Below are 53,994 nucleotides of genomic sequence, written 5' to 3'. Positions count from 1 at the left end.
CAGGGCGGCTCGACCATCACCCAGCAGCTCGCCCGCAACTACTACGCGGGCCTCAGCCAGGAGCGCAGCCTCAGCCGCAAGTTCAAGGAGATCTTCATCTCCATGCGGATGGGCAAGGAGATGGAGAAGAACACGATCCTCGGGCTGTACCTGAACACGGTCTACTTCGGCCGCCAGTCGTACGGCATCCAGGCCGCCGCGCGCGCCTACTTCCGCACCGACGTCAAGCACCTCACCCCCGCGCAGGCGGCGATGCTGGCGGCGATGATCCAGCGCCCGAACTACTTCGCGACCACCGCCAAGGACAGCGACCCGCGCAAGAAGGCCCTCGTCGCCCGCTGGAACTACGTGCTGGACGGCATGGTCACCAAGCAGTGGCTGACGGCGTCCGACCGCGCGAAGCAGAAGTTCCCGAAGACCGAGCGCCAGTGGAGCGACGTCACCGAGAAGGGCCAGGCCGGCTACCTCAAGCAGCGGGTGCTGTCGGAGCTGGAGTCGCGCTACGACATCAACGAGCAGCAGCTCGACCAGGGCGGCTACACGATCACCACGACGTTCGACGCCGACCTCACCAAGGCCGCCGGGGACGTCGTCGCCTCCTACAAGAAGGCGCACAACCTCAACGCCCAGATCCGCTTCGGGCTCGCCGCGGTCACCCCCGACGGCGAGGTCCGCGCCGCCTACGGCGGCCCCGACTACATCAAGCAGCCCTACGACAACTCCTTCAACGGCGCGGTGGCGCCCGGCTCGTCGTTCAAGCCGATCGTGCTGGCGACCGCCCTCAGCAAGGGCTACAGCCTGGAGACCTCGCTCGACGGCAGCTACAAGCGGACCATCAACCAGGCGACGTTCACCAACGACTCCCGGTCGGAGAACGGCGTCTACAACCTGGTCACGATGACCCAGCACTCCATCAACACCGCCTACGTGGACCTCGGCCAGCGGGTCGGCCTCGACAACGTCGTCGACATGGCCGAGAAGATGGGCTTCCCGCCGAGCACCAAGGGCCTGAACGCCACCGTGACGAGCCTCCCGCTCGGCCCGATCGACGTGAGCTCGGTCAACATGGCGTCGGTGTACTCGACGTTCGCGGCCGAGGGCGAGCACACGCCGGTGCACGTCATCGCCAAGGTCGTCGACCGTTCCGGCAAGGAGATCAAGCGGCCGCTGAAGACGACGCGGGTGTTCAGCGCCGACGTCTCGGCCAACGCGACGAAGGCCATGCGCGCCGTCGTCACGGGCGGCACCGGCACCGCCGCCGCGCTGCCCGACCGGCCGGTCGCCGGCAAGACCGGCACCACCGACGAGAACAAGTCGGCCTGGTTCGTCGGGTTCACGCCGAAGCAGCTCGCCACGTCGGTGTCGATGTGGTCGGAGGACAAGAAGGGCAACCGGCAGTCGCTGAAGGGCGGCCTCGCCGGCTACAGCCAGATCTACGGTGGCACCGTCCCCGCCGAGATCTTCAAGCTGTTCATGATGAAGGCGCTGGCGGGCAAGGCGGTCCAGCCGCTGCCGGTGGCGCCCGGCGGCGGCACCATCCCGGACTGGTCGGCGAAGCAGCCGACCCCGACGCCCACGCCGACGCCGACCAGGACGCCGTCCTGCGCGCCGGGCCAGCAGAGCACGCCGGACGAGCCCTGCGAGGCGGACACCAGCACGCCGACGGTGACGCCGTCCATGCCGACGTCGTCGCCGACGTCGTCGCCGACGACCAGCCCGCCGACGGTCCCGTGCACCTTCCCCGGCCAGCAGAACTGCACGCCGACCAACACGGCGCGGCCCGGCAGGGGCAACGACAACGCCGACAGCAGCGGCCAGTAGGACGGACCGCACGACGGGGGGCGCCCCGGGCCACTCCAGGCCCGGGGCGCCCCCGTCTCCGGGGCGGGCATGGTGGATCGGCGGCGGGCGGGGCCAATAGTCTGCTGGGATGTCGTCGCCCTCGTCTGATCCGTCCGCCGGAGCGCCCCCGCCCGGCCGGGCGGCCGCGGCCGCGCCCGTCCTCGCCGGCGTGACCGCCCTCACTTGCCTGCTCGGCTGGCTCCAGAAGCGCCCCTGCGCGACGGCCGGGTTCGACTTCGTCAAGACGACGACGCACGGCTGCTACACCGACATCTACCCGCTGTACTACGCGCGCGGCCTGGACAAGGGCAAGGTCCCCTACTTCGACGCGATCGACGGCGGCGACATCCACCACGTCGAGTACCCGGTGCTGAGCGGCTACCTCATGCAGCTCGTCACCTGGCTGGCGCACCCGTTCGACCCTGCGACCCGCGGCATGGCGTTCTACCACCTGACGGTCGTGCTGCTCGCGCTGCTGGCGATCACGACGGTCCTCGCGACGGCCTACGCCGCCGGGCGCCGGTCGCTGCGCACCGGCCTGATGATCGCGCTGTCGCCGTCGCTGCTCCTCACCGCCTACATCAACTGGGACCTGCTCGCCGTCGGGCTGTCCGCGCTCGCGCTGGCGGCGTGGTCGCGGCGGCGGCCCGCCCTCGCGGGCGTCCTGCTCGGCCTCGCCATCGCCGCGAAGTTCTACCCGCTGCTGTTCCTCGGGCCGCTGTTCCTGCTCTGCGCGCGCGCCGGGCAGTGGCGGGCGTTCGGGCGGCTCCTGGCGGGGACGGCCGGCGCGTGGCTGGCCGTGAACGTGCCCGTCATGGTGTTCGCCTGGGACGGCTGGCTGGAGTTCTACACCTTCAGCCAGAAGCGCGGCGTCGACTGGGGCTCGATCTTCTTCGTGCTGCAGGACCACGGCGTCACCGCGACGAGCGACGTGTCCCGCCTCAACCTGTACGGGACCGGGACGTTCGTGCTGCTCGCCGCCAGCATCGCGGTGCTCGCCTGGACGGCGCCGCGCCGCCCCCGCCTGCCGCAGCTCATGTTCCTCGTGCTGGTGGCGTTCATGCTGCCGAACAAGGTGTGGTCGCCGCAGTACGTGCTGTGGCTGCTGCCGCCGGCGGTGCTGGCCCGGCCGAAGCTGCCCGCGTTCCTGGTGTGGCAGGCGGGCGAGCTGCTCTACTTCTTCGGCATCTGGTGGTACCTGCTGTCGGTCACCGAGCAGGCCGAAGGCGCCGGCCTCGGCGCGACCGTCTCGGCCGTCCTCGGCCTGCACGCCCCCGAGCACGGCATCGACCACGACGTCTACTCGCTCGCGCTGCTCGCCCGCTTCGGCACGGTGCTGCTGCTCGCGCTGCTCGTCATCTGGGAGATCCTGCGGCCGTCCGCCGACGCGGTGCGCCGCGACCCCGGCGCGGACGACCCGGCGGGCGGCGTCCTCGACGGCGCGCCCGACCGGTTCGCGCTCCGGCGCGGCCCGCGCGCCGAGGCGGCCGTACCGGTCGCGGGCTGAATCCGGACGGGCCGGACAGTCCCGGCGGGCGCCGCGCCCGCCGGGTCAAGATCTGGACGGCGCGGGCATGGGCGCGCCGGTCACCGGGGTAGTTCCCGGACCATGCGGATCTTGCTCGGCGCGGCCGTCGCGCTCCTGCTGCCCCTGTCCCTCGCCGTCCCCGCGCGGGCCGCGCCCGGCACCGCCGCCGCGCGGCCCGCCGCCCGCCCCGCGGCCCGCGGACCGGCCGGGGTGCGCGCCCTGTCGGCGTACCTGGTGGACGACGGCACCGGCCGCGCCCTCTGGTCGCGGCAGGCGGCGGCCCGGCGCCCGATCGGCAGCATCACCAAGGTCATGACGGCCGTCGTGGTGCTGCGCGCCGGCGGCCTCGACCGGCGGATCCGCGTCGCGCCGTCCGACGCCGCCTACGCCGCCGCCCGGCACGGCTCGACGGCCCGCCTGCGCGCCGGCGACCGCGTCCCGGCCCGCGAGCTGCTCGCCGCGCTGCTGCTCCCGTCCGGCTGCGACGCCGCCGCGGCCCTCGCCCGGCGCTACGGCCCCGGCCCGCGCAGGTTCGTCGCCAAGATGAACCGGATGGCCGCCCGCCTCGGCATGCGCCGCACCCGCTACGGCGACGTCGCCGGGCTGCCGCCCGCCCCCGGCGCCTCGACCGCCCGCGACCAGGTGGTGCTCGGCCGGTACGCGATGCGCTTCCCGGAGTTCCGCGCGCTCGTGAAGCAGCGGCGCCACGTCCTCCCGGCGGGCCACGGGCACGGCCGGTACGTGTGGCGCAGCACCGACGAGCTGCTCGGCGACTACCCCGGCATGCTCGGCATCAAGAGCGGCCATACCGGCGCCGCCGGCTACAGCTTCCTGTTCGCCGCCCGCCGCTCCGGGCGCACCCTGGTCGGCGCCGTCCTCAACAGCTCGACGACCCGCCGCTACGCCCGCTTCCGCGACGCCGCCCGCCTCCTGGACTGGGGCTTCCACCACTGAGGCCGCCCCTCGTCGCATACTCCCGCCTTTACCGGCAACGATCCCGCCAGGCCGCGCGTCAGCGGGGCGTCCGGCGGACCCGTTGTGCGAGCATCACGGGCGGTGAAGGGGGAGCGCGATGAGGATCGGCACCGGGGCGGCGCGGCTGCTGCTGGCCTGCACGCTCGTCCTCGGCACGGCCGCCTGCCAGGACGGCGGCGGCGACGGCGCGGCGCCGGCGACGACGTCCGGCACGGCGACCGCGTCCGGCACGCGGACGGGCGCGGCGTCCGCCCGCCCGACCGCCTCCGACGGCCTGCCCGAGGTGCGGGCGGCGAGCCTGCCCGCCGAGGCGCGGACGACGCTGCGCCTCATCAGCGCCGGCGGGCCCTTCCCCTACCGGCAGGACGGCACCGTCTTCGGCAACCGCGAGGGACTTCTACCGCGCGAGCGGAGCGGCTACTACCACGAGTACACGGTGCCGACCCCCGGATCGCGCGACCGCGGCGCCCGGCGCATCATCGCGGGCGGGGCCGGGGAACGCTACTACACCGCCGACCACTACCGGAGCTTCGCCCGGGTGGCCGGCTGACGGGGGACGACGTGGACACCGACCGAGCCGTGACCGAGCTCCTCGCCGGGCGGCGCCCGCCCGGCCTCTACCGCTGGCCCGTGGCGGGTACCGCGGACACGACCGCCGCTCTGAGCCGCGCCGCCGGCGAGGGCGTGCGCGCCTTCCACCTGGACGGCGCCCGCATCGCCGGCAAGGACGGGCTGCTGCGCGCCTGCGCGGACGCCTTCGACCTCCCCGAATGGTTCGGGGCCAACTGGGACGCCCTGGAGGACAGCCTCACCGACCTGTCCTGGGCGCCGTCGCGCCGCGGCTACCTCGTCGTCTACGACGGGTGGGAGCGGCTGGCGGACGCCGACGAGGGCTCGTTCCGCACCGTCCTCGACGTGTTCGCCGAGGCCGTCGCGTCGTGGCGGGACACCGCGACGCCGATGAGCGTGCTGCTGCCCGCGGAGTTGGACGGCACGCCCGTGCCGGCCGGCCTGCCCGTGCTGGAGTGAGGGCTAGTAGTCGGAGGTGCTGTGGTCGAGCGACCAGAACGCCCAGCCGTAGATGCCGAAGACGAAGATCCAGGCGATGAGGACGATCGCGGAGGTGAGGTAGCCGAGCACCAGGCCCGCGACGGCCTGCCCGGAGCCGGCCTCGCCGGTCCGCTTGATCTGGCCCTGCGCCAGGTGCCCGAAGATGACCGCCAGCGGGCCGGTGACGCCGAAGAACCCGCAGCTGATCAGCGTCAGCACGGCGCTGATGATGCCGACGACCATGGCGGCCGTCGCCATCCCGTTGGTGCGCGCCACGACCGGCGGGCCCACCGGGTAGGCGACCGGGGCGGGCTGCTGGTAGCCGGCCTGCTGGTAGCCCGCCTGCTGGTAGGGGTCGGGGGAGCCGTAGCCGTAGGGGTCGGGTGACCCATAGGGGGGATAGGACATGGAGTTCCCGATCGGGTCGCGCGCCCGCCGGCGGGGATAGGGGTCCGCGTGCGCTGGGTGGGGCTCTCAGGTGCTTTCAGGGGGATTGTGCCAGGAGCGGGGGTGCCGCTCCAGCGATGATCCCTTCCGCCCCCTTGGATGCCCGGCCGCCCCGATCGGTTCCCGCGCCCGCTCCCCGCTCGCCCCGCGTCCCGGTCAGCCGAGCTTGTCGCGCAGCCAGGCGATGTCGTCCGCCTGGCCCGCGCCCGGCGTCTCCACGACGACCGGGGCGCCCGCGGCGCGCACCACCGTCAGGATCAGCTCGGGGTCGATCTCGCCGGCGCCGAGGTTGGCGTGCCGGTCGGCGCCCGACCCGAACGCGTCCCGGCTGTCGTTGCAGTGCACCAGGTCGATCCGCCCGGTGATCGCCTTGATGCGGTCCACCGCGTCCACCAGCTCCTCGCCGGCGGCGTGCGCGTGGCAGGTGTCCAGGCAGAACCCGACCTTGGCGTCGAGGTCGGTCACCTCGCCCATGACCTCCCACAGCCGGGCGATCCGCTCGAACTTGCGAGCCATCGCGTTGCCGCCGCCCGCGGTGTTCTCGATGTAGACGGGGATCGGCGTCTCCAGGCGCTCGAACACCTTGCGCCAGTTCTCGAAGCCGGTCTCGGGGTCGTCGTCCTTCAGCACGTGGCCGCCGTGCACGATCAGCGCCTTCGCGCCGATGCCGGCGGCGGCGTCGAGCTGCTGCTGGAGCAGCTTGCGGCTCGGGATGCGGATGCGGTTGTTGGACGTCGCCACGTTGATCACGTAGGGGGCGTGCACGTACACGTCCACGCCCGACCCGGCGAGCGCGTCCAGGCCGTCCGGCAGCACGGGCTTCTTCCAGCCCTGCGGGTCGCCGAGGAAGAACTGCACCACCTCGGCGTCCTTCTCGCGGGCGCTGCCGAGGGGGTCGTGCTGGTCGACGTGGGCTCCGATGCGCATGCCGCCGAGCCTAGCCGCCCGCGCCCCGGACCCGGCGGGATCGGCGCGGGATCAGAGCGTGAAGCCGCCGTGGCTGACGGCGAAGGCGAGGCCGACGAACGACCCGACCATGCCGACGACGTTCAGCCACCGCTCGTTGGTCGACGTCGACACGAGCTGGGAGTAGAGCGACAGCGGCAGGCCGACGACGCCCGCGATCGCGCCGAGCAGGTGGGTGGGCGGGATGAACCCGAGCACCAGCGCGGCGAGTCCGAGCACGATCGCGGCCGGCGCGAGCGTGCGGAGGAGCGGCCGCCGCTCCGCCCGGACGCCGGCGGCGGTGCCGCCGCCGGTGCTGCTGCGGGCACCGGTGATCCGGCGCTCGTCCCCCGTCGCCTCCTGCGGCATCGGGTCCACCCCCTCCGTTGCGGGTCCCGCTGCGGGTCGCCGCGGGCCTGTCCCCGCGCCTGTCCCCGCGCCTGGAGGATTCCCGGAACCCGGGGCGGCCAACCCGGGCGGACGGCCGCGAAAATGTCGGCCCCGGGGGATAGTGTCGAACATGGATTCGAGGACTTCGGGTTCAGGACGGCCGGTCCCGCGGCGGGAAGGAGTGGTATCCGGTGCGAGAGAGCGAACTGGCGGTCTTCGGCGACGCCGAGCTCGTCGAGGAACTGTCGATGCTGACCACGCAGGCGGCCAGGATGCGGGCCAGGATGGCCGACATCATGGCCGAGCTCGAACGCCGCCGCTGCGCGGCCCGGTCCCATCCGGGCACCGTCCGCCGCTAGGGCGGTCCCGGGCCCCGCCGTCGCGGCAGGGGCCGGGGCCGGTGGCAGGGGCCGCCGCAGGGGAGGGCGCCGCGAACCGGCGCTTACGCTGCCGACTCTTGGTAACCTGTACCGGTCTCGCGGCCGGTGCCCCCAATCAGAGGGCCGGCGCCGCCGCCGCGACGGACGCAAGAGCCCTCCTGTCACGGAGAGACCGTGACCGCCTGAGTCCAGAGGAGGTAGGGACACCATGCGTCGTTACGAGCTCATGGCCATCCTCGACCCCGCCATCGACGAGCGCACCGCCGGTGCCGCTCTCGACCCGTTCCTGAAGGTCGTCACCGGTGGCGGCGGGACGGTGGAGAAGGTCGACGTCTGGGGCCGGCGCCGCCTGTCCTATGACATCCAGAAGAAGTCCGAAGGCATCTACGCGGTGGTCGACCTGTCGGCTGAGCCTGCCACGGTCAAGGAGCTCGACCGTCAGCTCAACCTGAGCGAGTCGATCCTCCGCACCAAGGTCATCCGCCCCGAGGTCCACTGAGCCGGGGCCACGGCCCAGGCCCAGCCCTCTCAGCAGCCGGAGTGAGCCCATGGCAGGCGACACCGTCATCACGATCGTCGGGAACCTCGTCGAGGACCCGAATCTGCGCTTCACCTCCAGCGGCCAGGCGGTCGCGTCCTTCCGCATCGCCTCGACCCCGCGGTTCTTCGACCGCCAGTCGAACGACTGGAAGGACGGGGAGGCCCTGTTCCTGACCTGCAACGTGTGGCGGCAGGCGGCGGAGAACTGCGCCGAGTCCCTCACGCGCGGCATGCGGGTCATCGTCCAGGGGCGCCTGAAGCAGCGGTCCTACGAGACCAAGGAAGGCGAGAAGCGCACCGTCTTCGAGATCGAGGTCGACGAGGTCGGCCCGTCCCTGCGCAACGCCACCGCCAAGGTCAACAAGACCCAGCGGCAGGGCGGTGGCGGCGGCTTCGGCGGCGGCCAGGGCGGCGGCGGTGACTTCGGCGGCGGTGGCGGCGGCGGCTTCGGCGGCGGCGGCAACTCCGGCGGCGGCGGCTTCGGCGGCGGCGGCCAGGGCGGCGGCGGCAACCGGGGCGGCGGCGCCCCCGCGAACGACCCGTGGGCCACCGGCGGCGGTGGCGGCGGCGGGTTCTCCGACGACCCGCCCTTCTAGACCAGCACCATCCAGACCAGTTCACGTCCATTCCCGCGAGAGCGGGGCTCTCACTAAGGAGCACCACGATGGCGAAGCCACCTCCCCGCAAGCCGAAGAAGAAGGTTTGCGTGTTCTGCCAGGAGAAGATCTCCTACGTCGACTACAAGGACACCGGCCTGCTGCGGAAGTTCATCTCCGACCGCGGCAAGATCCGGGCCCGTCGGGTGACCGGCAACTGCACCCAGCACCAGCGCGACGTCGCCACGGCGATCAAGAACGCTCGTGAGATGGCGCTGCTGCCCTACACCAGCACCGCGCGCTGAGGCAGGGGGTAACGACATGAAGCTCATCCTGACCCAGCAGGTCTCCGGTCTCGGCGAGCCCGGCGACGTCATCGAGGTGAAGGACGGCTACGGCCGCAACTACCTCGTGCCGCGCGGGTTCGCGATCAAGTGGACCCGGGGCGCCGAGAAGGAGATCGACTCGATCAAGAAGGCGCGCTCCGCCCGCGAGATCGCCACGGTCGAGCACGCCAAGGAGGTCGCCGGCCGGCTGAAGTCGATCAAGGTGACGCTGCGCACCCGCACGGGCGCCAACGGCCGCCTGTTCGGCGCGGTGACCGCCGCCGACATCGCCGACGCGGTCAAGGCCGCCGACGGTCCCGACCTGGACAAGCGCCGGATCGAGATCGGCAACCCGATCAAGACCGTGGGCACACACCGGGTCAGCGTCCGGCTGCACTCCGACGTGAGCGCCACGATCGACGTCGACGTCGTCGCCGGCTGACCGTACCGCCGCGCACGGCCGCACGTCCGCAGGGCCGGAACCCCGTCCGGGGTTCCGGCCCTGCGCCGTGTCCGGGGGCGCCCCGGCGGGGGCGCCCCCGCGGGCGCGCATCCGGTTCGCCCCGAACCTCCCGTTCCTTGATCATCTCCAGTCTCCGTGACTACCGTCCGTAACAGGCGTACCAGGCGCAGCGTGACGGAAGGGGTGCGATGTTCGGGGAGTCGTCACTACGCGGAGGGGACGCGCCGACGCGCCGCGCCCTGCTGGCCGGCCTCGCGGGACTGCCCGCGGCGCTCGCCCTGGACGCCCTCGCCGAGGGCCTGCTGGACAATGAGGCGATGGCCGCCCCGCTGGACGCCGCCCTCCGCCTGCCCTTCGCCGGGCCGTCGGGCGCGCGCCCCCTCGTCCGCCCCCGCACCGCCTGGAAGGCGCGGCCGCCGCGGCACCGCGCCCGCGTCCTCGACCGGGCACCCGACCACATCGTCGTGCACCACACCGCCTCGGCCAACAGCACCGACTACTCGCTGGAGCACGCCTACGCGCTGTCGCGGTCGATCCAGCGGTTCCACATGGGCCCCCGCGGCTGGGACGACACCGGGCAGCAGCTCACCATCAGCCGCGGCGGCCACGTCATGGAGGGCCGCAACGGCAGCCTCGCGTCGATCATGGCGCGCCGGCACACCGTCGGCGCGCAGGCGCTGCACCACAACGAGCACACCATCGGCATCGAGAACGAGGGCACCTACATGACCCGGCGGCCGCCGGGCGCCCAGTGGGACTCCCTGATCGGGGTGTGCGCGTGGCTGTGCGACCAGTACCGCCTCGACCCCTACAAGGCGATCGTCGGGCACCGCGACTACTGCGCGACCGACTGCCCCGGCGACGCCCTGTACGCGCGGCTGCCCGCCCTCCGCGACGGCGTCGCCGCCCGGCTCGGCTACCCCGAGAAGGCGCCCGCGCCCGTCCACGTGCCGCGGCCGCCGATCTCCAAGGCCGACGACGACCGCGAGCGCATCACCGTGCGGCCCGACCGCTGATCCTCATCCGTCGGTGCCGGTGCCCGTCTCCGTACCGGTGTAGCCGGTGCGGCGGCGGGCGATCTCGGGATCGATGGCCTCCACCAGGGACCAGAGGCCGGCGACGCGCTCCAGCAGGATCTCGGGCGGCAGGTCCGCGAGGCCCTCGCCGGCCAGCGCGTCGATCGCCTCGGCCAGCCGGTCCACCGGCTCCCCCTCGCTGGAACGCATGTTCGAATCGTAGTGGGAGGGGCGCCGGTTCCGGGTGGGATCGGCGGGTTCCGATCACCGTGTCGCGGCGGCTACCGCACCGCGCCCGTCACCAGCCACGCGTCGCCGCGCGCCCGCAGCGCGAGCGTCGCCATCCGCACCAGCATCCACAGCCCGATCGCCAGCCACAGCGCCACGAGGCCCCCGCCGGCCGCGTGCACCCCCAGCGCCACCGGCACGAACACCGCCGTCGCCGCCAGCGTCGTCACCGCCAGGTACGCGCCGTCGCCCGCGCCGATCAGGATGCCGTCCAGCACGAACACCACCCCCGCCACCGGCTGCAGCACCGCCACCACCAGCAGCGACGCCAGCAGCAGAGCGCGCACCCGCGGGTCCCCGGTGAACAGGTCCGGCAGCCACGACCGCACCGCGAGGATCCCGCCGGCGAACACCACCCCGCACGCCGCGCCCCACCCGACCATCCGCCGGGTCACCGCCCGCACCTCCGCCGCGTCCGCCGCCCCCAGGTGGCGGCCCGTCAGCGCCTGCCCCGCGATCGCGATCGCGTCCAGCGCGAACGCCGCCAGCGTCCACACCTGGAACCCCACCTGGTACGCGGCGATCTCGGCGTCCCCCATCCGCGCCGCCACCGCCGTCCCCACGATCAGCACGACCCGCAGCGCCGCCGTCCGCACCAGCAGCGCGACCCCCGCCGACGCCGCCGCCCGCACCCCCGCCACGTCCGGCCGCACCGGCGCCCCGTACCGGCGGGCCGCCCGCAGCACCACCACCACGTACACCGCCGCGCCGCCCGTCTGCGCGATCACCGTCCCGGCCGCCGAACCGCCGATGCCCCACCCGAAGCCGAGCACGAACAGCACGTTCAGCGCCAGGTTGGCGGAGAAACCGCCGACCGACACCACCAGCGGCGTCCGGGTGTCCTGCAACCCCCGCAGCACGCCCGTCCCGGCCAGCATCAGCAGCATCCCCGGGATCCCGAACAGGCTGACCCGAAGGTAGGTCTCCGCGTACGGCGCCACCTCCGCCGACGCCCCGAACAGCCCCACCAGCCACGGCACGAGCGGCCGGCCCGCCGCGACCAGCACCGCGCCGATCAGCAGCGCCAGCCACATCCCGTCCACGCCCTGCCGCACCGCCGCCCGCAGGTCCCCCGCGCCGACCCGCCGCGCCACCCCCGCCGTCGTCCCGTACGCCAGGAACACGCAGAGGTACACGAGCGTCGCCAGCGCCTGCCCGGCGACGCCGAGACCGCCGAGCGGCGCCGTCCCGAGCCGCCCCACGATCGCCGAGTCCGACAGCAGGAACAGCGGCTCGGCGACCAGCGCGCCGAACGCCGGCAGCGCCAGCCGCAGGATCTCCCGGTCGCGCGGTGCAGGGCGAAGCATCGCCGCCACGCTACCGGTAAGCGTCAAGTGTGAATATCCCCTTACTTCCCCCGCCCGGCCGACTTTCTTTCCCCCACAACCCCGGCCCCGCATTTCCGCAGCTCACAGCCGTACGGCTAGAGTTACCCACAGACTGTCCACAGGGTTGTCCACAGGTCGTGCACAACTTTCCCGGCGTGTATGCACAGCCCCGTCCACAGATCCTTTTGCTCCCCGGCCCGGCGCGCTCGCAGAATGTCAGAGGTCTCCGGTAGACGTGGGACGCAAGGATCGGCCGGCGGGGCGGCCGGTGACCGAGATGAGGGGGGTGCGCGCCTGATGAGTGTGACCGAGATCGGTTCCGGCGATCCGGGGTTCGAGCGCACCCCGCCGCACGACATCGCCGCCGAGCAGGGCGTCCTCGGCGGCATGCTGCTCTCCCAGGACGCCATCGCCGAGGTCGTCGAGGAACTGCGCACCGCCGACTTCTACCGGCCCGCCCACCAGATCATCTGGGACGCCGTCCTCGACCTGTACGGCCGCGGCGAGCCCGCCGACGCCGTCACCATCGCCGGCGAGCTCACCAAGCGCGGCGAGATCACCCGCGTCGGCGGAGCCCCCTACCTGCACACCCTGATCTCCTCGGTCCCCACCGCCGCCAACGCCGGCTACTACGCCAGGATCGTCCGCGAGCGCTCGGTGCTCCGCAAGCTCGTCGAGACCGGCACCCGCATCGTCCAGATGGGCTACGCCGCCGACGGCGCCGACGCCGACGACGTCCTCGACCGCGCCCAGGCCGAGGTCTTCGCCATCGCCGAGAAGCGCGCCGGCGAGGACTACGTCCCGCTCAGCGAGATCATGCCCGGCGCCCTCGACGAGATCGAGGCCATCGGCAGCCGCGGCGGCCAGATGACCGGCGTCCCCACCGGCTTCGCCGACCTCGACGCCCTCACCAACGGCCTCCATTCCGGACAAATGGTAGTTGTGGCTGCAAGGCCGGCAATGGGTAAGGCCTTGGCGCTTAATACACCAATTCCGACACCGTTCGGCTGGACCACCATGGGCGACGTGCGGGTCGGTGACCTGCTGATCGGCGCCGACGGCCGTCCCACCCGCGTCGTCGCCGCCACCGAGGTCATGCACGGCCGCCCCTGCTACGAGATCGAGTTCTCCGACGGCGAGATCATCACCGCCGACGCCGAACACCAGTGGCGCACCACCACCCGTGCGAGCCGCCGCCAGGAGGGTGCTCGGCGGACGGCCCGCTACTGGTCCGACGAGGCGATCAACCGGGTCCGTTGGGCCACGGCGGACGCCAACGAGCAGCCGCCGCGCCTCGCCACTCACGGCCAAGCCATGGCTGAAGTCGGCACGGAGTTCAAGCATGCGCTCTACGCCGTCACCCGCGAACTCGGCCACCGCGGGGCGGCCGACACGACTCTGTCCAAGCGCAGCCCCCGATACGAGTGCACCGACCTCTACCGCGGGCTGCTGCGCCGTGCCGTGCGCCCCAAGAACGACGCGACGACGGCGCGCCACGAGCCCGTCAAGACGACCGCGGAGATCGCGGCGACCCTCCGCTGTGGCAGCGACGCGCGGCCGAACCACGCGGTCGCGCTGACCGCGCCTTTCGTCCTTCCCGAGGCCGACCTGCCCATCGATCCCTACGTCCTCGGTGCCTGGCTCGGCGACGGGGACAGCTGGAACGGCGCCATCACCTGCTTCGACGAGGAGATCATCGGGGAGATCGAGGCGACGGGCCAGGAGGTCACCCGGCACTCGACGCCGGGGCGGTTCGGTCTTCTGAAGCTGAAGCGCAAGCTCATCGACAACGATCTGTTCCGCAACAAGCACATCCCCGCCGCGTACCTGCGGGCGTCGGAGGCGCAGCGGCGGGCGCTGCTGGCCGGGATGCTCGACACCGACGGCTATGTCTCCGAGATCGGCCAGGTGCAGCTCGCATTCGTCAACAAGCGGCTGGCCGAGGGTGCGCACGAGCTCATCCTCAGCCTCGGCTACCGGGCCACGATGACCACCAAGCGGGTCGCGGGCCGCTGCGAGGAGACCTCCACCTTCTACCGCATCAACTTCACCCCGGTCGAAACGGTGTTCCGGCTGCCCCGCAAGGCGGCGCGGCAACGGGCGGTCGTGCATCCCAAGGCGCAGGTGCGCTACATCGTGGACGTGCGGCCGGTGGCGAGCGTGCCGGTGCGGTGCGTGCAGGTCGACAACGCCGACCACATGTATCTGGCGGGCCGGTCCTGCGTCCCGACGCACAACTCCACGCTCGCGCTCGACTTCGCCCGCGCGGCGTCCATCAAGCACGGCCTGACCTCGGCGTTCTTCTCGCTGGAGATGGGCCGCAACGAGATCACCATGCGCCTGCTGTCCGCCGAGGCGCGCGTCGCGCTGCACGCGATGCGCTCGGGCACCATGCAGGACGAGGACTGGACCCGCCTCGCCCGCCGCATGAGCGAGGTCGCCGAGGCGCCGCTGTTCATCGACGACTCGCCCAACATGTCGATGATGGAGATCCGCGCCAAGTGCCGCCGCCTGAAGCAGCAGCACGACCTGCGCCTGGTGGTGATCGACTACCTGCAGCTGATGACGTCGGGCAAGCGGGTGGAGAGCCGCCAGGTCGAGGTCTCGGAGTTCTCCCGGCAGCTCAAGCTGCTGGCCAAGGAGCTCCAGGTCCCGGTCATCGCGCTCTCCCAGCTGAACCGAGGCCCCGAGCAGCGCACCGACAAGAAGCCCATGGTCTCCGACCTCCGCGAATCGGGGTGCGTGCCGGCGTCCACGCGTCTGCTGCGGGCGGACACCAACGAAGAGATCACGATCGGCGAGATGCTGCGGGACGGCGTGCGCGACCTCCCCGTGTGGGCGCTCGACGACCGGTTGAAGTACGTGCCGCGGACGATGACGCACGCCTTCCCGAGCGGCCGCAAGGAGGTCTTCCGGGTCAGGCTGGCGTCCGGCAAGGAGGTGGAGGCGACGGCCAGCCACCCCTTCCTCACGTACACCGGCTGGACACCGCTCGGAGACCTCGGCCCCGGAACGCGCGTGGCGGTGTCGCGTCACACGCCGCCGCCGCTGGAAATCAAGCCGTGGCCGCAGGAACGCATCGTGCTGCTGGCCCACCTCATCGGTGACGGCTCCTTCGTCAGGAGGCAGCCGATCCGCTACGCCAGCAAGGACGAGGCGTGCTTGACGGCGGTCGCGGAGGCGGCCCGGCACTTCGGCATCACCGCGGTTCGAGACGATCATGAGGCGGCCCGCGTGACCACGCTGCGGTTGCCGGCGCCGTACCGGCTGACCCACGGACGCCGCAATCCGATCGCCGAGTGGTTGGACGGGCTCGGGCTCTTCGGCCTGCGCTCGCACGAGAAGTTCGTGCCGGGCGAGGTGTTCTCCCTGCCCAAGGAGCAGGTCGCCCTGTTCCTTCGCCATCTGTGGGCGACCGACGGCTGTGTGCACTGGAAGGCGGGTCAGGGCCAGTGCCGGGTCTACTACGCCTCGACCAGCCGCCGTCTCATCGACGACGTGGCCCGGCTGCTGCTCCGGTTCGGCATCATGTCGAGGATCAAGACGGTGAAGAAGGAGGGGTACCGCCCCGGCTATCAGCTGCACATCACCGGAGCGGAGAACCAGCTCGCGTTCTTCGAGGCGGTGCGCGTCCATGGCGCGCGCGGTGCCGTGGCGGTCTCCGCGGCGAGCCATCTCCGCGAGCTGCGCGGCAACACCAACGTCGACACCGTGCCGCGCGAGGTGTGGGACGACGTCCGGCGGATCCTCATCGACCAGGGGATGTCGCATCGGGAGTTCGCCGCCGCCATCGGCACGCAGTTCTCCGGCAGCACCCTATGGAAGCACGCGCCGGCGCGCAGGCGACTGGGCAAGGTGGCGGCGGTGCTGGAGAGCGCCGAACTGGAGATGCTGGCCACCAACGACGTCTTCTGGGACGAGATCCTCTCCGTCGAGAGCGTCGGCGAGCAGGACGTCTACGACGCGACGGTGCTCGGGCTGCACAACTTCGTGGCGAACGGCGTTTCGCTTCACAATTCGATCGAACAGGATGCGGACATGGTGATCCTGCTGCATCGGGAGGACGCTTACGAGAAGGAGTCGCCGCGGGCGGGCGAGGCGGACCTGATCGTGGCCAAGCACCGTAACGGGCCGACGGCGACGGTGACGGTCGCGTTCCAGGGTCATTACAGCCGCTTCGTCGACATGGCGCAGTGACGCGGCGCCCCGGGCGGAACGCGCGCCGCCGGAGTTAGTTCGCGGGGCGAATTGATGGTGCGGGGTAGGGTGGCGGAATGGGGATCGCGGAGGAGCCCGGGGCGGCGATGGGGATCGCGGTCGCGCTGGTGCGGTCGTCGTTCCTGGTGGACGCGGTGTACGCCGCGGCGGCGCGCGAGCACGGGCTGACGCCGCAGCAGGGGCAGCTGCTCTGCGTGCTGATGCCGGGCGCGCGCGGGATGGGGGAGCTCGGCGCGATGCTCGGGCTGGCCAAGTCGAGCCTGACGGGGCTGGTCGACCGGACGTCCGAGCGCGGTCTCGTCCGGCGGGCGGCGTGCCCGGGGGACGCGCGGACGGTGCGGGCGGAGCTCACCGCCAAGGGCGCGCGGGTCGCCGAGGAGTTCTACGCGGCGACGTCCCGCCGTGTCGAGGAGCTCTCGGCGACCCTGGATCTCGCCGACCGTGAGGTGCTCGCCGAGTTGCTCGCGCGGGTCGTCACCGCGAACGAGGTGCCCGCCGTGTTCAGCGACCCGGAGGAGTGACGGGCGCGTCGAACAGTTCGGCGAAGCGGCCGCTCATGAGGTCGGCGGCCTTGTACTGGACGACCTGCTCGACGGGCGCGGGGACCGGTCCGTCCGGTCCGGGGAGCTGGCCGACGCCGGTGGCGGGGCCGAGCGGCAGCAGGATCGCGGGCGGGCCCGGGGTGTAGGTGGCCGCCGGGGGCTCGCCGCGGAGGCGGGCGAGGATGTTGGCGGCGACGACGGCGGCGTGGCGCGTCGCGGCGCCCGCCCGCTTGTCCTCGGGCACGTCGGTGATGTCGCCGATGGCGTAGAGGCCGTCGTGGCCGGCGACTTCGAGGGTGCCGGTCACCGGGACGAGGCCGGCGGGCGTGGTGATCCCGGCGAGCCAGGCGGTGTTGGGGCGGGCGCCGTGGGCGCGGTACCAGAGGTCGGCGGTGACGCCGTCCGCGGTGAAGGGGGCGAGGACGCCGGGTTCGGTCGGGGGGCGGACGGTCGTGCCGGTGAGGAGCTCGACGCCGAGGTCGTCCAGGAGGGCGTGCAGCCGGTCGCGCACTTCGGAGATGACGCCGGGCAGCGGTGCGGGCGCCGGGTCGGTGATGATCACGTGCTTGTCCGGCCAGACCGCCTTGATCTCGCCGGCCAGTTCGAGGCCGACGGGCCCGGCGCCGGCGATCAGCACCCGCCGTGCGCCGGTGAGCTCCTTGTGCGCGAGGCGCAGGCGGTCGAGGGCCGCGGCGGTGGTGGGGGCGTCGTGCTTGGCGGGGAAGGGGTAGTCCGAGCCGGTGGCGAGCACGACGTGGTCGGCGTCGACGCGGCCGCCCGAGGCGAGGGCGATGCCGCCGGCGTCGAGGCCGGTGGCGCGGTCGCGCACGATCCGGCCGCGCCTCAGCAGGCGGTCGTAGGGGAAGAAGACGTGGTCGGCCCAGTCGGGCCGGACGAGCGCGCGGAGCGCTCCGGCGGCGTGCACGAACGCCTCCCGCGGGTCGACGAGGACGACGTCGGCGTCCTCGTCGAGCGCCTTGGCGACGGCGATCCCGCCGTATCCGCCGCCCACCACTGCAACCGTTCGGCTCATGCCCACCCCCACAAGTTCGTTGAACGAACATTAATAGTTCGCACAACGAATATCAAGCGCGGCCCACTCCTGAGCGCGATCACCGATCCCCGATTCCCGGCGTCCACCGGAACGCACCGGCTGGCACGGCCTCTCCGGATCCGCCCCGTCGCGACGGCATCACGGCCCGCCGTCACCACCACCGCCCCGCCGTCGGGCAGTGACCACCCGGTCGCCAAAAGTTGAGATGCGGCGTGTTGGCCACTTTGGAGATCCAAAGTGGCCAACACGCCGCATCTCAACGGTGAGTGGCCGGGCGGTCACTGTGGAGGGAGGCGGTGGGCGGCGGGCGTCCCGGTCAGGTCCGGACGGGTCGCCGGGACGCGGCGGCGGCGAGGAGGGCGAGGCCCGCGAGCACGCCCCAGTGCACGATCGCGCGCGACGTGCCGACGCTGCCGAGCAGCGCGAGCGGCGCCCACGCGTGGACCAGGTAGAGGGCGCCCATGAGCGCCCAGCGGGCGTCCCGCGCGACCGCGCCCGCGACGATCGCCGCCGCCAGCACCCCGCACTCGACGCCGCCCCGCGCCAGCGCCCACCAGGTGCCGCTCGTCCCGAGCGCGAGGCCGTAGGCGAGCAGTACCGCCATCGCGGCGATCCACACCGGGCCGCGCGGCCGGGGCCGCCACGGCAGCGCGGCGAGCACCGCGAGGAGCGCGACGGGCAGCCAGAACATGCCGGTGAGCTGCCAGTGCCCGATCCTGATGGCGGTCCCCCAGAACCCCATCGGCAGTCCAGGACCCAGCCCGGAGCCGTTGCCGCCCAGATCGACGTACAGCGCCAGGAGCGCGGCGGCCGGCAAGGCGAGGCGGACGCGGCCGAGCGCCGCGAGCACCGTCACGAGCAGTAGCCCGCCCGTGAGTCCCCAGTCGTAACGCAGCCCGGAGACGGCCGCCGCCGCGCAGCCCAGGAGCATGGCGAGAGCGCTGAGATGGAGGCCGTCGGCCCACCAGGGGGCGGGGTGGCGGGTGGCGGCCCGGATGCGTTCGGCCAGGCCGCTGCGGACGAGGGCGGGTAACTCGCGGAGAGTGGGGCCGTGTGCCTCCAGCAGGGTGGCGACGATGGCGTCCGCGTGGGCCTCGCGGTAGTCGCGGAGGTAGGCGAGCATGGCGCGCCGGTAGTGGCGTTCCAGCCGGGCGGTCACGCCGTGCGCTCCTTTCGACGGGACGTGGCGATGGCCAGGAGGGTGAGCGCCGCCAGGGTTCCGTACGCGGCGGTCCGGTGCGGGGAGTTGGCGGCGAGCAGGGCGGCGGGGGCCACCGTGCAGGCCAGGTAGACGGTCGCTGCCAGGGCCCAGCGGGCGTCGCGGACGAGGGCGGTCGCGGCCAGGACGAGGAGGAGGGCGCCGGCCTCGCAGGCGGTGCGCAGGAGCGCGAAGGACGGCTCCCAGTCGGGGGCGGTGTCGAAGTTCAGGGAGTGGGCGTAGACGGCCATCGCCGCGATCACGGCGGGCCAGAGGAGGCTGCGCCGGGGCAGGCGGGGGCCGCGCCGCAGGCTGAGGACCGCGAGCAGCACGGCGGGCGCCCACAGGATCACCGTCAGCGTCCACGGCCCGTAGTCGGCGGCGAGGGGGCGCCCGCTGTACCAGGCCACGCCGACGTCGTCCGGGCCGATCAGCGGCCGGACGGGGTGGGGCGTCAGGGCGAGCGCGAACGGCAGGGCGAGGCGGACGCGGCCGAGCGCGGTGAGGAGGGCCGCCGCCACCAGCAGGACGCCGGACACGGGGCGCAGGTTCATCAGCGGCAGCGCCCAGGTGGCGGCGGAGGCGAGGACGGCCAGCGCGGCCAGGTGCAGGCCGCCGGCCCACCAGGGGGTGCGGGCGGTCCGCTCCCGCAGCCGTTCGGCGAGGCCGCCGCGGACGAGGGCGAGGGTCTCGCGGGCGACGGGGCCGCGCACCTCCAGCAGCGTGGCGACGACGGCGTCGGTGTTGGCGGCGCGGTAGCCGCGGGGGTAGGCGAGCATCGCCCGCCGGTAGTGGCGTTCCATCCGGTCGGTCATGCGGGTGCCGTCCTCGGGGGGAGTCTGCGGGTCACGGCGAGCGCGGCCGCGCGCATGCGGGCCGCCTCGGCGGCGACGGCGTCCTGGCCGTCGTCCGTGATGCGGTAGTAGCGGCGGGGCCGGCCCTGGACGGTCTCCTCGCGGTCGAGCGCGACGAGGCCCGCCTCGGCGAGCCGGTCGAGCGCGCCGTAGAGGGTGCCGACGGCGAGCCGGACGCGGCCGCCGGACTCGCGCTCGGCGAGCTTGATGATCCCGTAGCCGTGGCTCGGGCCGTCCAGGAGCGCGGCGAGGATGAAGTAGGTGGGTTCGGTCATGGGCCGTGCCATGCCCCGCACCATATATCGGCGACGGATATATCGGCAAGCGAAGTATCAGGCGGCGAGGCGGTCCACCACGAGCGCCGCGAGCGCCTCCATGCCCGCGCCCGTCGGGTGGTACGGGACGGCGCCGCGGAACGGCCACGACCGCGCGAACCCGGTGGTCCACGGGGCGGGGGAGCGGTGGCCGTGGCCGCGTGCGGCGTCCGCGACCTCGACGAACTCCGCGCCCTCCCCGGCCGCCCGGCGGAACGCCGAAGTCAGCGCGGCGGCCGCCGCCCGCGCCCGGCGGGCCTGCTCGGGAGTCAGCGGCAGCCCGTCGGCGCCGCTGGTGGCGGGGTCCAGGACGGGCAGGTAGTCGACCAGCAGGACGCGCGCGCCCGGCGCGTGAGCACGGACCGCCCGCACGACGCGGGCCAGCGACGCCGCGACCGCGTCGAACGCCGCCGCCTCGGGGATCCGGGCGGACCGGCGGAACGGCCCCGGCAGGGCGCCGGCCTTGATCAGCGACCCGATGTACCCGGCGTCGTTGCCGCCCGCGGTGACGGTGACGAGGCGGGTGTCCGGCCGGACGGCGGCGATCTGCGGCGGCCGCCCGCGCTGCGGGGCGTCCAGCAGGTGCGCGGTGGTCGCGCCGGAGAAGGTGACGTCGGTGAGGCGCAGCCCGAGCGCTGCCGCGACCAGGTGCGGGTAGTTCGCCGCCGAGCGGCCCGCCCGCCGGTCGGCGGCCGGGGCGATGCCCGGGCCGGCGGCGAACGAGCTGCCCATCGCCACGTAGCCGGCGCCCTCGAAGATCATGCGGTCGAGGGTGGCGCACCGCCGCGGCCCGCGTCCAGCCGTCCCGCCCCGCGCGGCGCCGATAATGGCGGGATGGACCGCCACGAACTGGCTGATTTCCTGCGCCGCTCCCGGGAGCGGCTGCGCCCGGCCGAGGTCGGCATCAGCGTCGCCGCCGGGGCCGGCGGCCGCCGCCGCACGCCCGGCCTGCGCCGGGAGGAGGTGGCGCAGCTCGCGGGCATGTCCGCCGACTACCTGATGCGCCTGGAGCAGGCCCGCAGCCCGCAGCCGTCCGCGCAGATGCTGGCCGCGCTCGCGCGCGCGCTGCGCTTCACCGAGGACGAGCGCGACCACCTGTACCTGCTGGCCGGGCACCGCCCGCCCGCCGGGCGGCAGGCCGGAGAGCACGTGCGGCCCGGCCTGCTCCACCTGCTGGACCGGCTGGCCGGCACGCCCGCGCACATCGTCTCCGACATCGGCGACCTGCTCGCGCAGAACGCCATGGCCGAGGCGCTGCTCGGCTGCGTCTGCTCGATCGAGCCCGCCGGCCGCAACATCGTGCTGCGCTGGTTCACCGAGCCGTACCAGCGCGAGCCGTACTCGGCCGAGGAGTGCGCCGCCATCAGCCGCATGCACGCCGCCGACCTGCGGGCGGCCGTCGCCCGGCGCGGCCACGACGCGCGGTCGACGGAGCTCGTCGCCCGGCTGACCGGGGCGAGCGCGGAGTTCGCCGCGCTGTGGGAGCGGCACGAGGTGGCGGTCCGCCGGCAGAGCCGGATGCGGGTGAAGCACCCGACGGTCGGGCTCATCGAGCTGGACGTCGAGGCGCTCCTCACCCCCGCCGAGGACCAGCGGATGCTGGTGTTCACCCCGCCGCCGGGGTCACCGGGCCTCGACGCGCTGGAGCTGCTCGGGCACGTCGGCCCCGAGGTCACCCACGCGGCGCATCGCTGACGGCGCCGAGCCGCCAGAGCGTCGTCACCTCGGCGGCGCGCGCCGCGTGCAGGGCGTCGCCCGCGTCGACGGCCTTCGGGTGGCGGGGACGCGCGTCCAGGCGGCCGAGGACGCACAGCCCGGCGGCGCCGAACCGGCCGGTGAGCTCGCCGGGCGCGCGCAGGCCGAGGAGCTCGGCGAGGTCGGAGATGACGAGCCAGCCCTCGCCGCCCGATTCCAGGCGGCCGGCGAGACCGTCCAGGAAGCCGCGCAGCATCCGCGAGTCCGGGTCGTACACCGCCCCCTCCAGCGAGGTGGCGGCCTTGCCGGGCAGCCAGGGCGGGTTGCAGACGACCAGCCCGGCCCGTCCCGCCGGGAACAGGTCGGCCCGCTCGATACGGACGCGGTCGGCGACCTTGAGCCGGGCCGCGTTCTCTTCGGCGCAGGCGAGCGCGCGCGGGTCGACGTCGGTCGCGACGACTTCGGGGACGCCGCGCCGCGCCAGGACCGCCGCCAGCACACCCGTACCCGTCCCGATATCGAACGCGGTGGCGGCCGGGGGGAGCGGTGCCTCCGCCACCAGATCGACGTACTCGCCGCGGACCGGGGAGAAAACGCCGTAGTGCGGGTGGATCCGGTCGCCGCCGAGCGCGGGCACCGGGACGCCCTTCTCCCGCCACTCATTGGCGCCGATGGCACCGAGCAGGTCCCTCAGCGACGTCACGTACGGCTCGTCGGCCGGGCCGAACGCGCGGACGCACGCCTCCCGCACATCAGGCGCCCGCCGCAACGCGACGACGTGGCCCGCGTCCACGGGAATCAGCAGCATCCCGAGCAGCCGCGCCCGCTGCGCGCGCGCTTGCCGGTACAGGTGGAACGCCTGCGCGCCCTCGGGCGCCTGCTTGGGCCGCCGCTTAGGACGGTCGACGCGGCGCGCCATCGCCTGAAGCAGCGCGCGGGCGTTCTGGTAGTCGCCCCGCCACAGCAGCGCCGTGCCCTCACTGGCCAGCCGGAACGCCGTATCGGCCTTGAGCGAGTCGTCGACGACGGTCACGCGCCGCGGCGCGCCCGTCCGGCCGTCCGACCGCCAGCGCGCCGACCGCCGCGCACCGTCCTCGTCCCACTCCAGCAGTGCCCGGTTCAGCAGGGGTTCCATTCGCCCGATGGTGCCTCACCCCGCCGCGAGTTCGGCGCTGGACAGGCGGGTCGACGTCGCGGCGAGCCGCCGCAGCGCCGCCTCCGACGCCGACCCCGGCTCGGCCGCGTACAGCATCAGGCGGCTGATCTGCGGGTCGCCGGGCAGGTGCAGCGTCTCGAACGGCAGGACGAGCGGCCCCTCGGCCGGGTGCTCGATGCGGGCCTCGCCGTGGTCGAGGCCGCCGACGCGGTGCTCGTCCCAGAGCCCCGCGAAGCCGGGGCTGCGCTCGCGCAGCTCGGCGACCAGCGCGGCGAGCCGCCGGTCGCCGGGGTCCTCCCCGGCCCGGAACCGCAGGTAGGCGGCGTTGCGGCGGGCGACGACGGGCCAGTTCGCGCCGAGCCGCGCCCGGTAGTCCAGGTTCAGGTGGATCTGGTGGCTCCAGGTCCGCTCGGCCGGCGGGACGGCGGCCAGGTCCACGAAGACCTCGGCGGTCAGCCGGTTCCAGGCGACGACCTCGGTGCGGTGCCCGACGATGTAGGCGGGCGCGTGCGTGATCGCGTCCAGCAGGTGCCGGAGCGGCGGCCGCAGCACCACCGGCTCCTCCGGCGGCCGGTCCCGGCGCGGATGCGCGAGCCGGTGCAGGTGGTCGCGTTCGGCGGGGTCCAGCCGCAGCGCGCGCGCTATCGCGTCCAGGATCTCGTCCGACACGTTGTCGGCGTGCCCCTGCTCCAGGCGGATGTAGTAGGCGACGCTGACGCCGGCGAGCTGCGCGAGCTCCTCGCGGCGCAACCCGGGGACGCGGCGCCGCCCGCCGTAGTCGCGCAGCCCCACGTCCTCGGGACGCAGCCCCGCCCGCCGCGATTTCAGGAATTCGCCCAGCACGGGACGAGGCTAGCGGCACCCCCAGCCTGCTACTGCTGGTGGTACGAACGGGCGGGGGCTGGGTACCCGCGCCGGCACGGACGATCTTGGGGTGCATGACAGCCCTCACCGAGGCCCGCCCCGCGCGGGCCGCCACCGGGATGACCCCCCGGCAGAAGCTCGTCCTCACCCTGCTGCTCGGCGCGCAGTTCATGCTCGCCATCGACTTCTCCATCCTCAACGTCGCGATGCCCGCCGTCGGCGCGGGCCTCGGCTTCGGCCTCGGCTCCCTGCAATGGATCGCGACGGCGTTCGCGCTGCCCGCCGCCGGCCTCACGCTGCTGTTCGGCCGCGTCGCCGACCTGGTGGGACGCCGCCGCATGCTGCTGCTCGGCATGGCGCTCCTCGCGGCGGGCTCGCTGCTCGGCGGCCTCGCGGCGAACCCGGCGCTGCTGCTGGCCGGCCGCGTCCTGCAAGGGCTCGCCACCGCGATCGCGACGCCCGCCGCGCTGTCGCTGATCACCACGTCGTTCGCCGAGGGGCCGCTGCGGGCGCGGGCGCTCGGGCTGAGCGGCGCGCTGATGTCGGCGGGCTTCACCGTCGGCGCCGTCCTCGGCGGCGTGCTCACCGACCTGCTGAGCTGGCGGTGGGCGTTCCTGGTGAACGTGCCCGTCGCGCTGCTCGTCCTCGCCGTCACCTCCGCCGTGATCACCGAGAGCCGCGACGGCGGCCGGGCCCGCCTCGACGTCCCCGGCGCCGTCACGGTGACCGGCGGGCTGCTCGCCCTCGTCCTCGGCATCACCACCTGGGCGTGGGCGCTGCCGGTCGCCGCGGTGCTGCTCGTGCTGTTCGTCCTCGCCGAGCGCCGCGCCGCCGCGCCGCTCGTCCCTCTCGGCGTCCTCACCAAGCGCACCGTCGCCTGGGGCAACGCCGGCGGGTTCATCGCCTTCGCCACCGAGACGTCGCTGGTGTTCCTCATGACGCTGTACCTGCAGCGCGTCCTCGGCTACTCGCCGCTCGCGACGGGCCTCGCGCTCGCCGTCCTCGGCGCCGGGACCGTGTCGGGCGGGATCGCCGCCCCGCGCATCATGGGACGCCTCGGCGGCCGCGCCACCCTCGCCGCCGGCCTGACGCTCCAGGCCGTCGCGACGGCCGCGCTCGCCGGCCTCGGCGGGACGCACGCGTCGCTGCCGCTGCTGCTCGTCGCGACCGCCGTCGGCGGGTTCGGGAACCTCGTCGCGATCGTGGCGTTCATGGGCACCGCGACGAGCGGCCTGCCCGACGGGGAGCAGGGCCTCGCGACCGGCCTCGCCACCATGACGCAGCAGGTCGCGATCACCCTCGGCATCCCGGTGATGAGCGCCGTCGCGACCGCCGGGAGCGTCGGGGTCCTCACCGGCGTGCACACCGCCACCCTGGTCAACGCGGCCGTGGCGCTCCTCGGCGCCGGCCTCGCCCTCGCCTTCCTGAAGCGCCGGTGACCGGGATGGACCTCGAACTGAAGGACCGGGTGTTCATCGTGACCGGCTCGTCCGCCGGCATCGGCGAGGCGACGGCGCGGCTGCTCGCCGCCGAGGGCGCGCACGTCGTCGGCGCCGCCCGCCGGCCGGGCCGCGACCCCGAGGGCGTCCGCACCGTCGCCGCCGACCTCACCGACCCGGGCGCCGCCGAGCGCGTCGTGGCGGCCGCGCTGGACCTGCACGGGCGGCTGGACGGCCTGGTCAACAACGCCGGGGGGCTGGAGCCGCGGATCGGGTTCCTGGACGTCACCGACGACCAGTGGCACGCCGCCTTCGAGCTCAACTTCCACGCGGCGGTGCGGGCGGCGCGGGCCGCGCTGCCCGCGCTGATCGACCAGGGCGGCGGGAGCCTCGTGCACGTCACCAGCGAGGCGGCCCGCTTCCCCGACACCCCGCTGGTCGACTACGCCGCCGCCAAGACCGCGCTGCTGTCGGTGTCCAAGACCCTCGCGGCCGAGTTCGGGCCGTGCGGGGTGCGGTCCAACGTCGTCGCGCCCGGCCCGACGCGGACGCGCCTGTGGGACGCGCCCGGCGGGTTCGCCGAGCAGCTCGCCGCCCGCCACGGCCTGCCGGTCGAGGAGGCCGTCGAGCGGTTCGTCGCCGAGGAGCGGCGGCTGCCGTCGGGGCGGCTCGGCGCCCCCGGCGACGTCGCCCGGGTGATCGCCTACCTGCTGTCGCCGCTCGCCGGGCAGGTCACCGGCGCCGAGTGGGCGGTGGACGGCGGCGCCCTGCGCCAAATCTGACACGCCGCCACCGGGCGCGCGGACCCCCCTCCGGGGCCCGCGCGCCCGGCGCGTTCAGGCGGGCACCTTGTCCAGGAACCCGTGGACCTTGTCGATCCGGCCGTCCCCGGCGAGGACGGCGACGTCGAACCCCACGACGAGCGGCTCGGCACCCGCCGGCCCGAGGCCCCAGGTGAAGCGGACGACGTCGTGGTGCGCGTCCACGTCGCCGACCAGCGCGAACACCATCCCGGCGAACTGCTCCTGCACGGCGCCGATCGTCGCGGCGATGGCGTCGCGGCCCTCGGCGACGCCGAGCGGGTCGGTGTAGACGGCGCCCTCGGTCCACAGGTCCGCGACGGCGGCGCGGCGGGCCGCCCCGTCCTGCTCGTTCCAGGCGGCGATGTAGCGTTCGGCGAGGGTGCGGGCGTCGGTCATGTCGGTCTCCTCCGTAGTGTTCCGGCTGATGTCCCCGACTCTGCCGGTCGGCGGGTAGCGGGGGCGATTACCTGGGGGGTCATGGCGGAACGCCCCGGCCCCGCGCGACGTCGATGTCGTTTTCCTGCCAGTGACGGGCCGTTCCATCGGTGATGCTGGAGGCATGCACGAGGACACCGAGCGCTGCGTCCGCGCCGTCCGCTCCAAGGACGCGCGGTTCGACGGCTGGTTCTTCACCGCCGTGCGCACCACCGGCATCTACTGCCGGCCGAGCTGCCCGGCGGTGACGCCGAGGCCCGAGAACATGACCTTCCACCCGAGCGCCGCCGCCGCCCAGCAGGCCGGCTACCGCGCCTGCAAGCGCTGCCGCCCCGACACCTCCCCCGGCTCCCCGGAGTGGAACCACCGCGCGGACGCCGTCGCCCGCGCGATGCGGCTCATCGCCGACGGCGTCGTCGACCGCGACGGCGTCACCGGCCTCGCCGCCCGCCTCGGCTACAGCGCCCGCCAGATCGAGCGGCAGCTGAACGCCGAGCTCGGCGCCGGGCCGCTCGCGCTCGCCCGCGCCCAGCGCGCCCAGACGGCGCGGCTGCTCGTCGAGACCACCGCGATGCCGATGGGCGACGTGGCGTTCGCCGCCGGGTTCGCCAGCATCCGCGCCTTCAACGACACCGTCCGCGAGGTGTTCGCGCTCACCCCGTCGGCGCTGCGCGAGCGCGCCGCGCGCCGCCCCGCCCCCGCGCCGGGCGCGCTCGCGCTGCGGCTGCCGTTCCGGGCGCCGCTGTACCCCGACAACCTGTTCGGGCACCTCGCCGCGACCGCCGTCCCCGGCGTGGAGGAGTGGCGCGACGGCGCCTACCGGAGGACGCTGCGCCTCCCGCACGGCGCCGGGATCGCCGCGCTCCGCCCGGCGCCCGACCACGTCGCCTGCACGCTGCACCTGGCCGACGTCCGCGACCTCACCATCGCGATCAGCCGCTGCCGCCGCCTGCTCGACCTGGACGCCGACCCGGTCGCCGTCGACGAGCTGCTCGCCGCCGACCCGGCGCTGGAGCCGCTCGTCCGCAAGGCGCCCGGCCGCCGCGTCCCGCGCACCACCGACCCCGAGGAGCTCGCCGTCCGCGCGGTCCTGGGACAGCAGGTGTCCACGGCCGCCGCCCGCACGCACGCCGCCCGCCTCGTCACCGCCCACGGCGACCCCGTCCGCGACCCCGGCGGCGGCCTCACCCACCTGTTCCCGACGCCCGACGCGCTCGCCGGCCTCGACCCGGAGTCACTGCGGCTCCCGCGCGCCCGGCGCGCCACCCTGCAAGGGCTCGTCGCGGCCCTCGCGGACGGTTCCCTGGACGTCGGCGCCGGCGCCGACTGGGACGCCGCCCGCGCCCGCCTCGCCGAACTGCCCGGCTTCGGGCCCTGGACCATCGAGACCATCGCCATGCGCGCTCTCGGCGACCCCGACGCGTTCCTGCCCGGCGACCTCGGCATCCGCGCCGCCGCCAAGGCGCTCGACCTGCCGGCCACCCCGGCCGCCCTCACCCGCCGCGCCGCCGCCTGGCGGCCCTGGCGCGCCTACGCCGTCCAGCACCTGTGGGCGACCGGCGACCACGCCGTCAACCGCCTGCCCGCCTGACCATTCCCTTACCGGAGGAGGACACCATGGCCACCCGCACGCCGCCGCGCGAGCAGACGCACACCGTCATCGACAGCCCGGTCGGGCCGCTCACCCTCGTCGCCGACGAGGACGGCATCAGCGGCCTCTACATGACCGGCCACCGGCACATGCCCGAACCCGCCACGTTCGGGGACCGCGTCCCCGGCGGCGCCCACCTCGACGCCGCCGCCGACCAGCTCGGCCGTTACTTCGACGGGACGCTGAGCGAGTTCGACGTGCCCCTGTCGCTGCACGGCACCCCGTTCCAGCGGGCCGTCTGGGAGCAGCTCCGCGCCATCCCCTACGGCGAGACGATCAGCTACGGGGAGCTCGCGCGGCGCCTCGGCAACCCGTCGGCGTCCCGCGCCGTCGGCCTCGCCAACGGCCGCAACCCCGTCAGCGTCATCGTGCCCTGCCACCGCGTCGTCGGGTCGGGCGGCGACCTCACCGGCTACGGCGGCGGCCTCGCCAACAAGCGCTACCTGCTGGACTTCGAGAGGGGCAGCGCGCTGTTCTGACGGCCGCTCGGCGGGAATGTCAGAGGTCGCGGCTACCGTCGGAGACGGACGCACGACCGATCCAGCAGAGGAGGCCGGCCATGGTCGAGTTCCGGGCGGAGCGCCAGGCGCTCGCCGACGCGGTCGCGTGGGCGGCGCGCAGCCTGCCCGCGCGGCCCGCGCTGCCGGTCCTCGCCGGGATGCTCGTGGAGAGCGCCGGCGAGGGGCGGATGGCGGTCGCCGGCTTCGACTACGAGATGTCGGCGCGCGCCGAGTTCGACGCCGAGGTGGTGCAGCCCGGCCGGGTCCTGGTGTCGGGGCGGCTGCTCGCCGACATCGTGCGCAGCCTGCCCGCGGGCGGCGCCGTCGAGGTCGCCGCCAAGGGCTCGGAGGTCGAGGTGCGGTGCGGCAGCGCCGAGTTCGGCCTGCAGATCATGCCGGTCGAGGACTACCCGACGCTGCCCGAGGCGCCCGCCCCCGCCGGGACGGTGCCCGGCGAGGCGTTCGCCGCCGCCGTCGCGCAGGTCGTCCCGGCCGCCGGCCGCGACGACACGCTGCCGATGCTGACCGGCGTCCGGATGGACTTCGACGGCCCCGCCCTCCGCCTCGCCTGCACCGACCGGTACCGCATCGCCGCCGTCGAGATCGGCTGGTCGCCGGCCGCGGACGGCTTCACCGCGGGCGTCGTCGTCCCGGCCCGCACCCTCGCCGACACCGCCAAGGCCATCCGGCCCGGCGCGGAGGTCGCCATCGACCTCACCGGCACCGCCGACACCCTCATCGGCGTGTCGGGCGGCGGCCGCAGCATGACGACCCGGCTGCTGGACGAGCAGTACATCGACTACCGGTCCCGCCTCACCGGCACCTGGTCCACCACCGTCGCCATCGCCCGCGTCCCGCTGGTGGAGGCGGTGAAGCGCGTCGCGCTCGTCGCCGAGCGCGGCACGCCCGTCCGCCTCGACTTCACCGGCGGCCAGGTCCAGGTCCGCGCCGCCACCGGCGACGCCGCCCGCGCCCGCGAGGCCGTCGCCGCCGACATCGTCGGCGACGACGTCGACATCGCCTTCAGCCCCCAGTACCTCCTGGACGGGCTCAACGCCCTGGCCACCGCCCGCGTCCGCCTGGAGTGCACCGGCCCCACCAAGGCCGCCCTCCTCACCGGCATCCCCGACCCGGACGGCGACGGGGAACCCGACGACGACGCCGACACCGGCTTCCGCTACCTGGCCATGCCGGTCCGCCTCACGGGCTGACGCGCCGCACGGGCCGGCGTGCCCGCCGGGCCGGTCAGCCGTCGGCGGTGCGGGCGGGGACGGAGGGGGCGCCGCCGGGGGCCTCGGGATCGGCGACCTGGCGGGTGCCGGCGAGCCAGACGCCGCCCGGGTCCGAGGCCGACGCCAGCCAGACGGCCGCCGCGCCGAACGGCGGCGCGGCCGACGCGTCGCGCGTCCAGGCGCGGCCGTCGAAGCGGGCCAGCTCGCCGCCGCCGCCCGCGACCCACACCGTGCCGGACGCCGCCGTCACCGTGTTCGCGCCGGTCACCGGGGCCTTCACCCGCGTCCAGCGGCGGCCGTTCCAGCGCAGCACCTGGTCGCGGCCGACGGCCCACGCCTCGGTCCGCGACACCGCCGCCACGTCGGCGAGCGGCGCGCGCAGCGCCGGGACGGGGGTCCGGCGCCAGGCGCGGCCGTCGTAGTGCAGGACGAGGGCGGCCCGGTCGGCGGCGCCGACGGCCCACACGTCGTCGGGCGCGGTGCCCGACACCGCGAGCAGCCGCCCCCGCGGCACCGCCGGGACGGGCACCGGCCGCCAGCCGCCGTCCGCCCGGTGCAGCACGAGCGGCCCCTCGGCCCCGCCCCACGGGAAGCCGTGCCCGACGGCCCACACCTCGTCGCCGGCCGTGGCGACGCCGGTCAGCACCCGGCCGGGGCCGCCGCCGTCCCACGCCGTCCAGGCCGCGCCGTCCCACTCGTGCAGCAGCGGGACCTCGGCGCCCGCGAGCCGGTCGTGGCCGCCGCCGACGGCGACGGCGCGGCCGGCGGCGAGGACGGCGACGTCCTGGAGGGACGCCCCGGCGAGCCCGGGGTTCACCGGGGCGCCGGGCGGCACCGTCCAGGAGGCGCCGTCCCAGCGGGCGGCGAGCGGGGCCTGACCGGCGTTGCCGACGGCCCACGCCTCGGTGGCCGACACCGCGGCGACGCCGCTCAGCAGGTGCGGGCCGGGCACGGCGGGCGGGGCGACGGCCCGCCAGGCGGCGGCGCCCGCCGGGAGCGCCAGCATGGTGCCGGTGACCCGCGGATGGCGCTGGGTCTGCTCTCGCCTCACACCTGCCGCCCCTCAGCTCTGGGTGGGAGCCCGTCGGGGACGACCGCCGGGCGCGGGCCGGCACCTGACGAGCGTCCGCCCTCCCATTCAACCAAGACGCGCACCCCCCGGCTCCACGAAGTCTCCGATATGGACGACGGCGGGCGGGACGTCCCGGTTCAGGGGTCCAGAACGGTCAGCACGAAACGGGTGGGGAGGCCGGTGTCGTTTCCGTAGCCGTGCGGGCGGTCGCCCGCGAAAACCGCCGCCGTACCGGCGTCGAGCCGCTCGGCGGCGCCGTCCACGCGCAGCGTCAGCACGCCTTCCCGCACGTGCACGATCTCCTTGACGCCGGGGGCGTGGGCGTCGCTGTCGCGCAGCTCGCCGGGCCGCAGGTCCCACGTCCAGAGCTCCAGCGAGGGCCGCGGGTCGCTGCCGGCGAGCAGCGTGCCGGTCCCGCCGTGCGCGCCCTCCCAGAGCACCACCTGCCGGGACGGCGGGAACAGCCGCACGGCCGGCTCCTCCTCGGCCTGCACGAGGCGGGTGAGCGGCACCCCGAGCGCCTCGGAGATCCGCACGAGCGTGCTGAGGTTGGGGTTGCCGCGGCCCTGCTCCAGGCCGACGAGCATGCCCTTGCTCACCCCGGCGCGGCCGGCGAGCTCGTCCAGGCTCCAGCCGTGCCCGGCGCGGAGCGCCCGCACCTTCCGCGCGACGGCCTCGCCGACCGCCCCCCGCTCCGCCCCGCCGTCCGCCATGCGCCCCGCCTCCCGCGATTCCCGCTTCCGGTCGACTCAATGCTATATGTAGTTCAATGAAATGACCGCGCGGGAGCCGCGGTCCGGGGGAGGGAACCACCGATGCCCGACGAGATCACCGTCGACGCCGCCGTGTACGCGCTGCGTCCCGACTACGCCGTCCTCGCCGTCACCGCGCACGGCCTGACCGGCGGACCGAGCGACGCCCGCTCGGCGGCCTGGCTCGCCGACGCCGCGAAGAGCGCCGACCCCGAGGACCCGCACCTGGACGCCTGGCGCGAGGCCTACCGGGCCTTCGGCGCCAAGCCGCAGCGCACCCGCCCCTCGATGGACGCGCTGATCCGCCGCGCCGGCGCGCTGCCGCAGGTCAACCTGGTCGTGGACGCCTACAACGCCGTCTCGGTCGCCCGCGCGCTGCCCGTCGGCGGCGAGGACCTCGCCGCCTACCGGGGCCCGGCGCGCCTCGTCCGCGCCACCGGTGAGGAGGACTTCGACACCGTCGCGGGCGGCGAGCCCGCCGTCGAGCACCCCGCGCCCGGCGAGGTCGTCTGGCGCGACGACGCGGGCGTCACCTGCCGCCGCTGGAACTGGCGGCAGTGCGTGCGCACCCGCATCACCGAGGACACCGCCGACGCGCTGTTCCTGCTGGAGACCCTCGCCCCCTACGGCCGCGAGCGCCTCCGCGAGGCCGGCGACGAGCTCGCCGCCCGCCTCCGCGAGATCTCCCCGGACGCCCGGATCGCCGCGCGGCTGGTCGAGGCGCCCTGATGGCCGCCGCCCTCGCCCTGCTGTCCGCGCTGCTCTACGGGACCGCCGACTTCTTCGGCGGCTCGGCCGCGCGCCGCGCCGGGGCGCTCCGCGCCGTCACGCTGAGCGTCCCGGTCGGCCTCGCCGTCCTCGTCGTGATGGCGGTCGCCGCGGGCGGCGCCCCGGCCGCGCCCGCCGTCGCCGCCGGCACCGCGGGCGGCGTCGCGGGCGGCGCCGGGCTGCTCACCTTCTACCGCGCCCTCGCGCGCGGCCCGATGAGCGTCGTCGCGCCGGTGTCGGCGCTCGCCGCCGCCGTGCTGCCCGTCCTCGTCGGGGTGGCGCGCGGCGAGCGCCTGGACCCGGTCGCGATCGCCGGGGTGCTGCTCTGCCTCCTGGCGATCGGCCTGGTCAGCATGGAACCGGCCGGCGAGCGCGCGGAGGGCGGCGGCGGCCCCCTCGACAGCGGCCCGCTCATGGCGCTCGTGTCGGGCGCCTGCTTCGGCGTGTTCTTCGTGCTGCTGAAGGCCGCCGGGGACGGCGCGGGCCTCTGGCCCGTCGTCGGCGCCCGCGCCGGCAACCTCCTCGCCGTCGCGGTCGCGCTCGCCGTCGCGGTCCGCCTGCGCGGCGGCGTCCCCGGCCCCCGCTTTCGCGACCTCGGCCGCCCGGCGCTCGTCCTCGCGCTCGCGTCCGGCCTGCTCGACGGCGGCGCCAACGCCCTGTACTTCGCGGCCGCCCAGTCGGGCCTGCTCAGCCTCGCCGCCGTGCTGACCTCCCTCTACCCGGCGATCACCGTGCTGCTCGCCCGCATCGCCTACAGCGAGCGGCTGCGCGCCATCCAGCGCGTCGGCCTCGGCGTCGCCGCCGCCGGCGTCGCCCTCGTCACCGTCGGCTGATCCCTTCTCCGGCCGGTTCGACGCGGGGCGCCCCCGCCGAGACCGCCGCCGGCGCGTTCCGCGGCAGCGTCCCCCTGCACCCCTGAAACGGCGAGGGCCGCGGTCTCCGTTGAGACCGCGGCCTTCGCCGATGGCGGTGGTGGTGGGATTCGAACCCACGGAAGCTTGCACTTCACACGCTTTCGAGGCGTGCGCCCTCGTCCACTAGGCGACACCACCGTGGAGGAGCTTACCGGACTCTGCGGGTGGTGAAGAACTCGATAAGCAGCGCGGCGCACTCGTCGGCGAGCACCTCCGAGATCACCTCGGGGCGGTGGTTCAGGCGGCGGTCGCGGACGACGTCCCAGAGGGAGCCGACCGCGCCGGCCTTCGCGTCCGCCGCGCCGTAGGCGATGCGGGCGACGCGGGCCTGCACGGCGGCGCCCGCGCACATCGTGCAGGGCTCCAGGGTCACCACGAGGGTGCAGCCCGCCAGGCGCCACTCGCCGAGCGCGGCGGCGGCGCGCCGCATCGCGACGATCTCGGCGTGGCCGGTCGGGTCGCCGGTCTCCTCGCGGTCGTTGCGGCCGGTGCCGAGGACGGCGCCGTCCGGGCCGAGGACGACGGCGCCGACGGGCACGTCGCCGGCCTCGCCCGCGCGGCGCGCCTCGTCCAGGGCGCGCCGCATCGCGGGGCGGAGGGTGAGATCGGTCACCGGCTCGTCCACGGGCACGGCGGGTCAGTCGCGCAGCCGGTCGAACTCCTCGGCGAACCCGGCGAGCTCGGCGACGGTGACGAGCGCGTCGCTCGGCAGGGCGCGGTCGCCGAGGTCGCCGAGGCGCTCGGCGGACACGCCGAGGTCCTCCAGCAGCGCGGGGTCGCCGCCCGGGGCGCCGTCCGCGGCGTCGCCGGCCAGCTCGCGCAGCAGCCCGGCGAGGCCGTCGTCGCGGACGGTCGACACGTACGCGCGCGGGTCGCCCTGGCCGTCGAGGCGGACGACGCCGAACCAGTCGTCGTCCTGCTCGACCAGCAGGACGACCGACTCGCCGTAGGTCTCCACGGCGGCCTCGCGGAGCTGGTCGGCGACGTCGTCGACGCTCTCGGCCTCGGCGAGCTCGGGCTCGGTGCCGACCCAGCCCTGGGCGGTGCGGGAGAACACGGCGGCGAAGTAGGGCACGGGGACATTGTGGCCCACCGGCGCGCCGCGGGCACACCCCCCGCGGGGCGGGCACCGGCGGGCGGCGGGGTCAGCCGACGGTGTCGAGGGCGCGCTTGAAGGCGGGCGCGAAGCCGAGCCGCCCGGCGATGCTCATCAGCATCTCGTCGGGGTACAGGTCCAGGTCGCCGGAGATGGCGCCGAGCTCCATCTCGTCCAGCCCCAGGTCGGCGAAGATCGACATGTCGCCGACCGGCAGCACCTGGTCGAGCTCCTCGTCGTCGGGGACGGGGATGTCGAGGTACTCCAGCACCTGGCGGGCGAGCGGCCAGTCGACCGAGGCGGTGACGTCCGACAGGAACACCATCGTCTCGTCGCCGAGCAGCCGCAGCGCGACGAAGAAGTCGTCGCCGACCGCGACGAGCCCGATCGTGCCGCCGAGGCTCGGCTGCTGGCGCAGCGCGTGGACCAGGCCGTCCAGGTCCTCGGTCAGCGCGACGGGGAGGATCTCGGCGTCGAGCCGGTCGTCCTCCCGGTACACCACGACGGCGAAGTCCTCCGCCTCGTCAACATCGGTCATGTCCACCCCACCGGCGCGTTACCTGCCAGGGCATGGTCGCAGATGCAGCGCGCCCTCGCGTCCCTCATCGCCGAAAACCGCCGCCGGCGCGAGAGCACGGTGCCCCGCTGGCACCGCCGGACGAACCTACCCGATAACGATCAGTTGATACGAAAGGTCCGGTGCCGGAGGGCGGCGTGGATGCGGGCCCGGCGGGAGCGGTGCGGCGTCACCCGCTCGCGCAGCTCGCGCGCCTCGGCGAGCTCGCGCAGGAACCGGGCGCGGCGCCGGCGGCGCTCGCGGACCTCCTCGGGCGACAGGTCGCCGGCGAGGGCGTCGGCGGTCTCCCCGGGCGGGTCGGGCGCCGACTCCCGGACGCGGTCGGCGAGCTCGCGGCGCTGGCCGGCATGGTCGTGCACGCGCATGTCCATGCCTCCATCGTGCCCGGTCCGGGCCGGTCCTACCCGCCGGCCGCCGGTACGGTGAGCGCATGCAGACCCACGCCGTGGATCATCCGCTGGTCGCGCACAAGCTCACGACGCTCCGCGACGAGCGCACCGATTCGCCCACGTTCCGCCGGCTCGCCGACGAGCTGGTCACGCTCCTGGCCTACGAGGCCACCCGCGACGTGCGCGTGGCGCCCGCCACGGTGGCGACTCCCGTCGCGACCGCGCAGGGCGTCCAGCTCACCGCCCCGAAGCCGCTCGTCGTGCCGATCCTGCGGGCCGGCCTCGGCATGCTCGACGGCATGACGCGGCTGCTGCCGACCGCCGAGGTCGGCTTCCTCGGCATGGTCCGCGACGAGGGGTCGCTGCAGGCCGAGACCTACGCGACGCGGCTGCCGGACGACCTGTCGGGCCGCCAGTGCTACGTCCTCGACCCGATGCTCGCCACCGGCGGCACGCTGGCCGCGGCGATCAAGCTGCTGCTGGACCGGGGCGCCGACGACGTCACCGCGCTCTGCCTGCTCGCCGCGCCCGAGGGGCTGGACCACCTGGCGAAGGCGTTCGAGGGGACGGGCGCGCCGATCCGCGTCGTCACCGCCGCGATCGACGACCGCCTGGACGGGAACGGCTACATCATCCCGGGCCTCGGCGACGCCGGCGACCGCCTCTACGGGGTCGTCTGACCCCTCCCCGGACGCGCCCCCGCGCCCCTGCCCGCGCAGGCGGGACGGGGGCGCGCGGTTTCGCGCGGGGATCACCGTGGGTATCACCCCGGCAACGGAACGCCAGGATCGTTCCTCCACCGGCCGGCGAGGCGGGGACGGCATCGGGCCGGCACGGTGCGAGCAGCCGAGGAAGCGTGATGGCCCACGATGAGAACGGCGAACTGCCGCGACACGACGAGACCGGCCCGGCCGGGGAGACCGACCCGATCGAGGAGGTCGACCCGATCGAGGAGGTCGGCCGGCGCCTCACCGCGGAGTTCGCGGGGGTGCACGAGCGGGACACCGTCGGCCGCTGCGTCGAGGCGGCCCGGCACGGCGCCCTGGAGGTCGCCGGCGGCGCGCCGCCCGGCCTCGTGGAGCGCATCGCGCGCCGGCACCTCCAGGTGCTCGCCGCCGTCGCCGCCGAGAAGCGGCGCCGCGGCCCGCGCAGCAGCCTCGGCAACGCGCCCTGACCGTTGCTTCACCGGGGATGCGCGCTGTGCGAGACTGGCTTCGGGCAGCTGGGTCACCGCTCTCCGGGAGGCAGTCGTGCCGGCCAAGAAGTACCTCACGTGGGCGGCGGCCGCCTTCGTGGCCTTCTACATGATCTCCGAGCCGCGGGGCGCCGCGGGCGCCGTGGACCGCGCGGCGGGCGGGCTCGCCGCGGCGGCCGGATCGCTGTCGACCTTCCTCGGCGAGCTGGGCTGAGGCGCCGATGCGACTGGTCACCCCGGGCGACTCCGCCCCCGCGTCGGTCAACAAGTACCTGCTCCCGCACGAGACGCAGGTCATCACCGTCCGCCGGCACCCGGCGGTGCTGATGCTCCCGGTCGGCCTCGTGCTCGGCGGCCTCATCGTGGCGGGCGTGCTCAGCCAGGTCGCCGCCGGCAGCGCGGGCGGCGTCATCAGCTGGATCTGGTGGGGCTGGCTGCTGCTGCTCGCCTGGTTCGTCTGGCGGGTCGCGGAGTGGTCGGTGGACTACTTCGTCATCACCAACCAGCGGATGCTCCTCACCACCGGGCTGATCACCCGCAACGTGGCGATGATGCCGCTCGCCAAGGTCACCGACATGAGCTTCAAGCGCTCGATCACCGGCCGGATGCTCGGCTATGGCGAGTTCGTGCTGGAGTCGGCCGGCCAGGACCAGGCGCTGTCCACGGTGTCCTACCTGCCCTACCCCGAGCAGCTCTACCTGGAGGTCTGCGAAATGATCTTCCCGAACAAGAACGCCACCGCCGACGACTGACCCGCGCTCCCGCGCCGCCGCACCCGGCCCGGAGCCACGACGTTCCGGACATGCCCGGCGAGCCGCATGTTCCATAGCGCAACGTCCGATACTGTCGGCTTTCAGGGCCGGAACCCCCGGCCGGGGCGGATCGGCCGCGAGGCGGGACCGGGAACCCGTCCGCTGCCGCTTCATTGCTCTCGATGTGCGATTACCAAGCAATGTGCAATTATGTCGGCACCCCAGCCGCCTGATTACTTCCGCTAAGTGAGTACACATGCCGGGTCCAGGCAACGTCGGCGAACGTGTCCGCAACCTGCGCCTGACGAGACGCCTGTCGCAGGCCCAGCTCGCCGGTCACGACCTCTCCGACAGCTACATATCGTTGATCGAGTCCGGGAAGCGGACTCCGACGCCCACCGTGCTGCGCATGCTCGCCGAACGGCTGGGCTGCACCCCCGAGTACCTCGCCGAGGGGGTCGAGCCCGAGCAGCGCGCCCATCTGGAGGTCCGGGAGCGACACGCCCACCTGGCCCTGCTGGCCGGTGACGCCGCCGTCGCCGAGGCCGCCTTCGACGAGGTGCTGGCCCGCAGCGACGACGCCGACCTGAGCGCCCGCGCGCGCTGGGGCCGCGCCCGCGCGCTGGAGGAGCTCGGCCGCACCGAGGAGGCCATCGCGCTCTTCGAGGAGCTGCGCGAGCAGGCCGAGCGCGACCCGGGGCGCGCGAGCCGGCTGCCCGCCGTCATCGCGCTGGCCCGCTGCTACCACGCCGTCGGCGACCTCGGCCAGGCCGTCGCGCTCGGCGAGCGCGCCCTCGACCGGCTGCGCCTCCTCCACCTCGCCGCCGGCGAGGAGTACACCGAGGCCGGGCGCATCCTGCTGCTGGCGTACGTGGACCGCTCCGACGCCGCGCGCGCGCACGCCCTCGGGCGCGCGCTGGTGGCCGGCGACGACGACGGCGCGCCCCTCGCCGCCCACTACCGGCGGGCCAGCGTCCGCGCGCTGGACGAGGGCGCCGTCGGCGACTCGCTGTACTTCGCCGAGCAGGCCCTCGCCGCGCACCGGGGCGCCGAGCCCGAGCGGCCCCTCGCCCGGCTCCGCCTCGCCGCCGCCCGCGCCCTGCTGCGCGGCGTGCCGCCGTTCTCGGCGGAGGCGGCGGACATCGCGGGCGACGCCCTCGGCCGGTCGCTGCCCGAGCCGACGGCGCGGGCCGCCCGCGAGGCGCTCGACCTGCTCGCCGGCACCGGCGCGCTGGCGGGCGCGGAGGCCCACGAGGCGACGATCGAGAAGGCCCGCGCGCTCGTGCCGGCCGGCGAGCCGCAGCAGGCGATCTCCCTGCTGGAGGACTTCCTGGACACCGGCCGGGCGCTCGCCGCGCCGCGCGCGGGGACGCTGCCGCCGCCCGGCCCGTCCGGCGACCTGGCCGCCCGCGTCCGCAGGACCGCGCAGGCCCGGCTCGTCCTCGCCCGCGCCCGCCTCGCCCAGGGCGACCCGGGCGCGGCGCTGGTGGTGCTGCGCGCCGCCGCGGGCCAGCTCGACGGGCTGCCGCGCGGCCGCGCCGCCGCGCACGTCTACCGCGAGCTCGGCGAGCTGTTCCAGCAGGCGGGGCAGGGTGAGGAGGCGGTGGCGTCCTACCGGCAGGCGCTGGAGTCGGCGGGGCTGCGCGCCCCCGGCTCGCACAGCGCCAGCTACGACCTGGACCGCGTGTGACGCGGCGCTGACGCCGCGCCGTCCCGCCCGCCCCGCCCGCGCCGGCGCCGTCCTCGCGAAGGACGGCGCCGGCGCGGCGCGCTGAGGGCGCACGCGCCCCGGGGAGACGCGCGTCACCCCCGCCCCCTGGAATGAAACGCCTTCATGTTCTGTCCTAGGATGCAGACATGGGATGACCGGCTGACCGGAGGACGGCGGCCGGTCCCGGACACCCGGGGAGGGGGAGCCGTGACGCTGCGCACCGCGCGCCGCGCGTCGCTCGTCGAGCAGGTCATCGACCAGCTGCGGGACGAGATCGCCGCCGGCGGCTGGCCGGTCGGCGCCCGGATCCCGCCCGAGCCGGCGCTGTCGGAGTCCCTCGGCGTCGGCCGCAACACCGTCCGCGAGGCCGTCCGCGCCCTCACCCACGCGGGCCTGCTGGAGTCCCGGCAGGGCGACGGCACCTACGTGATCGCGACCAGCGAGCTGTCGGGCGCGGTCCGCCGCCGCCTGGAGACCGCCGAGCTGGTGGAGATCCTGGAGGTGCGGCGCGGCCTGGAGGCCGAGGCGGCCCGGCTCGCCGCCGCCCGCCGCACCCCCGGCGACGTCGCCGGGATCGCCGCCGCCCTCGCCGCCCGCGACGCGGCCTTCGCCGGCGGCGACCACGCCGCGTTCGTGGAGGCCGACCTGGCCTTCCACACCGCCGTCGTCGAGGCCACCCACAACCGGGTCCTCACCGACCTGTACCGCGACTTCAGCACGGTCCTGCGCGCCTCCATCGGCGCCGCCGGGACGCTGAGCCGGCACGCCGACGTCCCGCACGGCCCGATCGCCGCGGCCATCGAGGCCGGCGACGCGGACGCCGCCGCGGCCGCCACGCACGCCTGCCTGGACGAGGTCCTGCGCTCCACCGCGCCGCACCCCCCGGCCTGACCGGCCCCCGCCCCGCCCCCAGATCACCCGCACGACCGCGCCGCGCCGCGCAGAAGGCACCGCTTCCATGATCACCGCATCCCCGCGCGCCCCGCGCCTCACCGCCGCCTGGACCCTCGCCGGCATCGTCCTGCTCACCGTCAACCTGCGCGCCGCCATCACCGGGGTGTCGCCGCTGCTCGGCGACCTCCAGGACCGGTTCCACCTGAGCGGCACCGAGGTCGGCGTCCTCACCACGCTGCCCGTCCTCTGCCTCGGCGTGTTCGCCTCCCTCGCGCCCGTCGCGGCGCGGCGCCTCGGCACCGAGACCGCCATCGCCGGGTCGCTGCTGCTCATCGCCGCCGGGATCCTGCTGCGCGTCGTCCCGTCCCGGGCGGCGCTGTTCGCCGGGACGGTCCTCGCCGGCGCCGGCATCGCGATGGGCAACGTCCTCATGCCCGCCGTGATCAAGCGCGTGTTCCCCGGCCGCGTCGGGTCCCTCACCGGCCTCGCGATGATGCTGATGGCGACGAGCGGCGCCCTCGCCGCCGGCCTCGCCGTCCCCATCGGCGACGCCGCGGGCTGGCGCGCCGCCCTCGCCGTCTGGGCCGTCCCCTCCCTCGCCGCCGCGCTCGTCTGGGGACCGCTCGCCCTGCGCGGCCGCCGCACCGCCGCCGCCGAGGACGGCGCCGTCGTCGCGCCCGCCGCCGAGGGCACCCTGCTGCGCAGCCCCCTCGCCTGGTGCGTCGCGGTGTTCATGGGCCTGGCGTCGCTGATGTTCTACGTCGTGATGTCCTGGCTCCCGGAGATCATGCGGGACCACGGCGCGGCGCCCGCCGCGGCGGGCGCCATGGTGTCGGCGATGATGGTCATCGGCATCCCGCTGGGCTTCGCCGTCCCGGTCTTCGCCGCCCGGCTCCGCGACCAGCGCCACCTCGTCTACGCGGTCGGCGCCGCCATGGCCGCCGGGATCGGCGGGCTGATGGCCGCCCCGTCCCTGGCGTGGCTGTGGGTGGTGTTCCTCGGGCTGGCCACCGGCAGCGCCTTCCCGCTCGCCTACACGCTGCTCAACCTGCGGTCGGCGAGCCCGCACGTCGCCGCCCGCCTGTCGGGGATGGCGCAGACCGCCGGGTACCTGCTCGCCGGCCTCGGCCCGCTCGCCGTCGGCGTCCTGCACGGCGCCACCGGCGGCTGGCGGGTGCCGCTCGGGCTGCTCCTCGCGCTCGTCGTGCCCGAGGTGGTGTTCGGGGTGCTGGCGTCGCGGCCCGGCTTCGTCCGGCCGTCGCGCGCCGCCGCCGAGGGCCCCGCCGAGCGGATCGCCGAGGCGGCGCCGGTCCGCTAGTCGCCCGGCCGGCCGTTCAGGTTGACGTCGACGGCGTCCAGGTCGAGGACGCGGGCGTGCAGCACCAGGCGCTGCTGGAGCGCCGCCCGCAGCGCCCGGTGCAGCCCGTCCTCCAGGTACAGCTCGCTCTTCCACTGCACCACGTGGGGGAACAGATCGCCGTAGAAGGTGGAGTCCTTGGCCAGCAGCGACTGGAGGTCGAGCTCGCGCTTGGTGCTGACGAGCTGGTCGAGCCGGATCTGCCGGGGCGGGATCTTGGCCCAGTCCCGGGACGACAGCCCGTGCTCGGGATAGGGCCTCCCGTCGCCCACGGCCTTGAAGATCACGGATCGAGTCTACGTGCTCAGACGGACCCGGAGAAGGTGTCGCATCGCTGAGCGTCACCCGACTCATAACCCGTCGTGAACCACTTCTTGCGCTGCTCGGCCGTGCCGTGCGTGAACGAGTCCGGGTCGACGCGGCCGCGCGCCTTCTGCTGGATGCGGTCGTCGCCGACGGCCTGCGCGGCGTCCAGGGCCTGCTCGATGTCCTGGTCGGTGAGGGCGGTGATGTAGCCGGTCGACGCGGCGTGCTTGGACCAGACGCCGGCGTAGCAGTCGGCCTGCAGCTCCAGCCGCACCGAGCCGCTCTGGGCGCCGGTCTTGCTGCCGACCTTGTCCATCGTCCCGAGCAGGTCCTGCACGTGGTGCCCGTACTCGTGCGCCACCACGTACGCCTGCGCGAACGGCCCGCCCTCGGCGCCGAACTGGCTCTTGAGCTGCTGGAAGAACGTCAGGTCCAGGTAGACCTTCTTGTCGCCGGGGCAGTAGAACGGCCCGACGTCCGACGTCGCCTGCCCGCACGCGGTGTTCACCGCCTGGCTGAACAGCCGCGTCGACGCCTTGGTGTACTGGCGGCCGCTCTCCTTGAACTGGCCGCTCCAGTACGACTGGACGCTGTTGACGATCCCGACGATGCGGCAGTCGTCCCTCTGGTCGGCGTCCGACCCCGTCTTGCACTGCGACGCCAGGTTCGCGCCCGTGCCGGACGGCAGCGGCTGCGTGCCGGTGCCGCCGCCCCCGCCGCCGCCGAGGTCGAGCCCGAACACCAGCGCGATGATCGTCACGATGACGCCGACGGCGCCGCCGCCGACCGCGAGCCCGCCGCCGGGGAACCCGCCCCCGCGGCCGTCCTCCACCTGCGAGCTGTCGAGCTGCGCGTCGTCCCTGAAGTCCATCTCCGGTGTCCCTTCCCAGCCGTGCCCGCCCGCGGACACCTCCGGAAACGGGCTTATCCAGCACAGCCCTCGTTTAACGTCCCGACGAAGATCCCGCAGGTGGGAGCGTTCCCGCGGCGCCGCCCGCCGAACCGGTCCGGTGCCAGGACCCGCCGGGGCCGCGCGCGACGAGGCCCCGCTCGGCGAAGGCGCGCAGCCAGCCGCCCATCGGCCAGCGGCCCCAGCGGCGGTGGAACACGGCGGCGTTGCGGAGGATGTCGTCCAGGTGCTGGACGGGCGGCGAGGACGTGGGGTGGTGCTGGTGGTAGGCGGGCGCGCCGCCGGTCCACCAGAGCGGGACGCCGCGCGCGCGGGCCGTCTGGGCGAAGTCGGTGTCCTCGCCGCCGTAGCCGGTGTACTCCTCGCAGAACCCGCCGATCTCCCGCCACGTCCGGGCGGTCAGGGCGAAGGACAGCGACCAGAACAGGTCGTGGTCGCCGTCGCGGAGGACCTCGCCGGGCGCCGGGGCGGGCCGGGCCGGATGCGGCGGGGCCAGGCCGGGCAGGTCGGCGAGGCGGTAGCCGCCCTCGCCGGGGGGCGGCAGGTAGGCGACGGTGCCGCAGAGCAGCGCGGGGACGTCCCGCCGGGCGACGTCCCCGTAGCGTCCGATCGTTTCCGCGCCGGGGACGCAGTCGACGTCCAGGAAGACCAGCAGGTCGGCGCCGAGCTCCAGCGCGCGGCGGGCGCCCGCGTTGCGCGCGGCGGCGAGCGGCAGCCCGCCCTCCCCGGCGGGGACGTCGACGACGTCGGCGGCCGGGGCGCGCCCGGCGACGGCGCCCGCGACGCCCGGATCGCCCATGGCCACGACCACGTAGGCGTCCGGGGCGCGGGAACCGGCGGCCAGGCCGTCCTGCTGGCGGCGCAGGTGGGCGTGCCGCCCCGCCGCCAGCGTGATCACAGCGGTGCGCACGGCGCCGCCTCCCGGGCGTCGTGCCGGGCGGCGACCTCCCGGACGAACGCGGCCGCGCGGGCCGCGCCGTCGCCCGGCGCCCACTCGCGCCAGCGCGCGCCGTCCCGGCCCGCGGCGGCGTCCAGCAGGCCGGGCCACTCGGCGGGCTCGGGCCAGCGGTCCCGGACGTCGGCCAGGCCGGCGCCGCGCAGCGCGGCGGCCGTCGCGCGCTGCTCGCCGTGCGGGCGGTCCTGGGGGATCACGACCGCCGGGCGCGCCGCGGCCGCGCACTCGGCGACCGCGTTCTGCCCCGCGTGCGTGACCACCACGTCCGCCGCGCACAGCACCGGCCACGGGTCGCCGCACCAGGGGCCGGGGCCGCCGAGCGCGGCGAAGTCCCAGCCGGGCGCGGCCCGCCTCGCCCGGCACACCTGCGCGGACGTCGGACCGCCGCCGCCCGCCCCGGCGAGCAGGACGGCGCGGCGGCGCGTCCGCGCGGGCGGCGCCGGCCGCGGCCGCCCGTCGAAGCGGGAGAACGCCCCGGTATGGCAGGTCTTGGCCGTCCAGGCGGCGGGCCAGCCCGGCTCCGGCAGGTGCGCGGGCCAGGGCGCCAGCAGCCCGTCCGCCGCGTCGTAGGCGAGCCGGTGCGCCGGATCGCCGCGGTCGCCGCGCATGGCCGCCACGATCGTCGGGACGCCGAGGAGCCGCGCCAGCAGCGCGACCTCGACCGAGACGTCCGCGACGAGCACCGCCGGCGCGGCCGCCTCGATCCACCGCGCCACCGCCGCCATCCGCCCCCGCAGCCCCGGATGGTGGTGCGGCGCCCAGTGCAGCCGCCCGTTCGCGGTCGTGTCGCCCGCCGCCTCCGGGACGTCGTCGCGCGGCAGCGCCACCCACGCGCCCGGCCAGCCCGCCGGCCGCGGCAGCGACGACAGCGCGGTGACCCCCGCCCCGAGGTGCCGCGCCACGCAGAGCGCCCGGTGCAGGTGCCCCCTCCCCTGATGGTGCACGTAGTAGCCGATCATGCGGCGAGCTCCCAGTACAGCTGCTCGTAGCGGCCGACCATGGCCTCCAGCGAGCAGGTCCGCTCGGCGTGCGCGCGGGCGTCCGCGCGCGACAGCCCGACCGTCTCGGCGAGCGCCGCCGCGAGCGCCGCGACGTCGTCGCCCGGCACGAGCCGCCCGCACGCGTCGGTCACCAGCTCCGGCAGCGCGCCGCGCGCGAACCCGCAGACCGGCGTCCCGCACGCCAGCGCCTCCGCCACGACCAGCCCGTACGGCTCGTCCCAGCACGGCGTGACCAGCACCGCGGCCGCGCCGCCGAGCAGCCCGGCCAGCTCCGCCGTCCCGAGGTGCCCCAGGTACTCCACGCCCTCCCCGAGCAGCGGCCGGATGCGCGCCTCGAAGTACTCCGGGGCGCTGACCGGCCCGGCGATCCGCAGCGGCAGGCCGGCGAGCCGGGCCGCCTCGATCGCCAGGTGCGCCCCCTTCTCCGGCACCAGCCGCCCGAACCACACCGGCGCGCCCCCGCCCGGCCCCGGCGTCCAGCGCCGCACGTCCACACCGTTGGCGACCACGCGCGCGTCCGGGACGAGATGCCGCCACGCCCGCGCGGCGTGCGCGCTGACGGCGGCGAACGTCACCGGGCAGCGGCGCGGCGCCTGGATCGCCGACTCCAGCCACGGCGTCGGCGGCGTGTGCAGCGTCGTCAGCACCGGCACCGGCAGCGCCGCCGCCATCGCGATCGGCAGGTAGTGCAGCGAGTTGTTGTGCACCAGGTCGAACTCGCGCGACGCCGCCAGCTCCAGCATGAGCTGCAGGTAGGCGTGGTGGTCGGCGAGCATCGCCGCCCCCGGCATGCTCACGTCCCGCCGCGCCGCCTCGCTGATCTCCGGGACGTGGACCGCCAGCTCCCGGACGCCGAGCCCCGGATCCGAACCCGCCCCCGCGAACAGCGTCACCCGGTGCCCGCCCGCCTGCAGCGCCCGGGCCAGCGCCCAGGTGTGCGCCTCCAGGCCACCCGCGAACGGCTCCCTGATCGGGAACCGCGCGGACGCGATCAGCGCGATCCGCAGCGGTCTCATCCGAGCGCCCGCAGATACGTCTGGCGGTGCGCCGCGGCCAGCGCGCGCCGCTCGGCCGCCCGCAGCACCGGATCGGCCCGCCAGACCGGACGCCGCTCGTACGCGTCGCGCACGGCCTCGCGCAGCCCGTCCGCGTCCAGGGCGTCCTCGTCGTGCCGGTAGGACAGGCAGGGCCGCTGCTCGGCGTAGAAACCGCAGTCCGAGACCGCCACCGGCGTTCCCAGGTCGTGGCACGCCTCCAGCCAGCCCGAATGCGTGCCGAAGACGTAGGGCAGCACCGACAGGTCGAGCCCTTGCAGGTAGTCGAACAGGTCGCGGTCGCTGAAGTAGTCGTGGACGTGCAGCTCCAGCGCCCCGTCCGCGGCCCGCTCCCGCAGGTCCTTCATCACGTGCGGCGCGTACCAGTAGGAATCGGGATCCTCGACCTCGGGATGGATGTCGACGCGCAGCCGCGCGCCCGGCAGCCCGGCGACCGTCTCGGCGAGCACGTCGATGACGGGCAGCGGCGCCATGTTCGGCCGCAGGCTCTTGGCGTGCACCCCCACGGTGAACCCCTCGCGCGGCGGCCGCGGCCGGCCCACGTCCGCGAGCTCCACCACGTGCGGATGCGGCAGCACCGCCGCCACCCGCCCCCACCGCTCGGCGACCCGCCGGGCCGCCCCCGGCGTCAGCGTGATCAGCTCGGCGGCCGCCGGGACCAGCACGTCGAGCTGCTCCTCGTGCTCGCCCGCCGTCCGATGGTGCGGGTTGCGCAGGTCGTGCACGGTGTACACCAGCGGCTTGCCCAGCTCGCGCAGCGTCCGGACCAGCTCCTCCAGCCGCGCGGGCGACTGGGCGTCGAAACCGAAGTGCAGGTGGAAGACGTCGAAGTCCCCGGCGTGCTCGCGGACCCAGGCCGGATCGAGCATCACCGGCGGCCACCACCGCGCGGATCCGCTCGGCGCCCCGCACGGCTTCGGATCGGCGAGCCGCGTCACACCGTCCCCGCCGTCCAGCGCCGCCAGATGCCGCACGTACACGTGCCCCGCGGGCACCGACGCCACCCTGACCGGCCGCCCGTCCGGCCCCGGCGCGCGCAGGCCCTCCTCCATCGCCAGCACCATGGTCTCCCCCTCGCCTCCGGCGCCGCCCGGCGTCCTTCCCCGCCCGCCCCGCAACCTCAGGAGCAGGCATTCCACCGGCCACGCCGCGAACAGGCCCCCCGCCTACCCGCCGCGCCACCCCGAAACACGCGAACCGCCCCGACGAGGTGAGCCCTGGAGGCGGACCGGCCCGCGAAAAGCCTTACAGCACAGCGCTTTGGCGCATCGCCACCAGGGATGGCGGCGCCAGCGGTGACGGTGAGGGCTGATGTCCGCTTATGTGTGAATGGTGATAATTGCCCCGCGGGGGGCGTCCAAGCGGCGCCCTCTCCGGCCGGGGTCCCGGGCCGGCATCTTCGCGGCGCATCACCGACCGCTTCCGGCGATCTCCGCCGGGCCGCTCGGAACGGGACGAGGGGGCGGAGAACGGCAAAAGCCGGTGCCCTGGGGGCACCGGCCGTTGTCCTGCCTGAACAGGCTGGCGGAGGATACGAGATTCGAACTCGTGAGGGTGTGAACCCAACACGCTTTCCAAGCGTGCGCCCTAGGCCACTAGGCGAATCCTCCGCGGGCAAGCCTACCGGCTCCGGGGCAGTGGTCGGACATCGATTACCGCCTCCAGCGGCAGCGGACCGTACACGTGCGGGAAGACGCCGTCCCCCACCGCCTCGTGGCGCACCGGCGCGCCGAGCCTCGCCGCGTCCAGCACCAGCAGGACCAGCTCCGCCGGCGGCACGTCCGCATAGAACCGGGACAGCACCCCCGCCACCTGCTCCTCCGAGGACGAGCAGTGCACGAACCCCTCCTCCGCGAGCGTCCGGCCCCGCGTCGACATCGCGTACGGCGCGCCGGACGCGCGCACCTCTTCCCAATACCGCCGCTCGGCGATGTGCAGCAGCGTTCCCGCGCCCTCGCGGGCTCCTTCGGAGGACATGCGCGGAGCCTACGGCCGAACAGGTGAAGAGTGCCCCGCCGATGCCATAGACTCTGGGGCAGACCCCTCGCATGGCGTCATCCTGTGAACCTCCCCAGGGCCGGAAGGCAGCAAGGATAAGCAGGCTCTGGCGGGTGTGCGGGGGGTCCTTTTCGTCTCTGACGCTCTGCTTCTCGAGGAGGGCGGTCGCCCCATGAGTCTGGCTCTGTACCGCAAGTACCGGCCCGCCACATTCGGCGAGCTCAAGGGGCAGGAACACGTCGCCGACCCGCTGCAGCAGGCGCTCCGCAACGGCCGCATCAACCACGCCTACCTCTTCAGCGGGCCCCGCGGCTGCGGCAAGACCTCCAGCGCCCGCATCCTCGCCCGCTCCCTCAACTGCGAGCAGGGCCCCACGCCCGAACCCTGCGGCACGTGCGACTCCTGCGTCGCCCTCGGCCCCACCGGCACCGGCCACATCGACGTCATCGAGATCGACGCCGCCTCCCACGGCGGCGTCGACGACGCCCGCGACCTGCGCGAACGCGCCTTCTTCGCGCCCGTCTCCGCGCGCTTCAAGGTCTACATCATCGACGAGGCCCACATGGTCACCCGGGAGGGCTTCAACGCCCTCCTGAAACTCGTCGAGGAACCCCCGCCGCACCTGAAGTTCGTCTTCGCCACCACCGAGCCCGAGAAGGTCATCGGGACGATCCGGTCGCGGACCCACCACTACCCGTTCCGGCTCATCCCGCCCGGCGTCCTCCAGCAGCTCGTCGAGGAGATCCTCCAGGCCGAGAACGTCCCCTACGAGGAGGCGGCGCTGCCCCTCGCGGTCCGTGCCGGCGCCGGCTCGGCCCGCGACACCCTGTCGATCCTCGACCAGCTCCTCGCCGGCTCCGACGAGAAGGGCATCACCTACACCCGCGCCGTGTCGCTGCTCGGCTACACCGACTCCGCCCTCCTCGACGAGGTCGTCGGCGCGTTCGCGCAGCGCGACGGCGCCGCCGTCTTCGCCGCCGTCGACCGCGTCATCGAGAGCGGCCAGGACCCGCGCCGCTTCGCCGCCGACCTCCTGGAACGGCTCCGCGACCTGGTGATCCTGTCGAACGTCCCCGAGGCGGGCGGATCGGGCCTGCTGAACGTGCCGCCCGACGAACTGGAGCAGATGCGCCGCCAGGCCTCCTCCATGGGCCCCGGCGACCTCACCCGCGCCGCCGACCTGCTGCACAACGGCCTCACCGAGATGCGCGGCGCCACGTCGCCGCGGCTCGTGCTGGAACTCGTCGCCGCGCGGATCCTGCTGCCGGCCGCCTACCAGGACGAGGCGGCGCTGCTCGCCCGGCTGGACCGGCTGGAGCGGCAGGGGCCGACGCTGCCGGCGCCGCAGGTGGGGACGTACGAGGCGCCGCCCGTGGTGCGGGTGCCGGTGAGCGTGGATCAGGGGGGCGCGGGGCAGGGGAGCGGGGGGTATGGCGCTGCGGGTGAACAGCCCCCGCCCGCCCAGGGGGGCGACCCCACTTCTAGTGTCAACCGCGCGCCCACCTCCACGGAAGGCGAACGCCGTTCTGTGGATAACCCGCCCGCCGCGGCCCAGGGCGCCGACGGGCAGGCACCCCAAGGCGGCACGCCTTACGGAGGCACGCCCCAAGACGGCACGCCCCACGGAGGCGGACCCGCTTCCCAGGGCGCAGGCGTGGCCCACGGCTCCTCTGCCTACAGCGCGGCCTCCCCGCAGCAAGCGTCCCAGCAAGCGTCCCAACAGGCGGCCCAGCAGGCGTCCCAGCCCGCACCGCGACCGGCCCCGCAGCAGCCCCCGCAGCAAGCACCGGCCATGCCCGCCGCCGCCGGAGGTGGCGACGTCGCCACAGTTCAGCGTCTCTGGCCGGACATCATCGAGGCGGTCAAGCGCAAGAGCCGCGTCGCCTGGATGGTGATCATGTCGGGGGTCCATCCGATCTCCCTCGACCGCAACCTGCTCACCCTCGCCTTCGACGCCGAGGGCAAGCGCACCAACTTCACCAACGGCGGCCGCGACGTCGTCCTCCGCGAGGTCCTCAAGGAGCGCATGGGCGTCGACTGGCGCATCGACACCGTCCTCGGCAGCGGGGGAGCCGCCCCGCCCCAGCCCCGCTCAGGCGGAGGCGGCGGCTACGGCGGCCGGCAGAACCAGCCCGCCCCCCAGCAACCCCCCGCTCAGCCGCAACAGACCAGCGGACAACAGTTCGGCGGCCAGCAGACCGGCGCCCAGCACGACAGCGGACAGTACGGCAGCGGCCAGCCCGCTCCCGCGTCCCCCGGCTACGGCGGCGCCTCCGGTGCCCCCGGCGACCCGTCCCAGTCCGCCGGCGGCTTCGCCGGAGCCCCGTCCGAGCAGCGCCCGCCGCAGGCGGCCGCGGCGCCCAACCGCCAGCCGTCCGCCCCGTCCTCCCCGTTCGAGCCGTCCGGCGCCCCCTCGGGCGCGGCGCCGTCCCCGGCCCGGCAGGCGCCCGACCCCGGCCCGCTGCCCCCGCCGCCTGACGAGCCCCCGCCGCCGCCCGAGCCGACCGGCCCCTACGACGAGCGCGACGAGGTCGACCCCGACGGCGACGCCGACTTCGACGGGACCGAGGCCGACTCCAGCGGCATGGCGCTGATCCAGCGCGAGCTCGGCGGGCAGATCATCCGTGAGATCGACAACATCTGACGGGCCGGCGCCGCGCGCCCGCCGGGCCCGCCGCGCCCGGGCCGCCCGGCGCCGTCCCGGTACGTACCGCATCGCGCCGCGACCCCGTAGTCTCGGGGAGGCGGACGTCCGGTGGTCGACGGGGCGCCGAGGAGACACCCCGCCGCGGGGCACAACGGAACGGAGCAGACCGTGGAACCCGGTGGTCAGTTGAACATGGAGGCACTCCTGCAGCAGGCGCAGGCCATGCAGGAGCAGCTCTTCGCCGCGCAGCAGGAGCTCGCCGACACCGAGGTGCAGGGCACCGCGGGCGGCGGGCTCGTCACCGCGACCGTGAACGGGCAGGGCGAGGTCGTCGGCCTCACCATCGACCCGAAGGCCGTGGACGCCGACGACGCGGCCGACACGGCCGAGACGATCGCCGACCTCGTGCTCGCCGCGATCCGCGACGCCGGCCGCGCCGCGCAGGAGCTGCAGGCCGCCAAGATGGGCCCGCTCGCGCAGGGCTTCGGCGGCGGCATCCCCGGCCTGCCCGGGGCCTGACGCACGTCCGGCCGCGCCCCCGCCCGCCCGTCCGCCGGACGGGAGGGCGCCCAGAACCCCATCGCGGGAGCGACCGGAACGCGGCGGCCGATGCGGGGACCACGAACGATCCCCGCGAACGAAAACAGCAAATCGGGCAGTACGGGCGTCGGACAGGCCGAAGGGCCGGGAATCCCCGCCGAGCGGAGCCGGCAGCGCCATCATCGTTAACGGCCGGTCGGGCACGGCACGGCGGGACGCGGGAACCGGAAGCCCGAGAGGGACCTGCGAAGGACCCGAGAGGGACCCGAGAAGGAAAGGAAGGGACCGTTGTACGAAGGGGTCGTTCAGAACCTCATCGACGAACTGGGCAGGCTGCCCGGCGTCGGCCCCAAGAGCGCGCAGCGGATCGCCTTCCACCTCCTGGCGGCCGACCCCGCCGACGTGGAGCGGCTCGGCAGGGCGCTCAAGGAGGTCAAGGACAAGGTCCGCTTCTGCCGGACGTGCGGGAACGTCGCCGAGGAGGAGGAGTGCCGGATCTGCCGGGACGTCCGCCGCGACGCCGCCGTCATCTGCGTGGTGGAGGAGTCCAAGGACGTCGTCGCGATCGAGAAGACGCGCGAGTTCCGCGGCCGCTACCACGTGCTCGGCGGCGCGATCAGCCCGATCGAGGGCGTCGGCCCGGAGGAGCTGCGCATCCGCGAGCTCATGCAGCGCCTCGCCGACGGCACCGTGACCGAGCTGATCCTCGCCACCGACCCGAACCTGGAGGGCGAGGCCACGGCCACCTACCTCGCCCGGCTGGTCAAACCCATGGGCCTGAAAGTCACCCGCCTGGCCAGCGGCCTTCCGGTGGGTGGCGACCTCGAGTACGCCGACGAGGTCACGCTGGGCCGCGCATTCGAAGGACGGAGGCTGCTCGATGTCTGATCCCAACAGCCCGCAGGACTGGAACGCCCTCGCCGAGCGGGTCGCGTGCCACGTCGAGAACTACCTGAACGGCCTGGAGGCGGTGTCGCGCGGCGACGCCGGCACGCACACGGTGCCGCTGCTCCTCCTGGAGGTCTCGCAGGTCATCCTCGCCGGCGCGCAGCTCGGCGCGAGCGCCGACGTGATCCTGCCCGACAACTGGGAGCCCGAGCTCGGCGACGACCCCGACCTGGACACCGTCCGGCAGGGCCTCGCCGAGCGCCTCGTCGGCCTCGACGACTACGTCGAGGTCTTCGACCCCTACAAGGACACCGAGCCGACCGAGTACCGGCTGTCCGACGACCTCGTGGACGTCGCCAGCGACCTCGTGCACGGCCTGCGCCACTACAAGGCCGAGCGGCCGCTGGAGGCGCTCTGGTGGTGGCAGTACTCCTACTTCAACCACTGGGGCAACCACGCCGGCGCGGCGCTCCGCGCCCTGCACGCCGTCATCGCCGGCGCGCGGCTGGACGTGGTGACCGAGCCCGTCGCCGCGGGCTGACGCGCGCCGTGGCGCGCCCCGCCGCCCGGCGGCGGGGCGCGCTCCCGGCCGTGCTCCGCGCCCCCTGCGGAGGGGAGCGCTCCCAGCGCCGCGCCGCCCCCGGCCCAGCTGGGTCTTTACCTGCCCGTAATCCACCCGGGGCCGCTCGGTAGACTGCTCGCCGGAACGCCTGACCCCGATCCGAGGAGCGCCCACCCGTGGCTCTTATCGTGCAGAAGTACGGTGGCTCCTCCGTCGCCGACGCCGAGTGCGTCAAGCGGGTCGCCCAGCGCATCGTCGCGACGAAGAAGGCGGGCAACGACGTCGTCGTCGTGGTCTCCGCCATGGGCGACACGACGGATGATCTCATCGACATGGCCGAGCGGGTCAGCCCGCTGCCCCCCGGCCGCGAGCTCGACATGCTGCTCACCGCCGGCGAGCGGATCTCCATGGCGCTGCTCGCCATGGCCATCGCCAACCTGGGCCACGAGGCCCGCTCGTTCACCGGCTCGCAGGCCGGTGTGATCACCGATGGAGCGCACGGCCGAGCCAAGATCATCGATGTGACGCCGGGCCGTATCCGCACCGCGCTGGACGAGGGCTCGATCTGCATCGTGGCGGGCTTCCAGGGCGTCTCCCAGGGCACCAAGGACATCACCACGCTCGGCCGCGGCGGCTCCGACACGACCGCCGTCGCGCTCGCGGCGGCGCTGAACGCCGACGTGTGCGAGATCTACTCCGACGTGGACGGCGTGTTCACCGCCGACCCGCGCATCGTCGCCGCCGCCCGCAAGATCCCGCGCATCTCCTACGAGGAGATGCTGGAGATGGCCGCGAGCGGCGCCAAGATCCTGCACCTGCGCTGCGTGGAGTACGCGCGCCGGTACGGCATCCCGATCCACGTGCGGTCCTCGTTCTCCCAGAAGGAGGGGACGTGGGTCGTCGACAGCAGTGACATCGAAGGGCACGAGATGGAGCAGGCGATCATCTCCGGGGTCGCGCACGACCGGAGCGAAGCCAAGATCACGGTGGTCGGGGTGCCGGACAAGGTCGGCGAGGCCGCCACGATCTTCCGGGTGCTGTCCGAGGCCGAGATCAACATCGACATGATCGTGCAGAACGTGTCGGCGGCGTCGACCGGCCGCACCGACATCTCCTTCACGCTCCCGGCGAGCGACGGGCAGACCGCGCTCACCGCGCTGAACAAGCTGAAGGAGCGCATCGGGTTCGGCTCGCTGCGCTACGACGACCGGATCGGCAAGGTGTCGCTGATCGGCGCGGGGATGCGCTCGCACCCGGGCGTCACCGCGACGTTCTTCGCCGCGATCGCCGACGCCGGCGTGAACATCGAGATGATCTCGACGTCGGAGATCCGCATCTCGGTGGTGGTGACGCAGGACGACATCGACACCGCGGTCGCCGCCACGCACCGCGCGTTCGACCTCGACGCCGACCAGGTCGAGGCCGTCGTCTACGGCGGCACCGGCCGCTGACGCCTCCCGGGCGGGGTGCGGCGGGGGCCACCCCCCCCCCCCCCCCCCCCCCCCCCCCCCCCCCCCCCCCCCAACCCCCCCCCCCCCCCCCCCCCCCCCCCCCCCCCCCCCCCCCCCCCCCCCCCCCCCCCCCCC

At 74.9% G+C, this 53,994-nt stretch carries 59 protein-coding genes, 2 tRNA genes and 1 other RNA gene (1 of these 62 only partly in view); 34 read left to right on the top strand and 28 right to left on the bottom strand.

The features are described from left to right. The 5 genes from K1Y72_RS32085 to K1Y72_RS32065 form a co-directional block, all read left to right on the top strand. Positions 1-1,821, top strand: partial view of a transglycosylase domain-containing protein gene (locus K1Y72_RS32085; RefSeq protein ID WP_308287324.1) — the 3' portion only. The gene continues 330 nt to the left of window position 1, outside the view; the window shows 1,821 of its 2,151 coding nt (coding positions 331-2,151); the start codon falls outside the window, past its left edge; its stop codon occupies positions 1,819-1,821. 109 nt (positions 1,822-1,930) lie between these two features. Then, the gene (locus tag K1Y72_RS32080) at positions 1,931-3,349 is read left to right on the top strand and encodes a glycosyltransferase family 87 protein (RefSeq protein ID WP_220170278.1); all 1,419 of its coding nucleotides are present in this window, start codon (positions 1,931-1,933) and stop codon (positions 3,347-3,349) included. Positions 3,350-3,451: 102 nt separating this feature from the next. Beyond that, positions 3,452-4,324, top strand: coding sequence for a D-alanyl-D-alanine carboxypeptidase family protein (locus K1Y72_RS32075; protein ID WP_220170277.1), 873 nt, complete (start codon positions 3,452-3,454; stop codon positions 4,322-4,324). A gap of 118 nt (positions 4,325-4,442) precedes the next feature. After that, positions 4,443-4,895, top strand: coding sequence for a guanyl-specific ribonuclease (locus tag K1Y72_RS32070; RefSeq protein WP_220170276.1), 453 nt, complete (start codon positions 4,443-4,445; stop codon positions 4,893-4,895). Between the two features lie 11 nt (positions 4,896-4,906). Further along, a complete protein-coding gene (locus K1Y72_RS32065) occupies positions 4,907-5,374 on the top strand; it encodes a barstar family protein (protein WP_220170275.1) in 468 nt (155 codons plus the stop codon). Between the two features lie 3 nt (positions 5,375-5,377). On the opposite strand, the gene K1Y72_RS32060 is transcribed toward K1Y72_RS32065, so the two are convergent. The 3 genes from K1Y72_RS32060 to K1Y72_RS32050 form a co-directional block, all read right to left on the bottom strand. Next, the gene (locus tag K1Y72_RS32060) at positions 5,378-5,803 is read right to left on the bottom strand and encodes a DUF4190 domain-containing protein (RefSeq protein WP_220170274.1); all 426 of its coding nucleotides are present in this window, start codon (positions 5,801-5,803) and stop codon (positions 5,378-5,380) included. Positions 5,804-5,998: 195 nt separating this feature from the next. Further along, positions 5,999-6,769 (bottom strand): deoxyribonuclease IV, encoded by a 771-nt coding sequence (locus K1Y72_RS32055; protein ID WP_220170273.1) that lies wholly within the window; start codon positions 6,767-6,769, stop codon positions 5,999-6,001. A gap of 51 nt (positions 6,770-6,820) precedes the next feature. Continuing rightward, the gene (locus K1Y72_RS32050) at positions 6,821-7,156 is read right to left on the bottom strand and encodes a hypothetical protein (RefSeq protein WP_220170272.1); all 336 of its coding nucleotides are present in this window, start codon (positions 7,154-7,156) and stop codon (positions 6,821-6,823) included. 212 nt (positions 7,157-7,368) lie between these two features. Between K1Y72_RS32050 and K1Y72_RS32045 the strand changes: the two genes are divergently transcribed. The 6 genes from K1Y72_RS32045 to K1Y72_RS32020 all read left to right on the top strand — a co-directional run bounded on the left by K1Y72_RS32045 (position 7,369) and on the right by K1Y72_RS32020 (position 10,498). Beyond that, complete coding sequence (locus tag K1Y72_RS32045) at positions 7,369-7,536, top strand: hypothetical protein (protein WP_220170271.1); 168 nt, start codon at positions 7,369-7,371, stop codon at positions 7,534-7,536. Positions 7,537-7,765: 229 nt separating this feature from the next. Continuing rightward, entirely contained in the window at positions 7,766-8,056 is a 291-nt protein-coding gene (rpsF, locus tag K1Y72_RS32040) for a 30S ribosomal protein S6 (RefSeq protein WP_220170270.1), read from the top strand. A gap of 49 nt (positions 8,057-8,105) precedes the next feature. Then, complete coding sequence (locus tag K1Y72_RS32035; RefSeq protein ID WP_220170269.1) at positions 8,106-8,693, top strand: single-stranded DNA-binding protein; 588 nt, start codon at positions 8,106-8,108, stop codon at positions 8,691-8,693. A gap of 68 nt (positions 8,694-8,761) precedes the next feature. Then, positions 8,762-8,998: a 30S ribosomal protein S18 gene (gene rpsR / locus K1Y72_RS32030; RefSeq protein WP_019631633.1), complete on the top strand. Its 237-nt coding sequence runs from the start codon at positions 8,762-8,764 to the stop codon at positions 8,996-8,998. A gap of 16 nt (positions 8,999-9,014) precedes the next feature. Beyond that, complete coding sequence (gene rplI / locus K1Y72_RS32025; RefSeq protein ID WP_220170268.1) at positions 9,015-9,461, top strand: 50S ribosomal protein L9; 447 nt, start codon at positions 9,015-9,017, stop codon at positions 9,459-9,461. Between the two features lie 209 nt (positions 9,462-9,670). Beyond that, a complete protein-coding gene (locus K1Y72_RS32020; RefSeq protein ID WP_220170267.1) occupies positions 9,671-10,498 on the top strand; it encodes a peptidoglycan recognition protein family protein in 828 nt (275 codons plus the stop codon). A 3-nt stretch (positions 10,499-10,501) separates the two neighbouring features. Here the strand turns inward: K1Y72_RS32020 and K1Y72_RS32015 are convergent, their stop codons facing one another. Both K1Y72_RS32015 and K1Y72_RS32010 read right to left on the bottom strand, forming a co-directional pair. Continuing rightward, on the bottom strand, positions 10,502-10,708 hold the full coding sequence (locus K1Y72_RS32015) for a hypothetical protein (protein WP_220170266.1): 207 nt from the start codon (positions 10,706-10,708) through the stop codon (positions 10,502-10,504). 71 nt (positions 10,709-10,779) lie between these two features. Continuing rightward, complete coding sequence (locus K1Y72_RS32010) at positions 10,780-12,093, bottom strand: MATE family efflux transporter (RefSeq protein ID WP_220170265.1); 1,314 nt, start codon at positions 12,091-12,093, stop codon at positions 10,780-10,782. A 318-nt stretch (positions 12,094-12,411) separates the two neighbouring features. On the opposite strand from K1Y72_RS32010, the gene K1Y72_RS32005 reads away from it, so the two are divergent. Beyond that, positions 12,412-16,311, top strand: coding sequence for a replicative DNA helicase (locus K1Y72_RS32005; RefSeq protein WP_220170264.1), 3,900 nt, complete (start codon positions 12,412-12,414; stop codon positions 16,309-16,311). Between the two features lie 77 nt (positions 16,312-16,388). Next, a complete protein-coding gene (locus tag K1Y72_RS32000; protein ID WP_258574298.1) occupies positions 16,389-16,853 on the top strand; it encodes a MarR family winged helix-turn-helix transcriptional regulator in 465 nt (154 codons plus the stop codon). On the opposite strand, the gene K1Y72_RS31995 is transcribed toward K1Y72_RS32000, so the two are convergent. From K1Y72_RS31995 to K1Y72_RS31975, 5 genes are all read right to left on the bottom strand, one after another. Continuing rightward, entirely contained in the window at positions 16,834-17,886 is a 1,053-nt protein-coding gene (locus K1Y72_RS31995) for an NAD(P)/FAD-dependent oxidoreductase (RefSeq protein WP_308287323.1), read from the bottom strand. The genes K1Y72_RS32000 and K1Y72_RS31995 overlap by 20 nt on opposite strands. Before the next feature lie 358 nt (positions 17,887-18,244). Further along, the gene (locus tag K1Y72_RS31990; RefSeq protein ID WP_220170262.1) at positions 18,245-19,087 is read right to left on the bottom strand and encodes a hypothetical protein; all 843 of its coding nucleotides are present in this window, start codon (positions 19,085-19,087) and stop codon (positions 18,245-18,247) included. After that, entirely contained in the window at positions 19,084-19,941 is an 858-nt protein-coding gene (locus K1Y72_RS31985) for a hypothetical protein (protein ID WP_220170261.1), read from the bottom strand. Before K1Y72_RS31985 ends, K1Y72_RS31990 begins: the two co-directional genes overlap by 4 nt. Continuing rightward, complete coding sequence (locus K1Y72_RS31980; protein ID WP_258574296.1) at positions 19,938-20,267, bottom strand: PadR family transcriptional regulator; 330 nt, start codon at positions 20,265-20,267, stop codon at positions 19,938-19,940. The genes K1Y72_RS31985 and K1Y72_RS31980 overlap by 4 nt, the downstream gene beginning before the upstream one ends. A 45-nt stretch (positions 20,268-20,312) precedes the next feature. After that, positions 20,313-21,056 (bottom strand): SGNH/GDSL hydrolase family protein, encoded by a 744-nt coding sequence (locus K1Y72_RS31975; protein ID WP_220170260.1) that lies wholly within the window; start codon positions 21,054-21,056, stop codon positions 20,313-20,315. Between the two features lie 72 nt (positions 21,057-21,128). Here K1Y72_RS31975 and K1Y72_RS31970 point away from each other — a divergent pair, with 72 nt between their 5' ends. After that, a complete protein-coding gene (locus K1Y72_RS31970; RefSeq protein ID WP_220170259.1) occupies positions 21,129-21,989 on the top strand; it encodes a helix-turn-helix transcriptional regulator in 861 nt (286 codons plus the stop codon). Here the strand turns inward: K1Y72_RS31970 and K1Y72_RS31965 are convergent. Both K1Y72_RS31965 and K1Y72_RS31960 read right to left on the bottom strand, forming a co-directional pair. After that, on the bottom strand, positions 21,967-23,124 hold the full coding sequence (locus K1Y72_RS31965; protein ID WP_220170258.1) for a methyltransferase: 1,158 nt from the start codon (positions 23,122-23,124) through the stop codon (positions 21,967-21,969). The genes K1Y72_RS31970 and K1Y72_RS31965 overlap by 23 nt on opposite strands. 15 nt (positions 23,125-23,139) lie before the next feature. Beyond that, the gene (locus tag K1Y72_RS31960) at positions 23,140-23,988 is read right to left on the bottom strand and encodes a helix-turn-helix domain-containing protein (protein ID WP_220170257.1); all 849 of its coding nucleotides are present in this window, start codon (positions 23,986-23,988) and stop codon (positions 23,140-23,142) included. 95 nt (positions 23,989-24,083) lie between these two features. On the opposite strand from K1Y72_RS31960, the gene K1Y72_RS31955 reads away from it, so the two are divergent. Continuing rightward, positions 24,084-25,448 carry an MFS transporter gene (locus K1Y72_RS31955; protein WP_220170256.1) on the top strand — a complete coding sequence of 455 codons (1,365 nt, stop codon included), beginning with the start codon at positions 24,084-24,086 and terminating at the stop codon, positions 25,446-25,448. 5 nt (positions 25,449-25,453) lie between these two features. Continuing rightward, entirely contained in the window at positions 25,454-26,230 is a 777-nt protein-coding gene (locus tag K1Y72_RS31950) for an SDR family NAD(P)-dependent oxidoreductase (RefSeq protein ID WP_220170255.1), read from the top strand. Between the two features lie 54 nt (positions 26,231-26,284). Here the strand turns inward: K1Y72_RS31950 and K1Y72_RS31945 are convergent, their stop codons facing one another. Then, positions 26,285-26,647, bottom strand: coding sequence for a nuclear transport factor 2 family protein (locus K1Y72_RS31945; RefSeq protein ID WP_220170254.1), 363 nt, complete (start codon positions 26,645-26,647; stop codon positions 26,285-26,287). Between the two features lie 163 nt (positions 26,648-26,810). Here K1Y72_RS31945 and K1Y72_RS31940 point away from each other — a divergent pair, with 163 nt between their 5' ends. From K1Y72_RS31940 to dnaN, 3 genes are all read left to right on the top strand, one after another. Further along, the gene (locus K1Y72_RS31940) at positions 26,811-28,277 is read left to right on the top strand and encodes an AlkA N-terminal domain-containing protein (RefSeq protein WP_220170253.1); all 1,467 of its coding nucleotides are present in this window, start codon (positions 26,811-26,813) and stop codon (positions 28,275-28,277) included. Positions 28,278-28,303: 26 nt separating this feature from the next. Then, a complete protein-coding gene (locus tag K1Y72_RS31935; RefSeq protein ID WP_258574294.1) occupies positions 28,304-28,816 on the top strand; it encodes a methylated-DNA--[protein]-cysteine S-methyltransferase in 513 nt (170 codons plus the stop codon). A gap of 80 nt (positions 28,817-28,896) precedes the next feature. Continuing rightward, the gene (gene dnaN / locus K1Y72_RS31930; RefSeq protein ID WP_220170252.1) at positions 28,897-30,048 is read left to right on the top strand and encodes a DNA polymerase III subunit beta; all 1,152 of its coding nucleotides are present in this window, start codon (positions 28,897-28,899) and stop codon (positions 30,046-30,048) included. Positions 30,049-30,082: 34 nt separating this feature from the next. On the opposite strand, the gene K1Y72_RS31925 is transcribed toward dnaN, so the two are convergent. Continuing rightward, entirely contained in the window at positions 30,083-31,120 is a 1,038-nt protein-coding gene (locus tag K1Y72_RS31925) for a WD40/YVTN/BNR-like repeat-containing protein (RefSeq protein ID WP_220170251.1), read from the bottom strand. A gap of 158 nt (positions 31,121-31,278) precedes the next feature. Then, positions 31,279-31,854, bottom strand: a complete 576-nt coding sequence (locus K1Y72_RS31920; RefSeq protein WP_220170250.1) for a helix-turn-helix transcriptional regulator — start codon at positions 31,852-31,854, stop codon at positions 31,279-31,281. Positions 31,855-31,956: 102 nt separating this feature from the next. Between K1Y72_RS31920 and K1Y72_RS31915 the strand changes: the two genes are divergently transcribed. After that, a complete protein-coding gene (locus K1Y72_RS31915) occupies positions 31,957-32,622 on the top strand; it encodes a B3/B4 domain-containing protein (protein WP_220170249.1) in 666 nt (221 codons plus the stop codon). Further along, positions 32,622-33,494 (top strand): EamA family transporter, encoded by an 873-nt coding sequence (locus K1Y72_RS31910; RefSeq protein WP_220170248.1) that lies wholly within the window; start codon positions 32,622-32,624, stop codon positions 33,492-33,494. The genes K1Y72_RS31915 and K1Y72_RS31910 overlap by 1 nt, the downstream gene beginning before the upstream one ends. A gap of 131 nt (positions 33,495-33,625) precedes the next feature. Here K1Y72_RS31910 and K1Y72_RS31905 read toward each other — a convergent pair. The 5 genes from K1Y72_RS31905 to K1Y72_RS31885 form a co-directional block, all read right to left on the bottom strand. Continuing rightward, positions 33,626-33,713: transfer RNA gene (locus tag K1Y72_RS31905), tRNA-Ser, on the bottom strand. Positions 33,714-33,723: 10 nt separating this feature from the next. Then, a complete protein-coding gene (gene tadA, locus K1Y72_RS31900) occupies positions 33,724-34,161 on the bottom strand; it encodes a tRNA adenosine(34) deaminase TadA (RefSeq protein ID WP_220170311.1) in 438 nt (145 codons plus the stop codon). Positions 34,162-34,212: 51 nt separating this feature from the next. Then, positions 34,213-34,650, bottom strand: coding sequence for a tRNA adenosine deaminase-associated protein (locus tag K1Y72_RS31895; RefSeq protein WP_220170247.1), 438 nt, complete (start codon positions 34,648-34,650; stop codon positions 34,213-34,215). 70 nt (positions 34,651-34,720) lie between these two features. After that, positions 34,721-35,209: a tRNA adenosine deaminase-associated protein gene (locus K1Y72_RS31890; RefSeq protein ID WP_220170246.1), complete on the bottom strand. Its 489-nt coding sequence runs from the start codon at positions 35,207-35,209 to the stop codon at positions 34,721-34,723. A 140-nt stretch (positions 35,210-35,349) separates the two neighbouring features. After that, a complete protein-coding gene (locus K1Y72_RS31885) occupies positions 35,350-35,619 on the bottom strand; it encodes a hypothetical protein (RefSeq protein ID WP_220170319.1) in 270 nt (89 codons plus the stop codon). A gap of 59 nt (positions 35,620-35,678) precedes the next feature. Between K1Y72_RS31885 and upp the strand changes: the two genes are divergently transcribed. The 7 genes from upp to K1Y72_RS31850 all read left to right on the top strand — a co-directional run bounded on the left by upp (position 35,679) and on the right by K1Y72_RS31850 (position 41,507). After that, entirely contained in the window at positions 35,679-36,317 is a 639-nt protein-coding gene (upp, locus tag K1Y72_RS31880; RefSeq protein ID WP_220170245.1) for a uracil phosphoribosyltransferase, read from the top strand. A gap of 248 nt (positions 36,318-36,565) precedes the next feature. After that, the gene (locus K1Y72_RS31875; protein WP_220170310.1) at positions 36,566-36,811 is read left to right on the top strand and encodes a hypothetical protein; all 246 of its coding nucleotides are present in this window, start codon (positions 36,566-36,568) and stop codon (positions 36,809-36,811) included. 76 nt (positions 36,812-36,887) lie between these two features. Next, the gene (locus K1Y72_RS31870; protein ID WP_220170244.1) at positions 36,888-37,046 is read left to right on the top strand and encodes a hypothetical protein; all 159 of its coding nucleotides are present in this window, start codon (positions 36,888-36,890) and stop codon (positions 37,044-37,046) included. A gap of 7 nt (positions 37,047-37,053) precedes the next feature. Then, a complete protein-coding gene (locus tag K1Y72_RS31865) occupies positions 37,054-37,584 on the top strand; it encodes a PH domain-containing protein (RefSeq protein ID WP_220170243.1) in 531 nt (176 codons plus the stop codon). Positions 37,585-37,840: 256 nt separating this feature from the next. Further along, positions 37,841-39,274, top strand: coding sequence for a tetratricopeptide repeat protein (locus tag K1Y72_RS31860; RefSeq protein ID WP_220170242.1), 1,434 nt, complete (start codon positions 37,841-37,843; stop codon positions 39,272-39,274). Between the two features lie 228 nt (positions 39,275-39,502). After that, a complete protein-coding gene (locus tag K1Y72_RS31855) occupies positions 39,503-40,186 on the top strand; it encodes a FadR/GntR family transcriptional regulator (protein ID WP_220170241.1) in 684 nt (227 codons plus the stop codon). Between the two features lie 67 nt (positions 40,187-40,253). Then, the gene (locus K1Y72_RS31850; protein ID WP_220170240.1) at positions 40,254-41,507 is read left to right on the top strand and encodes a CynX/NimT family MFS transporter; all 1,254 of its coding nucleotides are present in this window, start codon (positions 40,254-40,256) and stop codon (positions 41,505-41,507) included. Here the strand turns inward: K1Y72_RS31850 and K1Y72_RS31845 are convergent. The 8 genes from K1Y72_RS31845 to K1Y72_RS31810 all read right to left on the bottom strand — a co-directional run bounded on the left by K1Y72_RS31845 (position 41,504) and on the right by K1Y72_RS31810 (position 47,750). Continuing rightward, a complete protein-coding gene (locus tag K1Y72_RS31845) occupies positions 41,504-41,833 on the bottom strand; it encodes a type II toxin-antitoxin system VapB family antitoxin (protein WP_220170239.1) in 330 nt (109 codons plus the stop codon). The genes K1Y72_RS31850 and K1Y72_RS31845 overlap by 4 nt on opposite strands. A 17-nt stretch (positions 41,834-41,850) precedes the next feature. After that, complete coding sequence (gene ypfJ, locus K1Y72_RS31840) at positions 41,851-42,723, bottom strand: KPN_02809 family neutral zinc metallopeptidase (protein ID WP_220170238.1); 873 nt, start codon at positions 42,721-42,723, stop codon at positions 41,851-41,853. A 73-nt stretch (positions 42,724-42,796) separates the two neighbouring features. Continuing rightward, entirely contained in the window at positions 42,797-43,672 is an 876-nt protein-coding gene (locus K1Y72_RS31835; protein ID WP_220170237.1) for a glycosyltransferase family 2 protein, read from the bottom strand. Then, a complete protein-coding gene (locus K1Y72_RS31830) occupies positions 43,657-44,676 on the bottom strand; it encodes a glycosyltransferase (protein WP_220170236.1) in 1,020 nt (339 codons plus the stop codon). Before K1Y72_RS31830 ends, K1Y72_RS31835 begins: the two co-directional genes overlap by 16 nt. Continuing rightward, positions 44,673-45,734 (bottom strand): glycosyltransferase, encoded by a 1,062-nt coding sequence (locus K1Y72_RS31825; RefSeq protein WP_220170235.1) that lies wholly within the window; start codon positions 45,732-45,734, stop codon positions 44,673-44,675. Before K1Y72_RS31825 ends, K1Y72_RS31830 begins: the two co-directional genes overlap by 4 nt. Beyond that, complete coding sequence (locus K1Y72_RS31820) at positions 45,731-46,837, bottom strand: glycosyltransferase family protein (RefSeq protein WP_258574288.1); 1,107 nt, start codon at positions 46,835-46,837, stop codon at positions 45,731-45,733. Before K1Y72_RS31820 ends, K1Y72_RS31825 begins: the two co-directional genes overlap by 4 nt. Positions 46,838-47,295: 458 nt before the next feature. Beyond that, positions 47,296-47,383 (bottom strand) — tRNA-Ser (locus K1Y72_RS31815). Positions 47,384-47,393: 10 nt separating this feature from the next. Next, on the bottom strand, positions 47,394-47,750 hold the full coding sequence (locus K1Y72_RS31810) for a DUF952 domain-containing protein (RefSeq protein ID WP_220170234.1): 357 nt from the start codon (positions 47,748-47,750) through the stop codon (positions 47,394-47,396). Between the two features lie 58 nt (positions 47,751-47,808). On the opposite strand from K1Y72_RS31810, the gene ffs reads away from it, so the two are divergent. The 6 genes from ffs to K1Y72_RS31780 all read left to right on the top strand — a co-directional run bounded on the left by ffs (position 47,809) and on the right by K1Y72_RS31780 (position 53,859). Further along, positions 47,809-47,904, top strand: an RNA gene (gene ffs / locus K1Y72_RS31805) — signal recognition particle sRNA small type. A 39-nt stretch (positions 47,905-47,943) separates the two neighbouring features. Then, positions 47,944-50,415 carry a DNA polymerase III subunit gamma and tau gene (locus tag K1Y72_RS31800; protein ID WP_220170233.1) on the top strand — a complete coding sequence of 824 codons (2,472 nt, stop codon included), beginning with the start codon at positions 47,944-47,946 and terminating at the stop codon, positions 50,413-50,415. 195 nt (positions 50,416-50,610) lie between these two features. After that, positions 50,611-50,937, top strand: a complete 327-nt coding sequence (locus K1Y72_RS31795; protein ID WP_220170232.1) for a YbaB/EbfC family nucleoid-associated protein — start codon at positions 50,611-50,613, stop codon at positions 50,935-50,937. Between the two features lie 309 nt (positions 50,938-51,246). Further along, the gene (gene recR / locus K1Y72_RS31790) at positions 51,247-51,846 is read left to right on the top strand and encodes a recombination mediator RecR (RefSeq protein ID WP_220170231.1); all 600 of its coding nucleotides are present in this window, start codon (positions 51,247-51,249) and stop codon (positions 51,844-51,846) included. Further along, positions 51,839-52,387 carry a DUF5063 domain-containing protein gene (locus K1Y72_RS31785; protein ID WP_220170230.1) on the top strand — a complete coding sequence of 183 codons (549 nt, stop codon included), beginning with the start codon at positions 51,839-51,841 and terminating at the stop codon, positions 52,385-52,387. Before recR ends, K1Y72_RS31785 begins: the two co-directional genes overlap by 8 nt. Positions 52,388-52,584: 197 nt before the next feature. Next, complete coding sequence (locus K1Y72_RS31780; protein ID WP_220170229.1) at positions 52,585-53,859, top strand: aspartate kinase; 1,275 nt, start codon at positions 52,585-52,587, stop codon at positions 53,857-53,859. The last annotated feature ends 135 nt before the right edge of the window (positions 53,860-53,994 follow it).

Source organism: Actinomadura parmotrematis, assembly GCF_019458805.1.
GTDB lineage: Bacteria > Actinomycetota > Actinomycetes > Streptosporangiales > Streptosporangiaceae > Spirillospora > Spirillospora parmotrematis.
This window is presented reverse-complemented; position numbering and strand designations above follow the sequence as displayed.

What these genes read in the sequence shown, in the direction of transcription:
- K1Y72_RS32080 (WP_220170278.1), top strand. Translation starts at nt 1,931, where the DNA reads ATGTCGTCGCCCTCGTCTGATCCGTCCGCCGGAGCGCCCCCGCCCGGC.
- K1Y72_RS32075 (WP_220170277.1), top strand. Translation starts at nt 3,452, where the DNA reads ATGCGGATCTTGCTCGGCGCGGCCGTCGCGCTCCTGCTGCCCCTGTCC.
- K1Y72_RS32070 (WP_220170276.1), top strand. Translation starts at nt 4,443, where the DNA reads ATGAGGATCGGCACCGGGGCGGCGCGGCTGCTGCTGGCCTGCACGCTC.
- K1Y72_RS32060 (WP_220170274.1), bottom strand. Translation starts at nt 5,803, where the DNA reads ATGTCCTATCCCCCCTATGGGTCACCCGACCCCTACGGCTACGGCTCC.
- K1Y72_RS32055 (WP_220170273.1), bottom strand. Translation starts at nt 6,769, where the DNA reads ATGCGCATCGGAGCCCACGTCGACCAGCACGACCCCCTCGGCAGCGCC.
- K1Y72_RS32050 (WP_220170272.1), bottom strand. Translation starts at nt 7,156, where the DNA reads ATGCCGCAGGAGGCGACGGGGGACGAGCGCCGGATCACCGGTGCCCGC.
- rpsF (WP_220170270.1), top strand. Translation starts at nt 7,766, where the DNA reads ATGCGTCGTTACGAGCTCATGGCCATCCTCGACCCCGCCATCGACGAG.
- K1Y72_RS32035 (WP_220170269.1), top strand. Translation starts at nt 8,106, where the DNA reads ATGGCAGGCGACACCGTCATCACGATCGTCGGGAACCTCGTCGAGGAC.
- rpsR (WP_019631633.1), top strand. Translation starts at nt 8,762, where the DNA reads ATGGCGAAGCCACCTCCCCGCAAGCCGAAGAAGAAGGTTTGCGTGTTC.
- rplI (WP_220170268.1), top strand. Translation starts at nt 9,015, where the DNA reads ATGAAGCTCATCCTGACCCAGCAGGTCTCCGGTCTCGGCGAGCCCGGC.
- K1Y72_RS32020 (WP_220170267.1), top strand. Translation starts at nt 9,671, where the DNA reads ATGTTCGGGGAGTCGTCACTACGCGGAGGGGACGCGCCGACGCGCCGC.
- K1Y72_RS32015 (WP_220170266.1), bottom strand. Translation starts at nt 10,708, where the DNA reads ATGCGTTCCAGCGAGGGGGAGCCGGTGGACCGGCTGGCCGAGGCGATC.
- K1Y72_RS32010 (WP_220170265.1), bottom strand. Translation starts at nt 12,093, where the DNA reads ATGCTTCGCCCTGCACCGCGCGACCGGGAGATCCTGCGGCTGGCGCTG.
- K1Y72_RS32005 (WP_220170264.1), top strand. Translation starts at nt 12,412, where the DNA reads ATGAGTGTGACCGAGATCGGTTCCGGCGATCCGGGGTTCGAGCGCACC.
- K1Y72_RS32000 (WP_258574298.1), top strand. Translation starts at nt 16,389, where the DNA reads ATGGGGATCGCGGAGGAGCCCGGGGCGGCGATGGGGATCGCGGTCGCG.
- K1Y72_RS31985 (WP_220170261.1), bottom strand. Translation starts at nt 19,941, where the DNA reads ATGACCGACCGGATGGAACGCCACTACCGGCGGGCGATGCTCGCCTAC.
- K1Y72_RS31980 (WP_258574296.1), bottom strand. Translation starts at nt 20,267, where the DNA reads ATGGCACGGCCCATGACCGAACCCACCTACTTCATCCTCGCCGCGCTC.
- K1Y72_RS31975 (WP_220170260.1), bottom strand. Translation starts at nt 21,056, where the DNA reads ATGATCTTCGAGGGCGCCGGCTACGTGGCGATGGGCAGCTCGTTCGCC.
- K1Y72_RS31970 (WP_220170259.1), top strand. Translation starts at nt 21,129, where the DNA reads ATGGACCGCCACGAACTGGCTGATTTCCTGCGCCGCTCCCGGGAGCGG.
- K1Y72_RS31965 (WP_220170258.1), bottom strand. Translation starts at nt 23,124, where the DNA reads ATGGAACCCCTGCTGAACCGGGCACTGCTGGAGTGGGACGAGGACGGT.
- K1Y72_RS31955 (WP_220170256.1), top strand. Translation starts at nt 24,084, where the DNA reads ATGACAGCCCTCACCGAGGCCCGCCCCGCGCGGGCCGCCACCGGGATG.
- K1Y72_RS31950 (WP_220170255.1), top strand. Translation starts at nt 25,454, where the DNA reads ATGGACCTCGAACTGAAGGACCGGGTGTTCATCGTGACCGGCTCGTCC.
- K1Y72_RS31945 (WP_220170254.1), bottom strand. Translation starts at nt 26,647, where the DNA reads ATGACCGACGCCCGCACCCTCGCCGAACGCTACATCGCCGCCTGGAAC.
- K1Y72_RS31940 (WP_220170253.1), top strand. Translation starts at nt 26,811, where the DNA reads ATGCACGAGGACACCGAGCGCTGCGTCCGCGCCGTCCGCTCCAAGGAC.
- K1Y72_RS31935 (WP_258574294.1), top strand. Translation starts at nt 28,304, where the DNA reads ATGGCCACCCGCACGCCGCCGCGCGAGCAGACGCACACCGTCATCGAC.
- dnaN (WP_220170252.1), top strand. Translation starts at nt 28,897, where the DNA reads ATGGTCGAGTTCCGGGCGGAGCGCCAGGCGCTCGCCGACGCGGTCGCG.
- K1Y72_RS31920 (WP_220170250.1), bottom strand. Translation starts at nt 31,854, where the DNA reads ATGGCGGACGGCGGGGCGGAGCGGGGGGCGGTCGGCGAGGCCGTCGCG.
- K1Y72_RS31915 (WP_220170249.1), top strand. Translation starts at nt 31,957, where the DNA reads ATGCCCGACGAGATCACCGTCGACGCCGCCGTGTACGCGCTGCGTCCC.
- K1Y72_RS31910 (WP_220170248.1), top strand. Translation starts at nt 32,622, where the DNA reads ATGGCCGCCGCCCTCGCCCTGCTGTCCGCGCTGCTCTACGGGACCGCC.
- tadA (WP_220170311.1), bottom strand. Translation starts at nt 34,161, where the DNA reads ATGCGGCGCGCCCTGGACGAGGCGCGCCGCGCGGGCGAGGCCGGCGAC.
- K1Y72_RS31890 (WP_220170246.1), bottom strand. Translation starts at nt 35,209, where the DNA reads ATGACCGATGTTGACGAGGCGGAGGACTTCGCCGTCGTGGTGTACCGG.
- K1Y72_RS31885 (WP_220170319.1), bottom strand. Translation starts at nt 35,619, where the DNA reads ATGGACATGCGCGTGCACGACCATGCCGGCCAGCGCCGCGAGCTCGCC.
- upp (WP_220170245.1), top strand. Translation starts at nt 35,679, where the DNA reads ATGCAGACCCACGCCGTGGATCATCCGCTGGTCGCGCACAAGCTCACG.
- K1Y72_RS31865 (WP_220170243.1), top strand. Translation starts at nt 37,054, where the DNA reads ATGCGACTGGTCACCCCGGGCGACTCCGCCCCCGCGTCGGTCAACAAG.
- K1Y72_RS31860 (WP_220170242.1), top strand. Translation starts at nt 37,841, where the DNA reads ATGCCGGGTCCAGGCAACGTCGGCGAACGTGTCCGCAACCTGCGCCTG.
- K1Y72_RS31850 (WP_220170240.1), top strand. Translation starts at nt 40,254, where the DNA reads ATGATCACCGCATCCCCGCGCGCCCCGCGCCTCACCGCCGCCTGGACC.
- ypfJ (WP_220170238.1), bottom strand. Translation starts at nt 42,723, where the DNA reads ATGGACTTCAGGGACGACGCGCAGCTCGACAGCTCGCAGGTGGAGGAC.
- K1Y72_RS31830 (WP_220170236.1), bottom strand. Translation starts at nt 44,676, where the DNA reads ATGATCGGCTACTACGTGCACCATCAGGGGAGGGGGCACCTGCACCGG.
- K1Y72_RS31825 (WP_220170235.1), bottom strand. Translation starts at nt 45,734, where the DNA reads ATGAGACCGCTGCGGATCGCGCTGATCGCGTCCGCGCGGTTCCCGATC.
- K1Y72_RS31820 (WP_258574288.1), bottom strand. Translation starts at nt 46,837, where the DNA reads ATGGTGCTGGCGATGGAGGAGGGCCTGCGCGCGCCGGGGCCGGACGGG.
- K1Y72_RS31810 (WP_220170234.1), bottom strand. Translation starts at nt 47,750, where the DNA reads ATGTCCTCCGAAGGAGCCCGCGAGGGCGCGGGAACGCTGCTGCACATC.
- K1Y72_RS31800 (WP_220170233.1), top strand. Translation starts at nt 47,944, where the DNA reads ATGAGTCTGGCTCTGTACCGCAAGTACCGGCCCGCCACATTCGGCGAG.
- K1Y72_RS31795 (WP_220170232.1), top strand. Translation starts at nt 50,611, where the DNA reads ATGGAGGCACTCCTGCAGCAGGCGCAGGCCATGCAGGAGCAGCTCTTC.
- K1Y72_RS31785 (WP_220170230.1), top strand. Translation starts at nt 51,839, where the DNA reads ATGTCTGATCCCAACAGCCCGCAGGACTGGAACGCCCTCGCCGAGCGG.